A 57,671-nucleotide genomic window follows, 5' to 3' on the forward strand; every position below is an offset into this window, starting at 1 on the left:
AACAACGTGTATAACCAATTGCTTGGTTTGTGTGTACTCGGAAAATCCTAGCGGATTTTCCTATTGGTTCGGTTTCTTTTGCTAACTTAGTTCTCGCCAACGCAACAAGCCATACACGAACACGTTGTGGTGCATTTAAGAAAATGAGTGAATTAATAGAAAAATCGTCGGAAAAAGTAAAAGACCAAATGGAATTTTGGTTTTTTGGATTTTTCGGCAAAGAGAAATCTGATTTCAATGGAACTGAATTATTTACTCTTTTCGATTTAATTCCTGAATCGGAACAAAGTGTTTTTAGTAAAAAAATGGAATTGAAAAAAAATGAAATTCCTGTTTTGATTTTAAAAATATCTGAATCTGAATTTATTATAAACTCAACTCATAGATTTGTTCTTTTGGACAGTTCAAAATCTGAATTCATTGAATACTCTGAATTTGAATGGCACAACGGATTTAAAGCTTTTGTGACTAACAGAGAAGATGGAATAAGTGTTAAACAAAATGGACATTTCGCTGATTTTAGAATTCGAAAGACAAATGGAGAAATAATAACACGAAAAATACCGACAGGCGAACCTGGTTTTGCTTTTTGGAATGTGACTAAAAAATGTGAATTAATTGGTCGAAAATATAAAATAACTGAATAAAAACGACACCACAACAACGTGTATAACCAATTGCTTGGTTTGTGTGTACTCGGAAAATCCTAGCGGATTTTCCTATTGGTTCGGTTTCTTTTGCTAACTTAGTTCTCGCCAACGCAACAAGCCATACACGAACACGTTGCAACCAATTGCTCCAAATCCTAACTCCTTTTTAATTTCAGTCAATAAGTTTAATAATTTTAGATCTATTGCTTACTCAATCCCTTAAGGTTAAAGCTTACTCAAACTCTGAATTTAAAAAAAGGAAAAGGTTTCTTACTCTAACGGATTTTGAGCTTGTTTGCGGAACGTTTTACTCAAATGGCTGATTCTGCTTATTCAAACTCGCTTTATGTGCTTACTCAAGCTTCAACGCTCTAAGTTAAACGTGATTACTCTAGTCTGTCGCAAAAGTGATGCAACAACGTGTATAATCAATGCTTCACTCCTACTTCAAATAAAAAACTTATATTTAAGCAACTGATTTGCTACAACCGAAAATCCTGCGGATTCTAGGTCGCACAAATCATACACGAACACGTTGTGCTTCATTACACAAACCGCAAACTAATGATAAAATTCTTTAGAAAAATTAGACAAAAAATGCTGACTGAAAACAAATTCAGTAAGTACTTGATTTATGCAATCGGAGAAATTATCCTTGTGGTGATTGGAATTTTGATTGCATTAAGCATCAATAATTGGAATGAGCAGAGGAAACAACAAAAAATAGAACAAGAGTATTTATTGTCTTTGCAATCGGAATTTAATACTAATATGGATAAACTAAATTTTTCAATTGCGGAAAATGAAGCCATAATAAAAGGGATAAATGGCTTATTAAATTTATTTGATAATGAAGTGCTTGACTCTGTTAGTAACAAGTATCTGAAAGAAACGTTTCGTTCAGTTTTGGGCAATCAAATGTCGTTTAAGCCTTCAACTGGAGTGTTAAATGACATCATAAGTTCTGGAAATTTGAATTTAATTGCGAATCAAAAGTTGAGACAAAGACTTGCGTCTTTTGAAAGCTCATTAGATTTTTTAAAACTTCAGGAAAATAATGCATTAGCTGTAAAAGAAAATCTGAAATCTATTATATACAAAGAGAGTAGTATTAGAAAACTAGCGGGTGAACTATTAAGTCCTCAAACCAATTCCATTTCAAAAAATATAAATAATAAACTGTTGTTTAATTCTGTAGAACTTGAAAACTATCTTATAGATTTTGTGTTGCTGCATAAATCAGCTGCGGGTATAATTTTTTTTGGTGGATTAAAAAATGAAATTGAGGTCATATTAAATGAAATTGAACAAGAACTTAATAAATAACGAAAGCACAACACCGTGTATAATTCATTGCTAGCTATAGCCTACTTACGAAAGTCCTCGCGGACTTTCTATCTGTGATTTATTTGCTAACTTTAATGCTTAAACACGCAACGAAATCATACACAATCACGTTATAAACAAGTTTGAGAAAAATACTGCAATTAATAATTATAATCCTCGGGTTAACATCTTGTTCTAATCAAGAAGTTGATGGAATTTGGATGTCTTACAATAACTATATTATAGATACAGATTCGGCTTACTACTCTGGAAACGAAGGAATAATAATTGATTTTGACAAACAAACAATTAGTTATATTCAAAATGATAGTATTGTTCCAATAAATATTGATTTTAAAAAGTCAAAACTATTTGTGAAAAACGATACCACTAATGTCGAATTTAAAGTTTACGAAAAAGATTCAATTGAAATAGACTTCGACATAAACATTATGCATGTTTTTAGACCATTAAACTTAAATCACAAATTGTCTATTAATGAAAATCAAATTAGCAGTTTTTTAACCAAAAGTGACTTTTTCATCAGTAATTATTTTGATAAAAACAATGGCAAAATAAATATAGAATTCAGCGACAAACCTTATTTTATTGATGTAATGTTCAAAGAACAAAATAAGAAAAATGCATTGATTAATAAAAGTTGGGAAGACGAAGGATATTGGTATGTTAAAGAAATAAAACAGAACTTTTTCTTAGTATTTGCTTTGGATCAAACAGCAGATCAAAACATTTATCAAATTATATCACTAGATGACAGTAAAATGAAATTAAAACAACTTCAAGAAGCTGAATTTGGAAATGCAAAAATAACAGAATTAAAAACCAGTTTATAACAACGTGTATAACTCATTGCGGCTGAATTCCTAATCGGAATTCATTGCAATTTGCTATCTTTCGGTTACGGCGGAAAGAATCCTGTGGATTTTTCCGCAACGAAGCCATACACAAATACGTTGGCAAACATTTAATGAAACAGAGAATTAAAGACATTTTAGCTATTATTCTAATAGTAATTGTAGTTGCTGAATTGATGATTTATAAATCTGAATTGAATTTTGCTCACTCTGATATTTATAAGATTACGTTTCTTAATTTAGTTGTAATAGTCGGATTTACTTTTTGGCATTCCAAAAAATTAGGACTTCAGATTATATCGACTGTGCTGACAATTGGAATTGGACTAATAATTATTTTCTTTGAGTTTTTTGGAGATTTTTCAGGAACTGAAAAGAAACATAGTTCGTGGGAAATCAATGATTATGAAATCCTTTATATAACTCAAGAATACCTTGTTGGACCTGGAAGTAAACCGTATTTGAAATTAAGGAAAAAGTATTTAACTGGAATTTTTTATAAGGACATTGATGAAACCGAAGTTGAAGTTCTTTTTTTAAAATCTGAGCCAGAAGATTGCATTGTGGAATTTTTAAAGGCCAAAACTGAATTTGACCTTTGCGAAAAGAAACAATTGAAATAAAAAAACAATTTGCTAATAAAATGTATAGTTCATTGCCTCTAATTTTCTGTCAATAATCCATACCCGAGCACGTTAAACACATTTGATCAAACTATATGAACTTTAAAAAAATACTATCTGATTTTGGGAGTTGGATTTATGCTGGACTTACATTTCTAGGGTTTATAATTATCTATGCTGGAATCGGTGGAAGAGGAAGATATAAAGCAACAGGAGAAACAAACTTTTATTTTGTAGCAATAGGAATAATATTGATTTTGCCATTTTTGATTTATATGCTTAAAACCAAAATTCTTTTGAGTAAAACCGATAACGAGGAAAGCAATAGAATTAATGACTTAATTAGAACTGGCGATAAAGTAATAGTTAAATTAGATAATTTAGAAATAAAGAGCAATAGTTACAAACAAGAAATAGAAGTCGGAAGTGGATACAAAACTCGTAATGAATATATTGATATCAATCATAATGTGATATTGATTGATGTACCTTATAAAAATGACTCAATTAAATACAAGTTGAACATTGATATGGACATAACGAAATTAAAGATGCACTTTGCAATTAAAAAAGAAACTAGACTATATATTGACTCTACAAACCCAAATAACAACTATTTAGATTTAAGATTTTTAGAAAGTTGAATAAAAAACGATTTGCCAACAACGTGTATAACCAATTGCTTGGTTTGTGTGTACTCGGAAAATCCTAGCGGATTTTCCTACTGGTTCGGTTTCTTTTATTAACTTAGTTCTCGCCAACGCAACAAGCCATACACGAACACGTTAGCTCTAATTTGAAAACAATGAACAGATTCACTAAAATCCTAGAAAAAAACACTTCAGGAAAAAAAGTTTTAGGTCTATTCATACTGACTAATGTTGTTTACCTATTTATGTTGTTTGTAACGATTCCAAAAACAATGGGATTCTCTAGCGGAATGAAATTGTTGGATATGTTGCCAACGGGCTATAATCAGGACTATGTAAATGAATTATTTAAAACACTTGGAAAGAACGGACGTGAAATTTATTTAACTAACCAAATACCTGTGGATATGATTTATCCGCTACTTTTTGGACTCACCTATTCTTTGCTTTTAGCATATTTTCTTAAAAAATTAAACAAGCTCAAATCTCCATTTAGCCATCTATGTATTTTACCAATAATTGCGGGAATCGCGGATTATTTGGAAAATATTGGGATTATCACAATGTTGAACAGTTATCCAGATTTGACAAAAACTATGGTTAATACAACCAATATTTTTTCGATTATAAAAAGTACTTCAACTAGTGTCTTTTTTATCACCTTGATAGTAATTTTAATAATACTTGGAATTAAATTCACAAAAAAGAAATAAAACTAGAGCTAACAACGTGTATAACCAATTGCTTGGTTTGTGTGTACTCGGAAAATCCTAGCGGATTTTCCTATTGGTTCGGTTTCTTTTGCTAACTTAGTTCCTGCCAACGCAACAAGCCATACACAAAACCGTTGTGTGTAACCTCGAACAAACCAAGTAATTGGATTTTGACATAAACATACTATCATTTTTAAAACCTGATTTACTCGATGAAATTCTAGAGGAATCAACCATAAAAGCATTTCCTAAAGGAACTGAAATTTTAAGAGAGCATCAATTTGTCAAAGTATTGCCAATTGTAGTTGAAGGATTTGTAAAAGTTTATTCAAGATTTGACGAAAAAGAATTATTACTATACTACATCGAACCTGCGCAAAGCTGCGTAATGTCATTTTATGCTGCGCTCAAGAACACGCCAAGCAAAGTATTTGCGGTGACTGAGGAAGAATCTAAAATTCTGCTAATTCCTGTCCCACTTTTACCAAAATGGCTAAATGAATATCCTGAGTTTAATGAACTCTTTTACAACCAATTTAATTTAAGGTACTCTGAACTCTTAGACACTATTAGTCATTTATTATTAAATAAAATGGATAAACGATTATTAGATCATTTGAATAGAAAAATTGAATTAACCAATGGCACATCAATTAAGATAAGTCATAGCCAACTTGCCAATGAATTGGGAACAGTTAGAGAAGTAATCTCTAGAGTAATGAAAAAACTTGAAACAGAAGGTTTAGTTATTCAAAATTCAGGAGTAATAAAAATTATTGGTGAGTGGTGACCTAGGTCACTGCATATAAATATAACTTCATGTAGCTTTGATATTATAAAACACTTAAAATTTATATTATGAAAAAAAACATGGGTTCAGCAGATAGGATTATTAGAATAATAATCGCTGCTATAGTAGGAGTTCTTTATTTAACAGGTATAATTTCTGGGACATTAGGATTAGTGTTACTTGTTTTGGCGGTTATATTCGTTTTAACCAGCTTAATTAGTTTTTGTCCTTTATACGCTCCATTCGGGATTAGCTCTTGTTCGTTGAAAAAAAACAAATAAGGCAACACACAACAACGTGTATAGTTCATTGCTCGGAAATTCCTGTCGGAATTTCTGTCGCTTCTGAACAATGGGTTCCTGTTTATTTGCTAACTTAGTGCAAACGCAACGAAACCATACACGAACACGCTGTAGAACATTTAAAAAATGAAATCATATACAAAAAAAATTATCGGATTTTTAATATTATTACTTGTAGTCAGTTGTGCAATAGAATCTATGTTTTCTTTACCAAATGACGAATTAATTAAATCTGAATTGATAGGAGAATGGAGAACTGAGAATTCCAAACATGAATTTTTGAGAATTGAAAAAAACAATGAGAAAACCTATAAACTGATTATTGTTGATAAAGAGAAAACAGAAGAATTAATCGCATTCTCAAAAGCAGTAAAAGGATTCAACATTATGAATATAATTACGGAATATGACGGTAAGGTTGCAAATTTGTTTTATGGATTTAATATTGATAGTAACACACTTACCTTTTCTGAAGTAAATGACAAGCTAAGAGAAAATGAATTCGAATCTGAAACTGAACTTTTAAATTTTTTTAAAGAGAATATTAATAGAGATGATTTTTTTATTAATCAAACTGAGCTAGTAAGAAAATAATTTGACTAAAAAATGCATGAATGTGCTTTTTTTGTCTATCTAATTTTAAAATATCGAATATAATCTATATATTTGTTTTAACAGTTTAGTTATTAACACTTTAAAAAGATTTAAAATGAAAATAAATTTCAACTTTACTTTATTACTACTTATTTTTATTCTTGCAACAAATTGCACAGACAATGATTCAATGGAACTAGAATCTGAAAAATCAGTAGAGTTATTTAAAAAGAATGATACATTTAGGTTCAATCAAAATAGTGATAATAACTTAGATCTTTCAAACATTTCGTTTTCATCGATATCATTTGATTTTTCAGAAAAAGATGCCATTATTATTGAACATAATGATGATATCATCAGAAGATCATTATTTATTAATCAATTAACAGAATTATTTGAAGAAACAAAAAAAGATGATTTTTCAGAAAAAGGTTATCTTGGTTTAGATTTCAATGTTTCCTTTCTTGATAATAAATACACTATTTACCCTGAGAAATTTGTTTTTGAAAATGAAAATCAAAGCACATTGGAAAGAGGTGGATGTCCAAACGGAATGACTAAACATAAGACATGTTATACTGCTAGTTGTGTACAAGAAACATTAGAAATATATGGTGAAGTAATGGAAAGTGGCGATTCATTCTCTGTCCATTATGGTCCTTTTAATGTCAAAATTTGCGCAAACCCTAATTTAATTCAAAGAGCAGACAATTATATTGCACCTCCAGACTAATTGTTAGCTTACTCTTTTAATATAGAATAGTAGTTAAGTGTTGAATTAAAAGTTCAGTATTTAACTACTATTTAGTTTGAACTGGAAATCAACCCATAATAATCTACTACTTTCTATTTATCCACATGTTTTAAGAAATTCAGTAAAGTTTTAGTCCTATTCATTAAATTAACTACATTTTTTACAAAAACTCATTTCAAATCAAAAAAATGGAAATTGTTTAATTACAATAATTTGAATAAACAGTGTGTCCATAAACGTTTTACAACAACGTGTATAACCAATTGCTAGTTTGTGTGTACTCGGAAAATCCTAACGGATTTTCCTATTGGTTCGTTTTCTTTTGCTAACTTAGTTCCTGCCAACGCAACTAATCATGCACGAACACGTTAGTCACCATAAAATTTAAAAAATGAGAATAACAATCATTATAATTATTCTGACAATTCAAGTAGGTTGTAAAAACCGTAATGAGACGAATATTAAGTCTGAAAATTCTGCCATCACTGAATTAACGAAATGCAACTACAATAATGAAGCAATTACTAAATATCACATTCTAACTAATAAAGCTGAAATTGCAATTTGTGATGGTGATTTCGATAAAGCATCCAAAAGTTACTCATTGGCATTTAGAGAAATCAAAAAACCTTTTGGTGCTGATGTATATAATGCCGCCCTTTCAAATCAACTCTCTAATAATTTAGATGAAAGAAATTTATATCTTCAACTACTTATAAATAATTCTGACGATTTAAGTTTGCTAAAGTCAATTTTTGTTAACACATATATAGATGAAAACCTTTGGAATTCTTTTATAGAGAAAAGAACGACTGAATATGACTCAAGATTAAGAAATGAATTCAAATCAATTTGGGAAAGAGATCAAATGTTCAGACCAATGTACGATACTCATGGTGATACTATTCAAGCTAATCGAATAATAAATATGAACAGGATACTTTCACTAACTGATTCTCTTGGCTTCCCTTCTCAGATAGAGCTCGGTTTTAAAAAATCCTTAAGAGGGCAAAATCATGATGTGGTTTTAGTTCATACATCTCAAAAAAGAGGCAGCGATAAAAACATAATTGATCTTGAACCAATTCTTTGCAAGGCAGTAAATGAGGGACGATTTGATCCTGAACAGGCAATCTCTTACCTGCATTTCCAAAATGATAAAGATAAAGGAAATTTTGAGGTTTACTCAACTTGGCAATATAGACATCACTTGTTGCCAGATTCACTAAATAACAAAATATGGCTTCCAAATTTGAATAAGGAAAAATATGAGAGTGCCAATAGAATAAGAAAAAAATGGAATGCTGATCAATTAGATGACATTGCAACAAAATCTGATTTTAATTCAAAAAGCAACATACCGTTCATATTTACATCAGTTATGACATTCATTGAAAATATGCCCACAAATCTTACTCTGGAAGAGGCTTTGGAACAATATAAAATGACTACATCAGATAAAAGACCATTTGAAAAGTCAAAAATACGTTGACTAACAACGTGTATAGTTAATAGCTACAGCTGGCTAAGACGATGATCTTTGGGTACTTTTTACTATATTGTTACTGCGGAAAATTAAGCGTGTACTTTTACGCTACAAACCATACACGTACAGGTTGTAAAAAATAATCAACTAAATATATAGTCCAAGATAAAATGAAAATATTAATCCTAATTACAAGTTTGTTGACATGCATTTTTGCACAAGGTCAAGAATATACATTTATTCATGATAGCTTAAGATTACTTCCGATGCAAGAACTGATAAAAAAAGAACCACCTGCAGATTTTGAACCCGTTTATTATGAGGATGGAACACCAGTAGCCTTTAAAGAAGTTTTACCACTAATAATGGACCAAAAGTTAATACCACGCATGTTTGTGGATGAAAATGGAGAATACAAAGCGTTGGTTGTTAAAAGCACTCTTAGAAATGAAGACATAAAGATTGTATTTGCTGATATACCTAAATCATTAGAAAAACATGGATATTCTTTTGGAAATCCTGACAGTGATACGGTAATCATAAACATAGATGGAGGGCCTGAAAATGATCTTAGAACTTATGTGTTCGAATATATATTTAGCGTTCTAGGTGGAATTGATGAAAGCAACTATTTTTTAATTAACATGCGTGAATCACAAACACTACATCCAGAAGAGACAGAAAAGGAAGAAATTTCGTGGGAACAGGCAAATAATTATAATGAAAAGACGGTAAAAACGCTTTACGAGCTCATTAGTTATTTTAAATCACTAAATAAAAAAGTGTATGTTGTTGGCGGATCTTACGGCTCTTTAGTTGGTTTAAAATCTCTAGTTGATTACAACAATATTGCAGACGGATATTTATTAATGTTTGGTAGACTTGATATGACTAAAGAAGTCAGTACGGCTTATTCTAAAGGATTTGAGGCTAATTTTGAAGAAGACGCAACTACGCCAATAATCGGTGAAAAATCAGAAAATATATATACAGTTAACATGCGAAAAATTGCCGCGGCAATAAATAGAGAAGTAAAATATACTGAATTGCTAAAAGATTCAGATCTTTCTAACCTCACTTACATTTATAGCGAAATCGACCAAAGAGTTGGCAAACTAACAGAAAAGGAAAAAACATTCCTCAAATCAAAAAACGCTGAAGTAGTAAGTGTGAAAATTGAACACGGAAAATATTTCGAACTAGTTTTAAACGATGGATTGGAAATGATGTTAGACGATTAAAAATCAGTATAAATTACATTTTGCAACAACGTGTATAGTCAATGCTAAGTTGGTTAAGCAAAGGGTTTTTTCTTACTTTTATTGAAATATGATTTCGATCGGAATCATCCTGCGGACGATTCCGCACAAACCATACACAAACACAGTGTAGTGCATTAGAACCAAACTAAATAATGAGACAAATTTTAACCATACTTCTTCTATCAATTCTTATAATCTCTTGCAAAAATGAGGATGAAAAAACGGAAGATAACTCACCACATCAAACCGAAAAACTGAATAAACAAATAGATGAGTACTTCTCGGCACTTAATAAAATTGGAAAATTCAATGGAGTTGTATTTGCTTCAAAAAATGACACCCTAATCATTGACAAGGCATATAATTTAAATCAGGATAAAAGTAGTACAACGTATGTAACAACCGAAAGTCAATTTGATATTCATTCTGTTTCAAAATTAATGGCTTATTATTTAATTGAGAAGTTTGAATTGGAAGGAAAAGTCAAAAAAAGCGAACCCATCAAAAAGTTCATTCCGGATTTTCCTAATGGCGACAAAATAACAATACAAATGTTGCTCAACCACACATCAGGACTTCCAAGAAGTTTAAAGAATGTCAAAGAAGATGAAATCAACTTGTCATCAGTACAGATAATTGAGTATGCCAAAAAACAAAAACTACTTTTCGAACCTGGAATAGAAAAACAATATTCTAATGTGGCTTATGAACTTGTTTATTTTGTTATTCAAGAAGTTTCTAACAAAACTTTCGCCCAATGTTTGGCAGACGAAGTGTTCAAACCTTTGGGAATGAAAAATTCAGGAGCACATTTCAATCTTAAAGAGAATAACTTAAAAAAATTAGCAAAAAACCACGAAAAAGATGATGGACAAATAATGCAGGTTGATAATATTTTACCAGATGAATTGAAAACTGCGAGAATATTTTCAACTGCCAAAGACTTAAATGAATTTTTAAACCATATAAAAATTGAGCCTTTTGCATCGCTATTACAAAACGAATTTAGTGTAATTGAGAAAAGTGGAGGTTCAGACGGAATAAGAGTTGAGATTTATACAAACCTAGAATATAACTACAATTTCATTTTTTTAGCGAATTATGAAGAAGTTCCTTTTCAGAAAACAGTGCAAGATTTTGCCAAAATACTGGAAAACAAACCATACGATTTTCCGAAAGAGTTGAATAGAAAATCTATCAAATTATCCGCTGACATTTTAAAGAGATATGTAGGAACATATTCATTTGCAGATATGGGTAATTTGAAATTGACTTTTAAAATAGAGAATGAAAATTTATTAGTTTATCAAGATGGAGAGCAGATAGCCACCTTAAAAGCTGAATCAGAAAATACTTTCTTTGACGACCCTAAAGAACCCGAATCGTTTGAGTTTGTTGATAATGAAAATGGTAGTTTCAATATTCAAATGGGTTGGAAAGGAGTTAAATTGAAAGGAATTAAGAAATAACGCACTACAACAACGCGTATAACCAATTGCTCAGCTTGTGTGTACTCGGAAAATCCTAGCGGATTATCCTACTGGTTCGCTTTCTTTTACTAACTTAGTTCTTGCCAACACAACAAATCATATACAACAACGTTGGCAAACATTAAGTAAGAACTCATGAAAAAAAGAAGGACAATTGCATTATCCCTTTTGATTATCGGACTAGCTCTGAGTGTAGCCTTTGTAATGAACATTGATTTTCCCCAAGGGTTCGAGCTATATTTTAAAAGAGAATATTATAACCAATATGGTCCTTTAGCAATAAGTGTTGAATTATTAATTGCAAGCTATTATCTATTTAATGGACATAAAAAGACAAATTTCACATTAGCTCTTTTTGGTTTTACTGCTTTGTTAGATCCCTTTTTTAATCAAATAGAGCTTTTCAAAAGCATCGTTCCTTTATATGGAACTATAATTTTAGCGATTTGTGGTGTGTTATGTCTGTGGTTGGCATTTTCAAATACATTTAAATTAGAACGTTTATCTAATTTAGGAGCTTTATTCAGTGTTGTCCTTGGTGTGATTGTAGAATTATTCTTCAATTACCTGTGATTAATGTTAGCCAACAACGTTTATAACCAACTACTAGGTTGTTTGTACTCGGAAAATCCTGCGGATTTCCCTTCAAGTTAGTTTTCCTTTGTTAACTTAGTTCCTGCCAAAGCAACAAACCATGCCGAACACGTTGCCAACAACAACTCCAAACTTACTCAAACTCTGAATTTGTTTTTACACTGACGTGGATTTGTTTATCACTCAAACTCTAAATGGTCTGCTTACTCTACTCTGATTTTTTTAGTAGCGCAAAAAAGCCAGGTTTTCTTTTCGCGATTTTTTTTTGAGTCTAACAAACATTTTTCATAAAACTCTTTTGTGAAAAATTTTAATGGTTTGAAATTGATATTATGAAGATATCCTCCACCTTTTTCCCTATGACTAATTCTGCTTAATCTTACTCGCTAAATGTGATTACTCTTGCTTCATCGTTCTAATCAGATCCTGCTTATTCTAATCTATCCTTGCAATTGACCACAACATGTATAATTAATGCTACTTCTCTACTCCAATTTAAAATCTTGTATGTAAACAACTGATGTGCTACAACCGTAAAACCTACGGATTCTTGGTCGTTCAAATCATGCACGAAGACGTTAGGCTTCATTATCAGAAACCGCCAGCCAATGCTAAAATTCTTTAGAAAAATTAGTTCAATAAGAAAGCCTCGAATTATCGAGGCTTTCATTTTTCATAACAAATAATTTCCGTTTACTTAGGCATCGCTACTGTGTTTATTACATGAATTACACCATTACTACCCATCACATCTGTTGCAACAATTTCACTATAATTTCCATTTACGTCTTTCATCCAAATTTTATCGTCTTTTTGAATTACAGTCAACACTTGACCATTTAACGCTTTTAATTCTACAGTTCCATTCCCTTTCTTTAAAGCATCTATAACATCATTTGCAGTTATCTTACCAGATACTACATGATATGTTAAGATATTAGCTAATTCTTTTTGATTTTTTGTTTCTAATAGAGAACTTAATGCTTTCGAATCAATTTTTGCGAATGCATCGTTTGTTGGAGCAAAAACAGTGAATGGTCCATCTCCTTGCAAAGCACCAACTAAATCGGCTGCTTTTAAAGCAGTTACTAATGTTGAAAAATCTTCGTTTCCAACTGCCACATCTACTATCGTTTCTTGTGCAGTAGCATTTTTAGTTAAGGCTAAAGTCATTGTAATTGTTAAAATAAGGACTAACTTTTTCATAATTTATTGTTTTTTAAGTTTTAATACGTTGTAAAGATAACAAACATATTATTTTGTTTAACTTATTTAACTTTTCCTTAAACATTATAGTTGTAATTTCAATAAACTCGAAAATAAATAACGAAAGCACAACAACGTGTATAATTAATGCCTTACTCCTACTTCAATTTAAATTTATATATTTAAACAACTGATTTACTACAACCAAAAATCCTACGGATTCTGGGTAGCACAGATCATGCACAAACACGTTTTAAGTAATTAAATGGACATTTATGCCAAAATTAATTTTATTTATTTGTATTAATTTAATTACAATTTCAACAAGTTATTGTCAGGCAGAAAAGTCTAATATTTTTAAAGAAAAAGACTTTCTTACAATAAAAGATCATAAGATTTATTATGAAGTAACTGGCAATGGTGAACCAATCCTTTTAATTCATGGTGGATATTTGAGTCTTGACATTTGGAAAGAGCAAATTAAATTTTTAAATAAAAATGGTTTTAAAACTATTGTTTTTGATGATTTAGGACATGGAAAAACGATAAATGGTAAAGAACCATTGTTTGGATACCAAATAATTGATGAGTTAACCAAGAAATATAAAATTGAAAAAATTAATATTATTGGATTGTCTTGGGGTTCAATGTTAGCTTTGGATTTTGCTTTAATCCATCCTGATAACATTGATAAATTAATCCTGATATCACCTGGTAGAAATGGTTGGCAATATTTTCAAGATGCAAAAGCAGAAGACAATTATAAAAAAAGACAGTTAGCAAAAAATCTTGGTGATAAAAAAGCTTTTGTTGAATATTTTCAGAAGAATTGGACAGATGGTCCTAATCAAAACTCTAATAGAATCCCTAAAACAATTCGAGAAAAGATTGAAAATATACTATTAAAAACTGTAGAAAATCACTGGAACGAAGATTGGTCGACTTTATCTACAGAAACAAAATGGAGTTCTATTAAAGCTGAAACTCTGCTATTGACAGGTGATTTAGATGCAATAGATATTCTTCAAATAGCTAAATTATATAGTATTGAATTAAAAAATTCCAAATGGATAGAAATAAAAAATTCTGCTCATAATATAAACATTGAAAAACCTAAAAAAGTAAATCGTATTATCCTCAAATTCTTGTTAAATTAACTACTAACAACCACGTGTAAATCTAATTAGTCATTCTGTATGTACTCAGAAAATCCTAACGGATTTTCCTATTGGTTCAGTTTCTTTTGTTAACTTAGTTCTTGTCAACCTAACAAGCCAAACACGAACACGTCGTAACACATTATGAGAAACACCTTTTTAGTATTAGCAATTTTTGTTTATAATTTCGCAGAAGCTCAATTCATTAAAGAAAAATCAATAAATGCCCAAATAGGTTATGGAATCAGCTCTCCTTATGATAGTGAAGATGATATTGCTAATGGAGGTTTTTTTGTTCAAGGAGAGTTGGTATTACAAGTTAATTCATGGCTAGATATAAGGCCTTATTTAGGTCTAATTTCAACAAGTTCAGATGGTAAAGATCTTAATGGAAATGAAACAGATGAAAAAGCCGAATCAAAAGCTTTCTTCATTGGAGGAAAAGCAAGAATAAGAATACCAATAAAATGGGTTGCTCCTTATTTAGAATTAGGAATTGGCACTTCAATTGGAAAGTTTGAAACATTTACTGCTTTTGATGATATAGAAAAAAATGGAATTATACACCATATCCCGCTCTCAATTGGATTAGAATTGGGTAGGAATAACAATGTTGATTTAGCTTTTACTTATTATTATCAACCATCAGTTAAACAGTTTGTTGGAGCATTAGCTCTTGGAGTTTCTATACCATTCAAAAGCAAGTCAGAATAACATGTTAGAACAACGTGTATAATCAATTGCTAGTCTATGTATATAGAAAATCCTGCAGATTTTCCAACTGTTTTGTTTTCTTTTACTAACTTAGTTCTTGCCAATGCAACTAACCATGCACGAAGCCGTTGGCAGGCATTGCGAAGCAACTAATAATATTTACAGAAATGGCAAAAAATAAAACCACCATAACCGAAGTAGATGTCTTTGATTTTATTGAAGCATATGTAGACAATGATCAAAAGAAAGTTGATAGTCATAAATTAATAGAATTAATGCGTGAATGGTCAGGTTTTGAACCTAAAATGTGGGGACCAACAATTATAGGTTTTGGAAACTATCATTATAAATATGAAAGTGGTCATGAAGGTGATGCTCCATTGCTAGGTTTCTCACCACGAAAATCTCAATTTTCACTTTATGTGTATTCTAAAACAGAAAAAAGTGATGCTCTTTTGAAAGATTTAGGTAAATTCAAAATGGGAAAAGCTTGTATCTATTTTAAAAAACTAACTGACATAAATATTCCAATTGTAGAACAACTAAGCAAAGAAACCATTGCATATCTTGAAGAACACCATGAATGTTCTTGTAGAAATTAACAACGACTAGCTAACAACGTGTATCATTCATTGCAACTGAATTTCCTCTCGGAAATTCAATCTTATTAATTATCTTTATATCTAGCGGAAAAATACTTATGTCTTTTCCTGTAATAAACCATTCACAAACATATTGTTAATATCTTAAACCAACGTATTTAAATGAACAAAACAATATTTGAAATTTCCAAAATGGACTGTCCATCGGAGGAAAATTTAATCCGAATGAAATTAGACGGAATTTCAAGTATTGCGAATTTGGACTTTGACATTCCTAATCGAAAATTAACCGTTTTTCACAGTGGAGAAATTGACCAAATCGAAGCATCAGTTATCGAACTGAAATTAGGCGGAAAGAAAATCTCAACTGAACAAACTGACCAAACTGATTTTCAAGACAACGCAAATCAAAAAAAACTACTTTGGTATGTACTTGCAATCAATTTTACTTTTTTCATTATCGAAATGACAACAGGGATCATTTCAAAATCTATGGGACTTGTTGCCGATAGTTTGGATATGCTTGCAGACAGTTTTGTTTACGGAATTAGTTTGCTTGCTGTTGGCGGTACTTTAATTAGGAAAAAACGGATTGCAAAACTTGCTGGATATTTTCAAATAATACTTGCTATTATTGGTTTTATAGAAGTTTTGAGACGGTTTTTTGGCGACGTGAGACTTCCTGACTTTTCAACAATGATTATCGTTTCAATTTTTGCACTTATAGCAAACGGGATGTGTCTTTACATTTTGCAAAAGTCAAATAGCAAAGACGAGGCACATATGAAAGCAAGTATGATTTTCACCTCAAATGACGTGATTATCAATTTAGGAATAATAATCGCTGGAATTTTGGTAAATTGGTTAAGTTCAAGCAAACCTGATTTAATAATAGGAACAATCGTTTTTGTCCTGGTAATTCAAGGTGCAATTAGAATTTTAAAACTTGGAAAATAATGTTGCTATTTACTTACTTCGTTGTTTATTTTTTACTTGTGTTTGTATTACGTTCTGTTTTGTTGTGGAAAAAAACAGGAATAAATCCATTAACTTTTGACAAAAAGGATGACGCTCACGGATTTAACGGAAAAGTTTTCAAAATAATCTCGTTAATTGAATTAATAGTAGTTGGAGTCTATGCGTTTAAAAATGAATGGTACGACTATTTACTTCCATTTTGGTATTTGGAAAATCCTTCGTCTCAAAAAATTGGTTGGAGCTTACTTATTATGTCTTTAGTTTGGGTTTGGATATCTCAAAGTCAAATGGCAGAATCTTGGAGAATTGGAATAGACGAGAAAAACAAGACTGAATTGGTTACAAAAGGATTATTTTCCATTTCAAGAAACCCAATATTTTTTGGAATCATGATAGCAAATATTGGTTTGTTTTTAGTTATTCCAAATGCTTTTACTTTGTTAATCACCTCATTATCAGCTATAAGCATAAATACACAAATTAGATTAGAAGAAGAGTTTTTAAAGGAAGAATTTGGACAACTCTATATTGCATATTGTAAAAAAGTAAGACGTTGGATATAAAAGCACTAACCACAACAACGTGTATAGTTAATCGCTCGTGCTGTGTGTACCAGGAACCTAATGATTTTCCTCTAGTTCGTATTACTTTTATTAACTTTAACCTTGCCAACGTAACTTACCATAACACGAAAACGCTAGACAACATTTAACAAAACACCGTGAAAACAGAGATGTCATTTGATGATTTGGAATATATAACAATAGAAAATCAAACAACTAGTTTTCCAAAACATTTTCACAAAACGTTTTGTATTTCACTTATTCATAAAGGAATTGAACAAATAGATTTTGAAAACCAAAGCCTTTTTACAGAAGCTGGTAGCATATCAATTACGAATCCGTACGAGGTACATTCCAACCCACTTATTGATAATGACTCTTACTTAAAATTTGATACGATCTACGTACCAAACGATGTAATGAAATATCTATTGAATGGAAAAAACATTGAGTTTATTAACCGACAAATAACTAGTGAAAAAGCAAACCAGTTATTTTTAGAGGTGAAAAATGCTTTGGACACTAAAAATGATTCGGTAATTGAATGTAAGTTATCGCAATTTATTAATGCCTTAAAGTTCTACTCACAAGAGAATGAAAAAGAATATTCAGGATTAAATTTTAATAGTTATAATCAAATTTGCAACTATATTGAAAATCATATTTATGATAAAGTTAGTCTAGATGAATTATCTCAAATTGTGAATATCAATAAATTTGGATTTGCCAAAAAATTCAAGACATTAACTGGTATGACACCTATAAATTATGTCTTAATGCGAAAAATATTTTCTAGTAAAAAATCGATCAAATTAAACTCTGAACTTACTGATATAGCATATCAATACAACTTTACAGATATAGCTCATTTTTCAAAAACCTTCAAGCGCTTTATTGGTATTTCACCAAAAAAATACAAAGAGAGTCTTAAGACTAAAACATAAAATGACCAACATTATACAAGTGGCTATAGTCATATATAATTACATTTGTCACAAATCGCATTATAATGAAAAAAGCTGGTTATTTATCTCTTTTGCTTGTACTACTTATTAACGTATTGTATTCTCAGTCTGTAGATGATTCCTTTTCGCAAGAAAAGATGCTAAGTGATTTAGAGGTTTTTAAAAACATTCGCTTAGCAGCCAATTCAGGACTTTATAAATACCGAACAAAACAAGAAATAGATAGCATTTATAATTGGGCGGAGCGAGAAATTAAAAACTCATCGACTTATCGAGAATTTTATAATATTATTTGTCAATTAACCGATTTTGAAGGAAGCTTACATAACAATACTACCTTACCAAAAAAGATGGCAAAAGCAATTCAAGATGAAGAAAATGGCTACTTCCCATATCCATTAAAATATATTGAAAATAAATGGATAATGAATTTTGCTAAAGGTGAAATTCCATTAGGTGCAGAAATCATAGCTATTAACAATGAAAACATTCAGGATATTATTAATAATCTCAATAAATACTATACAACAGACGGTGTAAACACAACAGGAAAGCTCATAGGTTTAATTCGTCATTTTAGTAAATATTACCGTTTAAATTATGGACTGAATAATCAATTTATAATTGATTATAAAACAAGAAGTTCAAATGAAATTAAAAAAATAACCCTTAATAGTGTTTCATATAGAGCCTACTATAAAAATGTAAGCAAAAGATATTCAAGACCTTTTGATACCGTCAACTATAAAGATTGGAAAGAAAGTGAAACGTATAATTTTAAAACAATCAACGAACAAACTGGGATCTTAACTATAAATGATTTTGGTTTAGGAAATGAACAATCCCCAAAACATCAACGTTATGTGTCTTTTTTAGATAGTGTATTTACAGATATAAAAAGGAATAACATCAATAATTTGATTATAGATGTGAGATATAATGGTGGAGGAACTGACCCAAACGATTTAGTTACCTATTCCTACCTGTCACAAAGAAACTTTCAAGAAAACAAACAAGCTTGGATTAGTTTTAAAAAAATACCTGATATTAAATACGCTTATACTAAAATACCAAGGTTCCTGAGACCGTTCGGTGTTGGAAAGTATAACAGAGAATTCCAAAGAGAATTTCCAAAAGAAATAAATGGTCAGTTTCATCAAGATTCTTCAAGCAATGACCACAAAGTAAGAACACCAAATAAAAATGTGTTTACTGGTAATATTTACCTGCTTATTAGCCCAAGAGTAGCATCAGCAGGTAGTTTATTTGCTGCAATGGTTGCAGGTAATGAAAACACAACAGTAATTGGGGAAGAAACAATGGGAGGTTATTATGGGCATAATGGACATACGCCTTTGGGCTATATACTACCTAAATCTAAGATTGCAACATTCTTTTCAGTCGTAAATTTAGAACAAGATGTTCCTAAAAAGGTTAATCAAATTTATAATAGAGGAATAATTCCAGACCATAATGTAACCCAAACTTATCAAGACTATCTTAATCAAAAAGACACACAAATCGACTTTGTAATTGACCTTATAAAAAATAATTAATTCGGTATAAAAATGTTGCCTAACAAGGTGAATCGTCAATTGCTAGTTCTTTGTGTACCCGAATAATCCTAATGATTTTCCTCAGGTTCGTATTTCTTCTATTAACCTTAACCTTGCCAACCTAACTAACCATACACGAACACGTAGGCACCCATTTTTCCAACTACAATAAAATAATCATAATTTATAGGATTAAACTTCAATATTTAAAAATAGGATGTTGGTTTTTAAGGTAAATCTACTGAAACTTTACCATTTAAAATATCACCATTTCTTAGAACAGTATTACAGAATATTATAGTAAATTTTACACCATTATTCTCAACAAACACCTCAGTTTCTGGAGTTGAACTGCTACCAATCAACACTTGATTTGTGGATTTCGTTAGCTCTCTTTGTAGATATGAAATGTCGAACATATAATCTATACCAAAATATTGAGCAGTAATTGGGTTTCCATTATCTAACTCATTAAAATTCACTTCATATATATTTGGCCAATTTCCAAATCTGATCCCAACATTTCCTTCATCACAGCAATTTGGTTCTAACAATTCAGGGTTATATGCTGTAATCCAATTACCATTAATACTATAATAATTATCCTGTGAATATGAACAAGGAAAATCAGAAGTAGTAAATTCTTCCCAATCATCTTCTTCACTATCACCATTTCTTGTAAAAGCTGTATAATAATAGGTCGTATTTGGATCTAATCCATCCATAAAATGGTTGAATTTATAGAATCCATTATAATAATCAACTTCACCTTCAAGTTCAATTATTTGATCATTACTAGAATCATTTGGATCTCCAGTTCTGAGAACAAAACCTACTTTATAAGTATCTGGCACAGAAAAAGTAACTAGAGAATGATCAATAAATCCATTCAAAGTTATGGAGTTTGTTGTTCTATAGGTTGCATAAGACCTTACATAAGGAGCATCATAAACTTGAGTGTCCTGAGGATCATCAGTTGACGAATTAGAACTGTCATCACTGCATGAACAAAAAACTAAAGCGATAAATAAAATAGAAAATAGATTCTTCATTTTTAAAAGATAAAATTTGTTTTCATCAAATCTAAATAAATAAAATAACGTTTGCCAACAACATGTAAAATTAATTTCTCGTTCTGTTTGTGCTCGTTACTCCTAGCGGATTTCCCTCTAGATCGTTTTCTTTTGTTAACTTAGTTCATGCCAACGTAACAAGCTATTCACGAACCCATTGGCACACATTAGAGAGAGCGTACCTAGTTTTTCAAATAATGAACTTAAATGAATTTCCTAATTAATAAATAAAGTTTATATTAAAGTGCTAACTTTTAATGCTATATCATGAAAAAGATATTTTTTTTGTTTCTGTTTTGTGCTTTTTCTTTAAATTCAAAAGCAGAATGTATAGACTTTGTATATATTCCAGACGCTAACTTTAAAACCTATTTACTTAGTAGCTTTTTAAGCATAGATACTAATAATGATAATGAAATTAGTTGCGCTGAAGCAATGGCATTTAGTGGCGAAATAGATATTAATAATTACGTTAGTATTTTGGATTTAACAGGATTGGAAGCATTTGTAAATCTTGAAGGTTTAGATTGTGGTAATATAAATTTAACTAGTTTAGATGTTTCAAGTAATACAGAATTACGAGAGTTAATTTGTAATAATAATGCATTAACTAACTTAGATGTTTCCAATAACATTGCATTAGAAAGCTTAATATGTAATAACAATTCACTAACAAGTTTAAATGTGGCAACCAATGCAGTATTGCTAGAGTTAATTTGTAATAATAATACATTAACAAGTTTAAATGTTTCTAACAACTTTGCATTGCAAGATTTATATTGTGGTAGTAATTTGCTAACTAGTTTAGATGTTTTAAGTAATCCAATGTTACGTGAACTAAGTTGTTTCAATAATATGTTAACTAGTTTGAATCTAACAAATAATACTGTACTTCAGGAGTTATTTTGTTTTAACAATGCATTGGCTAATTTAGATGTTTCAAACAGTCCTCAACTAAATAAATTAAGATGTAGTAATAATAATTTGAATACCCTAAATGTCCTAAGTAATGCACTATTAACAGTATTAAGATTTGAAAGCAATTCAATATCAAGTATTGATGTTTCTAACTGTGTTCAGTTGGAAGACTTGTATTGTAGCGATAATAATTTAACAAGTTTGGACCTATCCTCTAATCTAGGATTATTTACGCTATCCTGTTCAAACAATTCTTTAACGAGTTTAGACATTACTGATAATATTTTGTTATCAGATTTATCCTGCAGTTATAATACTCTTGATGATTTGGATGTGTCAAATAACACAAATTTACAACTCCTATATTGTTCAAATAATAATCTAACAGGAATAGATTTATCGAACAATTCCTTTTTGAGTTTTTTGGATTGTAGTTATAATGCTATAGATATTATTGGTTTTGCAAACAATCCGAATCTATATAGTTTAAATTGTGATAGTAATAATTTAACGGCTTTAGATGTAGGGAATCCTCTATTAGAGACCTTATCTTGTAATGACAATGCATTGACGAATTTAGACATGTCTAATAATTTCAACTTGTATTATTTAAGTTGTTCTGGAAATGATTTGACAAGTTTAGATGTTTCAAACAATAATCAGTTAGAAAATATCCTTTGTAGTAATAATTTACTAACGAGTTTATCTCTGCCCAGTCTCTCTCCATTTATTAATAATTTAGATTGTTCATATAATGCTTTAACAAGTATAGATGTGTCAAATCTATACTTATCTAGCATCAATTGTTCTAATAATGCATTAACAAATTTAAATGTTGCCAATGGTTTTAATTTTGATATTTTGGACTTTAATGCGACAAGCAATGTGGATTTAAATTGCATACAAATTGATGATGGGTTTACTCCACCAGTCACATGGTTAAAAGATGATAGCACTGTTTATAATCAAGATTGTGACAACTTAAGCACAGATGAGTTTTTTAGGGAAACAGTTACTATTTACCCAAATCCAGCACAACAGGAGCTTTACATACGATCAACTGTGCCCATACAAAAAGTAAAAATATTTAACCTTTTAGGTCAACACGTATTAGAAAGCAATGCAACTACGCTAAATATTTCAAATTTAACTGAAGGATTTTATCTGGTAAAAGTGTTTAATGATGAAAAAGAATCGACTTTTAAAATTTTAAAAAAGTAGTTTATTTTGTTAATTTTTTAAAGCTGTTTTGCCATGTAAATCTATTATATAAAAAGGTTGCAAGAAATTTGGATAGATTGTCTCTCGAGATAATAAAAGTGCTACAACAATGTGTATAACTAATTACTTGTCTACGTGTATTCGTAAAATCCTGTAGATTTTTCTATTGGTACAGTTTCTTTTTACTAACTTAGTTCCTGCCAACATAACTGAGCAATTCACAATCTTGGAGTGCAACATTAGAAATACTGAAACTATAAAAACTTAAATTCAAAACACATGAAAACTCTCAAATTAATTTTCGCACTATTGATTCTAACTTGCACCATTAATTGCAGCACTTCAAAACAAGTAACTGTTCACGAAAATGATTTTAAATTAGAGACGGTTGAATACAATGTTAAGGATAGTAGCATTAAAGAATTATTGTACACTCATATGGACAAAACGAAGTTTAAAAAGGGACAATCAATAAAAGAGTCAACTTTTATTAAAGAGAGAAAACGGATTGTGAAATTGATACGTAAAAATAAAAATCCAGATTTTTCTGCTGATAAAGTAAGTTTTGAAATTGACACAACTTTATCAAAAAATAAATTCTCAGTGACTACTATAGTCAAACAATAATCAAACTATTCTGTCTTTAAAATTTAAACCTTACACAACAACGTGTATAGTTCATTACTCGGAAATTCCCATTCGGAATTTCTTTCGCTCCTATTTGCTATCTAAGTGAAAACGCAACAAACCCTTGAAACAAAAAATAATGAAACTTATTAGAATTTTAACTGCTATTATTGGATTATCAATCTTTTCAGTATCTGCACAAGAAAATTGCTTAAATCAAGAAGATCTTATAAAATTAGATGCATCATGGGAAAAGGCCCAGTTAGAATTGGACTTTAACTTTGTCAAGTCGTTACTGGCAGAAGATTTCATTTGGGTTCATAACCATGCTAATACAATTGATGATAAAGCAGACGTTTTAGATAGAATTGAAAGACATTTAAAAAGTAATAATAAAACCACCAAATCTCGAACATCGAATAATGTAAAAGTGATAATTTCTGGCTCAACAGCTATAGTTAGCGGATTTACAATTATAGATAGAGGTCCAAGACCAACTACTTATCATTTTATGAGAACTTATGTTGAATTCAATGGAAAATGTTTTCTAATCGCAAATCATACCATGGCAATCCCAGAAAAAGAAAAAGACTGAATTAAAAATGAAACCCGAATTAGCTGAAATTTCGACCTTTTTTGAAACTGAATATCCATTAAATAAAGATGGCATAAGAGAATTACTTTCTTTGTTTAAAACGGAACGTATTAAAAAAGGAACACAAGTTTTAAAAGCGGAGAGCAAAGAAAAACAACTTCGTTTTTTAAACAATGGTGTCATTAGAGAATATTATGCAACTTCAAACAAAGAAACCAATATTAATTTTTATACAAAACCTCAATTCATAACCGATTTATTTTCTTTTAACTCAAATTCAAAAACTAAAAAAAACCAAGAAACTTTAACCAATAGTGAACTTCTAACCATTGATAAAAAAGCTTTTCAAGAATTACTGAAAACATATGAATGCGGAAAATCATTAATAGATTTATCATTCCAAAAATTGTTAAAACACAAAGAACGCTTTGAATATAATCGTATTACTAAAAACGCAGAGGAACTCTACAGCGAACTCTTTATTTACAAACCTAATTGGCTCGAAAAAATTCCACAATATCATATCGCATCTTATTTAAACATATCTCCAGAAACCTTAAGCAGAATACGTAAACGAATTTCTTGATTCAAATCAATGAATAACATAATTTGATATTTTAATTTTGTTTTTTACAAATAAATATGAAAATACATCATTTACGTAATGCCACAATGGTTATTGAAACTAAAGGTAAATTCATTTTAGTTGACCCAATGTTGGGAAAAAAAGGAACTGCTGGACCATCATTTACATTATTTAGGTTTAAACCAAAAAGAAATCCAATACTCGATTTGCCAAAAAACGCAATGGATATTGTAAACAAAACAACACATTGTTTAATTACCCATCTTCATCCTGACCATTTAGACAAAACCGCAGAAGAATTTTTAAAAGCAAATAACACACCAATTATATGCAGTTTTAAAGATGAAAAAACGTTAAGAAAACGAGGATTAACCGTCCTTAAAACAGTAAATTATTGGAAACAAACTCAATTTCTTGATGGAATAATTGAAGGTATTCCTGCAAAACACGGTTATGGCTTTGTGGCAAAACCCATGGGAAATGTAATGGGTTTCTATATCCATCTTCCAAATGAAAAATCGATTTATTTAAGTGCTGATACAATTTATACCAATGATGTTGACAAAATACTAAAACAATATAAACCAGAAGTTAGTGTAGTAGCATGCGGAACGGCTCAACTAGACATTTTTAAACCTTTATTAATGACCATGGAAGACATCATCAACTTTGTCAAAAATTCACCTGGAACCGTTATTGCTAATCATTTAGAGGCTGTCAATCATTGCCCAACAACTAGAAAAGAATTAAGAACCGAACTAAGCAAAAACGGACTTGATGAAAAAACACATATTCCGGAAGATGGAGAGGTTATCATAGTAGAATAATGCCTATTGCTGGTTCGTGTTTACTCTGAAAACCCTGTAGATTTTCCTCTAGTTCGTTTTCTTTTACTAATTTAGACCTAGCCAACTCAACTAAAATACACACAAACACGTTGGTCTTCAATTAACTGATAGCTATCAACCAATGTTAATCATAAAACTATGATTTGGAAAAAAAAGAAAGTAGGCAAGATTTTTATTAGCTATAGACGATCTGATACTCAGGGATATGCTGGAAGATTATCTGATTCGCTTGAATCCTATTTCGGAGGGAACAGGATTTTTAGAGATATAAAAGATATTAAAGGTGGCGCAGATTATGCAAAAGATATTGAAGAACAAATGAGTTCAGCCGATGCAGTAATAGTACTAATTGGTCCAAAGTGGTTGTCTGCAAGTAATGATGAAGGGAAAAGGCGAATTGATGATTCGGATGATTGGGTTGTACAGGAAATTATAACTGCTATAGAACTCGGAATTCGAGTATTTCCTGTTTTAATTGATGGAACTGTACTTCCACGAAAGGATGAATTACCGTCAAAATTAGCTCCAATTTTAAATTTTAATGCCATTACAATTTCCGATCGCAATTGGGAACAGGATATTCTTGGGTTAGGAAAAATTATTTCATTTGACGTACCAACAACAAACGAAAAAATACTATTTAGGATTCAAGTACTTATTTATACGTTGCTTAGCTTATCGCTTGTAATTTCTACAGCATTTGTGGCCCTAAATGCAATAAATCAGGTTAATAATAAACAGGTCCTAAAGGAATTAATTTCCCTGCCTATAGCTGCTATTCCATTTTATGTATTGGTAGGTTCATTAATTATATTGTCACTAATTCTACGGTTAATAGATAAAGAGAAACAAAAATATATTGTGTATAGTTTAATTACTGGATCTGTTCTATCCGCATTTTTCTTCTTCGGAATTGTTTATATCAAAAACAGCCTAGATCCTATGATTGAATCTATGTTTGTTTTTTTTGGTTCTATTTTGACATCAACTATAATGTTTACTTTTTTAGGTTTATCAGGATTCAAACCGAAATAGATCTTAATTACAACAAAATTAGAGTACCGACTAATAAAAAACAAAGGCCAACAACGTGCAGAACTAATTGAATTGCTATGTTTAAACGCTTCCACATAAATTCTGCCTAATTACCTTTACGCTGTTTCTTTTTGCTATCTTAGTACTCAAGCAATAGCCATACACGTAAACCTTGTAACACATTTGTGAAAAGTATTTAAACTAAAATATCATGAGAGGAAATATAGTTTTACTTCTAGTATGCATACTTATAAGTTGCTCCAGCAATGATGATTCGGAATCTAATAATCAAATGAAATTGAATAAATCAATTAGTATGGTTTCTGAATCTAATAAATGGTATATAAATGGAAGTTTAGAAGAATTAGACGAAGACAATGGAATATTAAAAGAGATTAGAAGAAAATTAATATACTATTTTGAAGGAGACACTCTTATTAATGGTTTGCAATTCAAAAAAATGTATAATAAACAATTGGATTCTATATATTACCAGCCTATTTCTGGAGGTATTCAACAATTTGACTCGACTTTTACTGGCATAAATTATGTTGCTGCAATGAGAGAGAATTCTGATTTGGTTATTTATATTTCCGCAGGTCAAAATACAGAAGAGGTCTATGCAGATTTTGATATTAATCTTGGAGATGTGTTAAATTATAAATGGAATATAAACAACATAACAGTAACGGAAATAGATTCTATCGAAATAGGTTCTAATTACTTAACCAAATACAAATTAAGCAACGGTCAATATTTTTATGAAGGTATTGGTTCTTCATATGGATTATTTAATACTTGGCAAACTAATGCTAGAATTGGAGGCTTTTTAAGTTGTTTCAAATTAGATAATGATAAAATTGGAATTGATGAAGGCTTCTATTTTCCTACTAATTTCTGTCCTGAATTTTAAACCTGTCACAACAAAGAAAACAATCAGTTGCTAGTTCTTAGTGTACTCGGAAAACCATACCGTTTTCTCTCTGGTTCGTTGCATTGTACTAACTTTAACCTAGCCAAAGTAACCAATCACGCAAGCACACGTTGTTGCCAATTTGAATTTGCTTATATATTTTTATAACAGCTCATCCTTAATATTAAACAATTCAGAATTAATAAATTTTTGGTCAATAAATAAAATTGGAGGTTTGCAAGAAATATAAATATCTAAATCATTCTACTAAAAGGCAAATTTCGTTATGAAAAAAAATATATTTAGAATAGTATTACTTTCAGGAACTCTAATTTCAATGTTTTTTGTACCATGGATTTTAGTAAAAGCTTGGATAATGCCTTTGCCAAACACAGTTCAAGAACAGGTTGACGATGCCATTGGTTATGGGTTCGATGGAATGATAGTTTATGTAGATGAGGCAGACAAGCTACCAGCATTTTATGGTGGTGGTTGGAAAGATAGAAAAAACAAAATCCCAGCTGACCCAAAATCACTATTCAAAATTGCCAGTATTAGCAAGTTATATACAGCTGTAGCGCTTACTAAATTGGCAAAAGAAAAGCGTTTGTCCTTAGATGAAAGACTTGCCGATTACTTTCCTGAACTTGAAGGAAGAATAGAAAATGCAAAAGAAATTACCCTAAAGATGATGGTTCAACATCGGTCTGGAATTCCAAATTTCACAGATAATCCTGCCTATTGGGAAAATGAACTAGAGAACAGCAAAGATGCTCTTGATTTTGCCCTCGATTTACCAGCTAGTTTTAAACCTAATAATGGATATGAATATTCAAATACAAATTATTTATTGCTACGAAGGATTATGGATGATGTCTTAGGATATAATCACAATGAATATATCGAAGAGAAAATATTGATACCCTTAAATTTGAAAAACACCTTTTTTTCGATAACCGAAGTCGATTTAGACGATGTAATGAGTGGATATTATGTTGGACATGAAGAAGATTTTAAAGCTAATGACTATGGAATGTTAGCAACAGCAGAAGATGTGGGTATATTCTTGCGAGCATTAAACGATGGTTCGGTATTTGACGAAGGAGAACAGGAAATCTATCCATACGAGTACAACCATGGCGGTTTGGTCGTTGGCTATCAAAGTCTTGCAGAATATCACAAGGATATTGACGCAGTCGTAGTCCAATTTATTAATACAACAGATTTTAATGGGTACGAATGGAATTTATCAGAGATTTTTATTAATCGTATTGTAAAAATAATTAAGAGAAAAAAATAAACATGATATGAAAGTTTTAGTAGTAGGTGCAAGTGGATCAACAGGAAATCAATTAGTTAATCAGCTTCTAATTCAAGGAAATGACGTTAAGGTAATTGTTCGTTCTTCACAAAATTTATCAGAATCTTGGAAAGATAATGACAAAGTACAAATTATAACAGCAAGTATATTAGAGTTAAGTGAAGAAGAAATGTGTAAACATGTTTCAGGTTGTGATTCTGTTGCATCATGTCTTGGACACAATTTGACTTGGAAGGGAGTTTATGGCCAGCCAAGAAAACTTGTTACCGATGCTACTCAACGTCTTTGTTCTGCAATAAAAACTAATAGTCCAAATCATCCAGTAAAATATGTTTTAATGAACACTTCTGGAAATCAAAATCGAGATTTAAACGAACCAATTTCTTTTGCTCAAAAATGCGTTATTGCACTACTTAGATTGTTATTACCACCACATGTGGACAATGAAAAAGCTGCAGATTTTTTAAGAACCCAAATCAGGCAAAATAATAAATTTATTGAGTGGGTAGCAGTAAGACCTGACAACTTAATAGATGAAGAAGAGGTTACAAACTATGAAACTTATCCATCTCCCATTAGAAGCGCAATTTTTAATGCTGGTAAAACAAGTCGTATAAACGTTGGTCATTTCATGGCTAGCTTAATAAATGATAATGATTTGTGGAAGACATGGAAAGGACAAATGCCAGTTATTTATAATACATCTTCATTAGTTTAATTATAAGGGTTAACAAAAAAACTAATACAACATCGTCTCAAACTAATTTCTGATTCTGTTTGTATTCGGTAAACCCTTCCGACTTTCCTCTGGTTAGTTCCTATTTAATAGCTTAGTGCTAGCCAATGCAACTAGTCAAACACAAACACGCTTGCATACATTTTAATAGAGGCATATAGTGAGAAAAAAGTAGTACCTTGGGGAGATATAATGAAAGAAACCAGAAAATTAAATACCATTCTTTTTGCTGACATAGCTGGCTATACCGATATCATGCACAGTAACGAAGAAAAAGCAATGGGATATCTTCAAAAATTCAAACTAATCCTAGAGAATAAAGTACCAAATTATGAAGGTCGAATTGTTCAATATTTTGGAGACGCTTGTTTACTTTCATTCGATAGTGCAACTTCGGGAGTTCAATGTTCTATAGCATTGCAAGAGGATTTTCAAAAACAAAGCATTCCTATTAGGATAGGTATGCACTTGGGAGAAGTTGTCTTTACAAATGATAATGTTTTTGGAGATGGCGTTAATATTGCTTCTAGAATCGAAAGTATGGGCATCCCAGGATCTGTGTTGTTATCAAACGCCATACGAAACCAGATAAAAAACAAAGATGAGTTCAAATTAACATCTTTAGGTACATTTGAATTTAAAAATGTAGCAGAAGCAATAGAAATATTTGCATTACAAAATAAAGGACTTACTGTTCCAGAAAAATCAAAAATTCAAGGCAAATTTAAAGACACTGTAAGAAAACCAAATAAAATATTGCGATATGTTGGAATATTGCTTTTAGCGCTTTTATCCATGTTTACTTTAGCCCATTTTACTGGGTATAAAGTATTTAATAGCACTACAGACAATATTGATGATGGTATGGCTTCAATTGCCGTTTTACCCTTTGCAGATATGTCTCCACAAAACGATCAAGAGTATTTTTCTGATGGATTAGCTGAAGAGCTTCTAAATGTGCTTGCTAAAGTTGAAGAAATGAAAGTCGCTGGTCGTACATCTTCTTTTAAATATAAGGGCGTAAACGATGACCTAAAAAAAATAGGAGCCGAACTCGGTGTCAATCATATTTTAGAAGGTTCTGTTCGTAAATCTGGAAACACCATTCGGGTTACTGCACAGTTAATAAATGTAGAAGATGGCTTTCATATCTGGACAGAAACCTATGACCGAACCTATTCGGCTGAAAATTTATTTAAAATACAGGATGAAATTTCTAACGAAGTTCTAAAAGAGTTAAAAGTAAAATTGCTAGGTATCAATATCGCTGTTAAAGATAAAGAATTGCCTACTACAAATACCGAAGCTTACGAAGCCTACCTAAGAGGCATTCAATTATGTAGAAATTTTCAGCCTAAAGATATTGAAAAAGCAATTGAGTATTTTAACGAAGCAATTGCTCTTGATCCAGAGTTTTCTTTAGCCTATAGTCGTTTAGCAATAACATATCATTGGTTAGGTAGATATGGAAGTATTCGCATGCGTGAAGCAGCTGGTGCCATAATCAGTAATGCTGAGAAAGCTATTCTCCTGGATAGCACAAGCAGTTTGGCGAATGCAGCCTTAGCGGTATCTTATTTTTATCAAAAAAGGGATAAAGAAGCTGAATCAGCAAGTTATAAGGCATACACTATAGACCCTAATAATCCAGAAATTATATTATTATATGGGTATTCTTTAAAAGATAATGCCAAACTAAAAACAGAACTAGTACATAAAGCATATAAAATAGATCCTTTATCACCTTTAACGATATCAGTTTTAAGTTTTGATTATTCTGTTCACGAAAACTATGCTAAATCACAGGAATTAGCAGAGAAAAATGTCACCATTAACCCAGATTTTGTTGAAGCCCATAGTACTTTAATAAGCATTTTACGTGACAGTCCAAATGGCAAATTAGATGACGCTTTTATAAGTGGTTATGCTGCCCATAGACAATTTCCTGAGAATTTAGAAATTATGCTTGAATTGGCGCATGTGGCAATAGACTTGCATTTATATGATTTTGTTGATGCGTTATTAGAAAAAATGACATCACTTTATCCAGAGAACGGAGCCTATGTTGACGTGAAATTTGACAACTATTTCCATCAAAATGATTTGGACAATTTTGTAAAAACTAGACGTGAATTTCTTGAAAAACTAGACTTAATTCAAGATAATAACAGATGGGTTCGTTTTAAATTAAAAAATTTTTATTATGCAGGTGAATTGGAAGACGCTGTTAATTTTATTAAATCATACCACCCAATTTATCTGTCAGATACGCTGTCCTCTATACAAGAAAATAGATATAGGTTATTAAGAGCAGCTGCAACTTTAAAACATTCTGGTAACCTAGAACAAGCAAATCGGTTGGCAGAAATTTTCTGTAATAAAATTTATTCTGAATTTGAATTTAATGGTGATTTGAAAAAGGAAAAACTAGATGTTCTTTATGACTATGGGTATTGTGCTTGTCTATCTGGTGATGGAAAATTAGCTTCAGAAATTATGGAAGAATACTATTTTAATAGAAAATCTAAAGCCAGCTCTTATGACAAAATCTTAAATAGTATGACAACTGATCTTATTTCAGAAACACCAGAATTTAAAGCTATGGAGGTTAGAATAACAGCTGACATTAATGCAATGCGTGATAATGCTATCACATTCTTAAAAGCTGAAGGTGATTGGCCAGATGATAAAATAGATTAATAATAGTTAAATTGTGGTTACCATTTGATTGGAAAAAAATCAAAAACTAACAACGTGTATAGTCAATTCCTGATGCTGTGAGTACTCCGAAAACCATACCGATTTTCCTCTGTTTCGGTTTCTTTTATTAACTTAGTTCATGCCAACACAACTATCCATGCTCTTCACCTTTTTCGGTAATTAGTAGCTTTAGAATTGTCAAGTTAGGTTTATACACTTTTTTTTACATTTTTTTCACAATTAAGAATTCACATTAAAAAAACTGTTTCATAGTTTTGAAATAATCAAATCGTTACATTTTTTCAGAAAAACAATTACTAACAATAGATATAAAGTCAAATGGTAAAAAACAGCATTTTAGTTTTACTAGGTCTTTTAGTTTTTAATTCTTGTAACCAAAATCAGAAAAAAACAGAAATCGATTGGGTTTTTGTAAAAGGCGGAACATTTGAGCAAGGCAAAAATCAAATCCTAATTAGTCCGAAAAGAGATACTGTAAGAGGTTTTACGAGTCCTCATCGATTTGTAGAAATTAGTGACTTCTACATTAGCAAATATGAAATTACAGTGGAGCAATTTAAAGAATTTTGCATGAGTACTGGAAGAAAAATGCCCGAACCTCCTATTGTAAATGCACACGGAAATAAAGTGTTCTATAAATGGGAAAATGATAAACCTATGCTAGCCACTTGGAATGAGGCTAACGAATTTGCGCTTTGGGCTGGTGGAAGATTGCCGACAGAGAGTGAATGGGAATATGCAGCAAAAGGAGGACAGAAAAGTAAAGGATTTCAGTATAGTGGAAGCGATAATCCACTAGAAATTGGATGGGTTGGAGAAAATTCTGATAGCACGTTTCATAGCGTTGGACTTTTAAAACCTAATGAACTCGGAATTCATGACATGACTGGAAATGTAAGTGAATGGGTTTTTGATTGGTACAACCCAGAAAAAGATAGTTTAGTTAGTAAAATAAATCCACAAGGACCACCTGATGGTGAAGGCAAAATTTCAAAAGGCGTAAGTTGGTTTTACAATTCCCAAGATGAAGATGGAAAACCTTTAGAGTTTGGAATACATATGCCCGAAGTAAGATATCAATCACCTCGACATACTAGAAATGATGGATTTGGATTTAGAATTGCAAAAGATAAATAAATCTGCACACAACAACAACGTACATTAACAATTGTTAAAGTATTACCACAGAAATTCTACCGAATTTTCTTTACGAAGTTTCCTTTTTGCTATCTTAGTTCCTAGTCAAGGAAACTAACATTGCAATACCAACCCTAACCAAATGATTAAATTCTTTAGAAAAATACGCTACGACCTTATGGGAAAAAATAAAACTGGAAAGTACTTGAAATATGCTATTGGTGAGATTGTATTGGTCGTCCTTGGCATCTTAATCGCTTTACAGCTGAATAATTATAATGATACTCTAAAACAGCATAAACAGGAACAAAAAATTCTTCAAAATCTAAAATTGGATTTTGATTATAACCTTTCAGAATTGGAACGGAACATTCAAAATCTTAAAAATAACAAAAAGGCTGGGTTAAAAATTATTTCTCAAACTGGAAACAAAATATCGAACAATTTTAGTATCGATAGCTTAATAGACCAAATAACGTTTACTCCTGTTTATTTCCCACAAAACGGTTTTCTATTGGAATTAGTCAACTCTGGAAAACTTGGTATAATTAGTAACGAAACTCTACGCAACAGACTTTCCTCTTGGTTTCCTACTCTAGAAACCTTACACGATAGGGAACAAATAGCTCTTGAATATAATAGACATCTTGTGCTGTATATTATAAAAAACGGAAGTTGGTTAAATGCAGACAAAATGTCTACAGATCAACAAATTAGAGCAATAGATTTCCCAGCATCTGGATTTGATATAGATAACAATGAAATGCTCAAATCATCTGAATTCGAAAATTTTGTAGAAAATCAAATTGTCAATCAAACAATACTCCTTGGTCGACAAGAAAAGTGTATCAATTTAAATAAGGAAATAATAGAGCTTTTAGACATTGAAATCAAGAAATAACGAAAGCACAACAAGGTGTTTAACTACGTTCTTGGTCTGTGTGAATTCCGAAAATCCAAACGCATGTTCCTCAGGTTCGTTTTCTTTTGCTAACTTAGACCTATCCAATGTAACTAGCCATACACGTCTACCTTAAGATGCATTTGAACGAAGCATAATGAATAAATTTTTTAGAATTTTATTAACTAGACTAAAAAAACGCACACTAACAACATGTATAATTAATTTAAAACAAAGATGAAAGTTACTGCAGAAAAAAATGAAAAAGTCGCTAATATGATATTTGCAACCATTTATCCTCTTTACTTGAATAGGTTGGAGAAGAATGGTAAAACAAAAGAAGAACTCAACCAAGTAATAGAATGGTTTACTGGTTTTGACCAAGATGATTTACAAAGACTTATTGAAGAGAAAGTAACGTTTAGAACCTTTTTTCAAAACGCTAAAATACATTCAAACGCTCATTTGATCAAAGGCGTTGTTTGTGGTTATCGGATTGAAGAAATAGAGGATGAATTTGAATTGTATAAACAATGTAGACGTATGGAAAAACTCATTGATGAATTAGCTAGAGGTCGCAAAATGGAGAAAATTTTAAGAGAAGAAAAGAAATAAGACTAGTGCCAACAATCGGTTTGAAAAAACATCCAATAATTGCATGATTACTTCTATTATTTTTTATTCTTTTCCTGCAAATAAAAACCTAAAAAAACCAATAGAAACATATTGCCCAGAATATAACACCATTACTATGAAAAGAACATTTAGAGGCCAAATTTTAACTCTCATTTTATGCCTAATTACTACTCTTGGGTTTTCTCAATCAAAAGAAATTAAAATTGAATTTTTGGGAAATTGCGGATTGTATTTAACCGATGGAAAAACGAGTATTTACACAGATTTTCCATATAAGTCGGGAGCACACGGCTATATGGACTTTGAAGAAACAGAATTAGATAGCATTAAGGAGAACTCAATATTCATTTTTACTCACAAACATTCTGATCATTACTCAGATAAGAATATTAAAAAAGTCATTAAAGAAAAAGGCGGAAAAAAATACGGCTCTTGGAATATTGACGAATTGAGAAATCTCGGAGAATCAATTCCAAATTTTAGCATTCAAGCCTTTAAAACTGATCATAAATGGTCATCCAAACACTATTCCTATTTAATTACTTGGCACCATAAAAAAATCTTTTTATCAGGTGATACAGAAAGTGCGGAAACCATCGGAACCATAAAAAATATGGATTGGGCTTTTGTACCTTATTGGATTTTATTAGATGCAAAGGAGAATGATATTAAAATTGATACTAATATGTTTGGTGTTTATCACTTAGCAACTGTTCAAATTCCAAGTGCTAAAAAAAATTACGACGAAATTGAAAATATGAAACCAATGGTAGAACAAGGTGAAAAAATTACAATTAAACTATTGGAAGACTAACATACAATCGACAACAGAGATTTTAATCAATTACTTGGTCTGTACTAATCAAACACAAACACGTTTACAATACGTTAAATAATTGAATGTTTAAATTCGTAACAATGCTTGACTCAAAACTAAGAAACATTGTCTAAATTAGAATTAGACTAACCTTAAAATTATAGTATCACATTCACGTTAGACCCAGAACTAATTTTTCAACACCTACTGCTTTAAAACTTTAATCATGTACGATATTTTTATTAGTTACTCTAGCAGAGATAAAGATTTTGCAAAAGACTTTGCTGAAGATTTAAAAAGCGAAGGCTTTTCTGTTTGGTGGGACACATCAATTCCTGCGGGAAAGACATACGCTGAAGTAATTGAAGAGGCATTAAAAGCATCTAAAAGTGTATTAGTATTATGGTCTTCAAATTCGATTACAAGTGACTGGGTAAAATTAGAGGCCAATGAAGGCCGAGAAAAAAAGGTGTTAATTCCTGTAAAAATTGAAGATGTTGACATTCCTTTTGCTTTCAAGAACATTCAAGCTGCTAATTTAATTAACTGGAATAGAGACCATCAACATCCTGATTTTAAAAAACTAATTCAAGATATTAATTCGATTATTGGTGTTAAAAACAAGCCTCAAGGTAATGTTAATATTATTCCAAACAATCTAAATAAGCCCAATTCAAAAAATAGATTATATACATCGAAACTAAAAAAATACTATATTCCTGTAGTTATTTTCGTTGCTTTAGGTGCTTTCGGTCTCAACTGGATGAGTAATAATAAAAGAGATAAAGCAGTCATTTTTTGGAATGATATTTCTTATCAAAATGATATTAGTTTATTTGAAACTTATAAAGAAAAATTTCCTAATGGAAAATATATAAAAGAAGCCGATTCTATTATCGAAGATCTCCTCTGGGCATCTTATAGCAAATTAAACGATAGTCTTAATGTTGTTAAATATATTACCAAGTATCCAAATGGCAGATTTGTTGCGGAAGCCCATAAAAAAATTGATTCCATTTATGAAATCAATAAAAAGGAATCCAAAAAGATCATTACATATGGAGATATTATTTATATCAGGAGCTTAGAAAATGATGCGCAAGCTGGTTATTTAAATGTTTATGAAGACGCTCAATGCGAAAGTAATTTATATAATGTTGTCGTAAGTCAGAATCGAAATCATTCTGGCAATTCAGGACAATGGAAAATTTTATCTGCTCAAGAGAAGGCCATTGGTTCAGCTGTTATTTCTTTCGATTGGATTTATCTTGTAAATATGTACAATGATGGTAATGGTGGATACCTTGATAAATGCGGACAGTTAGAATGTTATCACAACATCCCTAAATCACATGGTGTTTCAACATCTAATCCTAATTCAGTTCGAAGTACAGGTTTAACTAGCAAATGGAAAATTAAAGGGAGATTAGAAACTATAATTGTAAATAATGAAAAAGTCTTAAATAATAACGCAGCTATTAAAATAAATTCGCAAGTCATATTAGATTCTGGAGATACAGGTCATTTTCTTCAAATTTGTGGCGATATAGATCCTAAAAAGGATATTAATGATGCTAGTGCGTTTCCAAATTATGGAAATGTTGCCAGCGAAATATATTGGGAAATTGAAAAATAAGAACAGTAATTCAATAACAAAATGCAAGAAATCGAAATAAAAAAAGCAACTCAGAATGAATTGAAAATTATAGTCGATTTAATTGCGAAATTATTAATTGACTTTAATAACCGAAGTGGTAGTGATTTTATCGTAGATAGAGATAAATTAGAAACTGTAACTCAAACATTAATTACTCGACCTAATTTTGGAGCATTCATAGCTTATGATGTTAAGGATTCTCCTGTCGGATTAATAACTATTTCAGAAGCATTTGCGATATACAATGGAGGAGATTTTGGAGTCATTACAGAATTATATGTGGATAGAAATTCTAGATCTACTGGCATCGGAAAATTACTATTACAATCAGTTTTTAAGTTTTCAGAAGAAATGAATTGGTCCAAAATTGAAGTTGGAGCTCCTAATTCCGATGAATGGCCAAGAACTCTAAAGTTTTATCAAAACAATGGGTTTCATCAAAAAGGTCCAAAATTAAGAATTGACTTGAATTAAGTCATAAAAAAAGACAACTCTGATGAAAATAGGCAGAAGTTTACTTCATTTTTGCAAGTTTACCTTCCCATTTACTATCTATTAAAAATTTTCGATAATCTTGAATAGTCAACATATCTATAATGGCTTGTGTTTTGTCTTTTGCATTTTCGTAATAAGATTTGCAAATTTCATAACCAATCCAATATCCTAAATCTGGATAACTATCTTCTGAAGCTGTATTATAATTGGCTATCCAATTACTATATCGATCATAATACATGTCTTTTTTAAAGTCATTCCAAATTTTATGTTCCTTTCCTTGTGCCCAATCAAAGATTTTTTTATTTGCCGTATCTCCACTAATCAATTCACCAATAAAATCGGCCATACCTTCCTTAATAACATACCCAAGAGTAATAGTGTCATTTTTCAATCCATCTTGCTGAAAATGAATTAATTCGTGTGCAACGACATGCGGAAGGTATTTAGATTTATTTAGCAACAATTTATCCCCAAAATCGAGTTCATCTGTATTTACATTTTCTCCATCACTCATTTGATTTGTCCCAATAAGTAAACCCGAAGGAGAAACCGTTCCACCACTTGTAAATGCTCCAATTACAAAGTAAACATCAGGGAATTTTGCTTCAGAATATAATTCTTTGAAGTTCTTAAAACTTTGTCTAATGTCTTTTTTGTAATCATCAACTTTTAAAGTGTTGTTCCTAATTGATTTATACAGTTTTGGATGAGACTGGATGTGTTTTATAAAATAATCTATGGAACTTACTTTTGCACCCATATAATCCTCCATGCCTTCACTAGCTTTGTCAAAATATTTGCTTTTGTACACATCACGAATGTTTGTGGAATCTTTATTCACAAAATCATATGCTTCCCAAAAATGATGGATATCTTTCGTAATAATATTTGCTAATTCAGGATTACTATTTAAGGATTTTGATTCAGGTATCTTAGCTATTAATTTTTCCCATTTAGGATGATCATGCAGATTCTTTAAATCGTTATCGTTTAATAGATGAGATTTGTAGTTAAAGCCGTATTCTATTGCTTTTTCTAAATATATATATGAACTATCTATTTTGTTTTGTACAGCCAAACAGCATGCTGCATTATATGTAGCATTTAGTTTTTGGCTTTTGAAATCAGCTAATTCAATAATTTTTAAATATTTCTCTGTTGCCGATTTATAGTTTTGGGACCTATAATTATCATCTGCTTCTTGTTTAATTACAGAAATACTTTGTTTTTCTTGAGTATGAATTGTATTACATAAAAGAATAAGAATTGCCGAGCATACTATTTTTTTCATGAGATTAGTTTATATGAAGACTTCACAGAATTGAATTTGTTACATAAAATAACACCAACAACGTGTTTAGTGAATTACTAGTCAGATTATTACTCCGATAATTCTACAGATTTCCATAAAGGTTCGTTTTCTTTTACTATTTTAGACCTAGCCAACGTATCTAAGCCATTCTCAAATACTTTGGCAGTCATTTAAATAGCAAATAATGAGAAAAACATGGAGAAATGGGGTATTATTTCTTGTCGCAATTCCTAGCTTATTTTTCTGTTGTCAGCAAAATCAAGACAATATTAAATTGACAGAAAAGCTTGTTGAAGCACCAAAAGAAAATATCCTGAATATTAAGTAATTAGAAATTAAAGCTTTGAATAACAACGTCCATAAATATAATCTAACAAGTTGTGTTCAATTTTAAAAGTCAAATTATCAATTGAAAGACATGAACAATATCAATATTGTAAATAGGGAATTGACCTCTGAAGAAATTGAACTTGTGAACTCTGGGTTTGATAACCTTTCACTTGAAGAAGGCATAGCACTAGAAAGCACGGAGAGAATAAGCTTTGTAGCATTAATAGGTAGCACTCTAATAGGTTGCTCATCAGGTTTGGCTCATAAGAATGGAGAAAAATATTCAGGTTGGTTCTATCTTACTGATTTATTTGTTGAGAAGAAATTTCGTGACCAAGGCTTAGGCTCTGTCCTTCTAACAGAATTAGAAGATAAGATTAGTACCATAGGTGTGCAAAACATCTGGCTCTGGACCTCAGGACCTCCTACCTTAAGATTCTACGACAGACATGGATACACACAATTTACAGAAATGGAAAACTGGTATTCCGACGGAAGTAGTCGAGTCGGTCTAAGAAAAAAAATAAGGGAGAACAACTTAGGAGAATAACGTTCGTTGTAAAGTGCAATAAAACAACGTGTACGATACTAATCGACTTAAAGTTCGTTTATAGACAGTTAAGATTATTATCATATAAAAAAGCTATTTATAAGTTTTTAATGTCAGCAATGGTTTGTTTTAACCTATGTATCAATTCATAAATTTCGTCTTCGTTATATGATGCAAAACCAATTCTAATATGATTGTGTCCTAAATTTGCATTATCGTAACGTTGCCAGTCACCTATTTCTAATTTATATGTTCTTGCAACTTCAGAAACCGTTGCCCAAGAATAATTAGAGTTTAACTTCGTCCATACAGCCATGCCGCCTTTCGGAATTTCGAACTGAAAAACACCATCGAATTCATTTTTTAATAGTGCACAAAACAAATCACGTCGTTGCTTGTAAATTTTCATCACTTTTCGAATATGCCTGTCTAAATCTCCAGATTTAATAAAATCAGCAAATGTTAATTCTAATAAGGCATCCCCTTGCCTATCTACAAAGCCTCTTAATTTAGCAGCTTCGTCTAAAAACTCCCTTGAAGCAATTAAATAACCTATTCTGTAAACGGGAGCAACAGATTTACAAACTGAACCAATATAAATAACATTCCCGTTTAAATCATGACTTGCCAATGGCAATATTGGTGCATGATTATAGTTAAAATCGTAATCATAATCATCTTCAATTATTGCAAAATTATACTGTTTAGCAAGGTTTAAAAGGTGGATTCTTCTTTTTGCAGAAAGTGTAACCGTAGTAGGATGATGATGATGTGTTGTCACATAAACTGCCTTAATTTGTTTTAGTTTACAAAGTTTTTCAATATCATCGGTTACAATGCCATCTTCATCTACTAATACGCGTTCAATTCTTGATTTTTGGTATAGAAAAGTTGAATCGGCTGAATCATAATTAGTGTTTCCAACTACTATAATATCCTCCTCTTGAAGTAATAGTTGAGAGGACAACCAAATTCCCATTTGACTTCCTCGTGTAATCAAGACATTATCTTTTGTGATATGTAAACCTCTAGTCGTATTTAAATAATCAACTAATACTTCACGTAGTGTTTCATTTCCATAGGTTGAGCCGTAAGACAAATGCTTTGTAATCATTTTCTTTGCTGAAATTCGTCTGTAGGTTCTTGCTATTTCATCTGTAGGCGTTAATCTTCCATCTGAAGTACCATCATTCAAATACATAAAATCATCGTCTTTTTTAGCAGGTTTTTCAGATAATACAGAATTCTTATAAAATGAAAAACCAGCACGTTCTCTTAAGCCATCTGTTGCAGAATTAGATAGTTTTTGTTGTTGTAACACAGGCAAACTACTAGGTACAAAAGTTCCTTTTTTGGGAATACTTTCTATCCATCCTTGTAGCAACAACTCTTCATAACAAGCTACAATTGTTTTCCTATGAACATTTAACTCTTCTGCCAAAGTTCTGCTACCAGGCAGTTTGGTATTTGGAGCTAAAGTTTGATTCTTAATCAATTGAATTATCTGATTGGCCAATTGTAAATATAACGACTGATTACATTGTCTATCAAATTGAATACTCGTTTTAAATGGAAACATCTGGACTACTTTGTATTTCTATTCTGGATTATTATAATAGTCCATAAATATAGTATTTTTGATATAGAAATGTAGAATAATTGAAATATTTAGAATTACAACTCTGAAATTTTAAGGGCTTCTAATTAAGTTTCATTAATAAGTTAAATACACCTATTTAAGGATGATGGAGTTCAAGCCACACAATATTGAGTTTGCAAAAGAATTTGCGACAATGAAAAATGTTCCTGAAATACTCAACAATGGATATGATAAAACACCAAATCCTTATACCGAAAAAGATGCTCTTAAATTTATAAATCAAGAAATTGGAAAACACCCAGAAGAACGATTTCTTATTTATTGGAATGATGAAATTGCAGGCGAAATAGGAATAACCTTAAAGAAAGATGTATTTCGACTAAATGCTGAAATTGGATATTTTATTTCTAAAACATATTGGGGAAAAGGGTTGGCCACTCAAGCTGTAAAAAAAATGACAGCATATACATTTAAACATTTTGATGTCATTAGACTAGTAGCTGGAGTTTTTGATTTTAATAAATCTTCAATGAAAGTTTTAGAGAAAAACGGGTATTATTTAGAAAGTATTCGGAAAAATGCTGTTATTAAAAATGGAAAAATTATTGACGATTATATATGGGTAAAATTAAAAGAGTAGTAACCAAAATACATAAAATAGCTAAAATATGTTAGAAATAAGACCTAATTGTGAACACTGTAACAAAGACTTGCCAAACACGTCTACCGAGGCAATGATCTGTTCTTTTGAATGCACATATTGTAAAGAATGCGCCCTAAATATCTTTGAAAACGTATGTCCAAGTTGTTCAGGGAACTTTGTTGACCGTCCGATTAGACCCCAAAAAGAAATTGAAAAATATTCTGCATCTACTAAACAACTATTTAAACCAAAAGATTTAGAAAAAGCTAAAGTAAATACGGATAGATTTAAAAATATTCCTCCAGAAAAACGATAAATATGAGTCCATTTTTAATTGATAGTATAGGTTACGGAGCATTGGTCATCAACTTATATTCAATGTCTACCAAAGGCGAATATAAACTAAGACTAATTTCACTAATTGCTAATGTATGTTACATTTTTTACGGCACCTTAATTAGTGCTACTCCTGTAATTGTAGGATGTTCGATTGCTGTGCTACTCCATGGTTATCATATCAGAAGATTGAGAATAAAAAAGAATAGCAATGGTTAAAATAAAAAAAGGAAAAGAATCAGATTCAGAAGTTTTGGCTCTTTTAGGGCGAATAACATATGTGGAATCTCATGGTCATTTTATTTCCGACAAGAATGATTTATCTCATTACATTAACGACGCTTTTTCAGTGTCGAAGACAAAACAGGATCTCAATAATCCGAAGAACTTATTTTATATCCTTTATGTAGACGATTTGCCTATTGGTTATGCGAAACTAATTTTAAACGAAAAAAACGAAAATGTAGCATCACTCAACAATTGTCTGTTAGATAAAATCTATATCTTAAATGAATTTATTCCCTTAAAAATTGGTCAACAATTTCTAAATTATCTTGAAGATAAGTCCAAAGAATTACAACTTGATACCATGTGGCTTTCTGTGTATGTTAAAAATAAAAGAGCCATTAGATTTTATGAAAGAAATGAATTTATAAATGTAGGTGACATAAATTTTCTAGTCAATGGAAAAAACTATGAAAATATAGTGTTTTCGAAACTGTTATAATCATGAAAGCGTACTCAAAATCAAAATTAAACAGAATAAAGCGTGGTCAAATTAGAGCCTCATACGATGTTGAAAAAATCAATTCTATCTTAGATGCAGGATTTATTGGCTTTGTTAGTTATATATATCAAGGAAAAGCGATCTCATTGCCTATGGCTTATGGAAGAAAAGACAACAAAATATATTTGCATGGCTCACAAGCCAATAGAATGTTACTTACTTTATTAGAAGCCAAAGAATTAAGCATGACAGTGATGCATTTAGATGCCTTGGTTTTAGCACGTTCTGGTTTGCATCATTCTGTAAACTATCGTTCTGCAACTATATTTGGATCTATTAAAAACTTAGAAGACTCAAAAGAAAAAGAATCAGCTCTTTACTGTTTTATGGAACATATGATGAAAGGTCGATGGAACAACATTAGAGCAATGCATCAATTGGAATTAGACAGAACGTTAGTTGTAGAAATGACCATCGAAACTGCTTCTGCTAAAATAAGAGATGTTGGTGTAGCAGACGAACCTGAAGATTACGATGTAGATGTTTGGGCTGGAATAATTCCTTTGAAGCAAATTGCAGAATACCCTATACCAGATAAAGGCCTACCACAGAAAATGGAAATTCCGGATCACATTTTAGATTATTATCAACAACATCAGATGTAAAATGAACGAAATGTTAGAATTTAGAGACCTAATGCAAACAGACTGGGACACTGTTTCCAAAATTTATCAAGAAGGTTTAGATACAGGAAACGCAACGTTTGAAACCAATTGTCCTGATTGGAAAGATTGGGATTTTGGTCATATAAAACAATGCAGAATAATTGCCGAAATTAATAATAAAATAGTGGGTTGGGCAGCATTGTCACCAGTGTCATCACGTTGTGTTTACGGAGGTGTTGCAGAAGTAAGTGTATATGTTGCTTCAAAATTTTCAGGTCAAAAAATTGGTACTACACTCTTAAAAACCCTAATTTCAGAAAGTGAAAAACAAGGAATTTGGACCTTACAAGCTGGTATTTTTCCAGAAAATATAGGTAGCATTAAAATTCACAAACAACTAGGATTTAGAGAAGTTGGTTATCGAGAAAGAATTGGAAAAATGTATGGTGTATGGCGCGACACAGTTCTTTTAGAAAAAAGAAGCGAAATTGTAGGAACTAATTAATGATAAAAATCAATAGGTTTTGAAGAACAAAATAGAACATGATTATAAAGTTGGAGATTTAATTTATGATGCTAACATTTATGATGGCATGAATTCCAATATTAATGATTTAGAATTTTACAAACGATGGTTACCCAAAAACAAAAATGCTCGTATCCTTGAACTGTGCTGTGGCACAGGAAGGCTTACGATTCCTATTGCCAAGGAAGGTGTTAATATTTGCGGAGTAGATTTCACACCTTCAATGCTTGACCAGGCCAAACTAAAAGCGTCAGAAGAAGGTTTAGAAATTGAATTTATTCAAGCCGATATTAGAACTTTAAATTTACCCGAAAAATATGATCTAATATGTATTCCATTTAATTCCATTCATCATTTATATACTAATGACGATGTCTTTAAAGTCTTACATGTTATTAAAAAACATCTTAACGATGGTGGTTCATTTCTGTTCGATTGTTTTAATCCAAATATTCAACTTATAGTCGAAAGTGAAAAAGAAATAAAACAAATTGATGAATATACCACCAACGATGGTAGAGAAATAGTGATCAAACAAATGATGCGTTATGAAAACAAAACTCAGGTTAATCGCATAGAATGGCATTACTATATAAACGGAAAGTTTGATTCGGTTCAAAATTTAGATATGAGACTATTTTTTCCTCAAGAATTAGATGCATACCTAGAAAGTAATGGCTTTCATATTATAAACAAGTTTGGTGGATTTGACGAAGAACCATTTAATGACAATTCGGAAAAACAAATATTTGTATGTCAATAGGCAGTACATGTTAGATACAGAAATTGAAATTCTATATTGAAAATTATAAGGAATTCTCTGAGTTTCATTTTCTTTTGCTAATTTAGTTGTAAAACCAAAACAACATGACATAAACGTGTATGTTGTGAACAACTTTAAATAGCATGAAATTATCTTCTAGAGCTAATAAAACTTACAGTCAAATAGACAAGCAAACAACCAAATTAGGCGACTTGAGGCGAATGGCTAAAGACCTCAAAAAAGATCATGAATTAGCAATGGAATTATGGTCTACTGGAGAATTTTTACCAAGACAATTGGCTATTCTAATTATGGATAAAAAATTGCTTAATCAGGAAACTATAGACATACTTGATACAGATATCCAAAATCATGATTTTGAGGAACGCAATCAACTGATAGATTGGTTAATGGCCAATCAACTATCCAAAGATAAAAAATCAATAACTCTTATTGAATCATGGGAAAATAGCCCTTCTGCTTTACAAAGGAGAATATTCTGGTATTACCAAGCAAGATTAAGGTGGATGGGCAATACAAACCATTCAAATACTGAAGAACTCTTAAAATCAATCGAAAACAAGATTCTTCACGAACAGCCAGAAGTACAATGGGCTATGAACTATACGGCTGGTCAAATAGGCAAATGGCAAGAAGAATATCGTTCAAGATGTATCTCTATAGGAGAAAATACGTGTCTTTATAAGGATGAAATTGTTCATAAAGGATGTACGCCTAGCTATTTACCTGAATTTATTAGAATTGAAGTTGATAAATTGAAATCATAAATTTATAGATTTTCGTATTGATTCTTATTCTTTTGCTAACTTAGTTCCTACCAACCTTGCTAAAATTAAACAAACTTGTTTGTCAATTAACAGAAACTCGGAATATGAAACTATCAGGACAATCCATTCGGACTTTTATTGGTTCTAAACACTATACTATTTCTAGAAATTTTTATAAAGATTTGGGATTTGAAGAAATAATTATTTCAGAAAACATGTCTTACTTCCAAATTGGTAAATTTGGATTTTATTTACAGGATGCCTATGTAAAGGATTGGATAGATAATTCTATGATTTTCTTCGAAGTAGACCATTTAGAAAGTACTTTAGAATACATTCAAAGTTTAAAACTGACTGAAACTTATGAGAATGTTAGATTATCAAAAATAGTACAAAACATTTGGGGAGATGAGTTTTTTCTTCACGATCCTAGTGGGATTTTATGGCATTTCGGTACATTCAAAGAGCACTAAAATCTAAAAACAACCAACTATAAATCGCAAAATTATAATTCTATGAAACAGTTACAAATTTTAGCTAGCATTATCCTATTTAGTGCTGTCACCTCACCTCTATTTGCGCAGCAGGACAGTTTTATCGAGGATTATTTAGAGCGATTTGAAAATTCTCGCAAATATTTAATTCTTGTCGCAGAAACAATGCCAGAGGATAAATATAACTTTAAAGCTTCTCCAGAGTCCTTAAGTTTTGCCGAAAATTTAATGCACATTGGGTTTGCAATAGATTGGCATAGTCAGTCATTATTAGGTGGTCGAGAATCAAGAGAATGGAAAACGGATACAATATATAAGGTTGCCAGTAAATCTAAGAAAGACATGATTGCAACCATTGATAACACTTTTGACGAAGCCATTGAACTAATCAAAACATTCGATGCAACTCATTTTGATGACGAGTTAGACTATTTTGGCTTGACTCGAACTAAACGACAAATCTTCTTATTACTAGCTGATCACGTGACTCACCACAGAGGTCAAATGCTTGTTTATATGAGACTAAACGGACTTGTTCCGCCTAGATATGTGTTATTCCAATAAATCAATCTAAAATATATAAAAGACGTCTTGAGCTAACAACTTAAAACGTATTGCCGCAGATTTTCTATCGGAAAATCCTCACGCTTTCGCTATCTTTGGTTCAAACAGAATTAGAATCTATTTATCCTTGAAAAAAATAATTATAGCCAAAACCAAAATGAAAAAAACACTTCTTTCCACAATATTTTTAGGGTTTTTATTGATCTCATGTAATTATGATGCAGATGATAAATTGATTGTTGATGAGGACAATCAAGAAACAGAAGACTATCAATTTCTTTCACCTGAAGGGATTGTTTACTATACAGGTTTAAGTGATTGCACGGGTTCTGGTGACTACAATTTTGATGGAAATAGAGTTTTAGAGGATTTATTAATTCCTGATAACTTACCTCAAACCTATGATTTATCGCAATATTTACCTCCAATTGGAGATCAAGGTCAGCAAGGTTCCTGTGTGCATTGGGCTACAACGTATTATTTGAAATCATTTCAGGAACGAATAGAATCTGGCTTATCTTATAATGATTCAAGAATTATGAGTCCAGCTTACACCTATAATCAAGTCACTCAAGGTATTTGTGAAGGTACAGCCTTAACTAGTGCGTTATCTATATTAACAGTAAAAGGAACAACTTCAATTGCATCATTTCCTTATTTTGATAATACATGTAATTTACAACCAACACAAACACAAGATTTAGAAGCTGAAGCTAATAAAATTAGTGACTATAAATATCTTAGCGGTCAAAATATGGTTTCAGAAATGAAGGCCTTAATTATTGAACAAACACCAATATTAATAGCAGCATTTTTATCTTCAGAGTTTGGAAAAACTGATGAATTAGGTTTAACTGCGTATAGAGATCATGCTGTAGATTTTAGCCAAGAAGGCGGATGTCATGCCATGCTAGTTACTGGTTATTCCGACACTTATAATGCATTCAAAGTTGTAAATTCTTGGGGAGAAGATTGGGGAGAAAATGGGTTCATTTGGATTGACTATGCTGCATTCGATAATGTACTAGATGATACTGCAGAATTTAGAGTAATAAACAGTGCGATTGTTGCATATGATTTATAGAAATAAAAAGACCTTATAATGTTCAAAATTTCAAAATTAAATCCAATAAAATCCAAAATATTTGAGTTCCTAACTAATAGTTTTAAAAATTCAAAAAGAATACCAGAAAACCTGCATGAAAAACCGGAATTGAAAGTTTTAATTTCAAGACCAAATCATAGACTTGGAAATCAACTTTTAATATCGCCTTTGATTCAAGAAATTTGTAACCAATATCCAAACAGTAAAATAGATTTAGTGGTTAATGGCGGTCTTTCAAATATCTTATTTTCGGAGTATAAAAATGTTAACAGAATAATTAATCTTCCAAAAAAACCATTTAATAACCTATTAAAATATATTACGCAATCTATAAAAGTTATATCAAATAATTATGACATTGCGATTGCAGCTTGTGAAGACTCTAATTCAAGTAAAATCTTTGTTAAGCTGTCAAGGGCGACATTGAAAATTTACGATTCAGGCTCCGAAAACTTGAATAAACCAATTCATATTGCAAAATATCCCGTCTATAATTTTAATACCGTTTTGCGACCTTCGGTAAGTTTAAAAACCTATGAATATCCAAAACTATCAATCAATTTAACAACCCAAGAAATAGAAAAAGGAAAGCAAATCATTGATATTTTTTTTAAAAATGACAAAAAAACCATTTGTATTTTCACATTTGCAACAAGAGACAAATGCTATTCTAAAGAATGGTGGGCAGATTTCTACAAGAAACTAAAAATGGAATTTAGTGCTTTTAATATTTTAGAAATCCTTCCTATGGAAAATGTATCACAAATCGATTTTGAGTGCACCTCCTATTATAGCAAAGACCTTCGAGAAATAGCCTCAGTAATTGAAAACTCCATTGTTTTTATTGGCGCAGATAGTGGCATGATGCATTTGGCAGCGGCAACAAATACGACTACTTTAGGATTATTTAATGTTACTAATCCTAAAATATACGAGCCTTATAGTTTAAAAAATGAAGCGATTGATACCAATACTATAGAAATAAATAGTATTATTAATAAAATTCGAAATTCAGTGTTTTAGAAATAAACACAACACTACGAGTGCATTTGATGAATACTTTAATTAAACATTTTATAGAACAACTAATTGATGTCCAAAAAGGAAACTTATGGATAGGAAGCACATATTCAAGCAAATTAAATCAAATTGAAAATAATTTAGTTTTTAGCAGTCCAATAAAGGAACTACACAGTATTGCCGAGATTATTTCTCATTTAACCTTATGGAGAAAGGAAGCCATATTAAAAATTAAAACTGGCAAAGGCAGTAAAACTGATGACTGTGAAGAAAACTGGCTTTCAAATGACAAATTGAAAGTAAAGGGTTGGACGTGCTTAAAATCAGAATATGATAAAAGTCTGACCGAATTAATAGAGTTACTCAAAGAGAAAAATGATGATTTTCTTAATGAAACCTATTATGATACCGATTTTAAAGGAACTTATACATACCACTTTTTAATAAACGGGATGCTTCATCATGATTTGTATCATTTAGGTCAATTAGGAATTGTTATTAAATTTTTGAAAAAAAAAGCATAATTAAATTGAAAAAAGATTACATTTTTAAATCTGAACGCCTTGGTTTCCGTAATTGGAACGACTCTGACTTGGATGAATTTGCAAACCTAAATGCCGATTTAGACGTTATGGAATATTTCCCAAAACCATTAACGAGAACTGAAACATCTGACTTTATTAAACGATTGCGAACACATTATGAAACATTTGGTTATAGTTACTTTGCTACTGACATCATAGAAACTGGTGAATTAATTGGGTTTATCGGGTTGGCATATCAAGAATATAAAACCGAATTTACACCTGCTACAGACATTGGTTGGCGATTGAAAAAAAGTGCTTGGGGAAATGGTTATGCTACCGAAGGCGCTAAAAAATGCTTAGAATTTGCATTTAAAAATTTGAATATAGAGAGTGTCATTTCTGTATTTACCGAGAAAAATATCAAATCTGAAAGTATCATGAAAAAAATTGGAATGGTAAAAATTGGGACATTCAACCATCCAAAATTAAAAGCATTTCCGCAATACGAAAAATGTATTTGCTACAAAATTGATAAAGATTCTTGGCTAAAACTGACTTAATTTATGGCTTACATAATACATTTACTTTTCATAATTTAGTTCCGAAATAAAAACTATATGTCAACATACGATTGTGTCATCCTTACTGAGCAACGCTATCTTAATGATTCAAAAACAGATGCCTACAAACACAATGTCTATTTTGAAGACAGATTGGTTTATCACGCTCTAGAAGAACTCGGACTCAAAACCTTGCGACTCGCTTGGGACGACATGTTTTTTGATTGGTCTACTACAAAATCGATATTATTCAGAACCACATGGGATTATTTTGATCGCTTTGATGAATTTTCAGAATGGCTAGAAAAGGTGTCAAAACAAACCAAATTATTAAATTCTGAATCCCTAATTCGCTGGAATATAGACAAACATTACCTCTTAGATTTAGAGAAAAATGGTGTTCATATTGCCGAAAGTCATTTCATAGAACAACATGCAAAAGTAACTTTAGAACAACTTCACGATATTTTAAATTGGAAAGAAACCGTTCTAAAACCATGCATTTCAGGTGCTGCGAGACATACTTATAAATTGAATCTTGAAAATTTACAAGAGCATGAAACCATATTTCAAGAATTAATTACCAATGAAGCCATGATGCTGCAACCTTTTCAAAATAATATTGTGAGTAAAGGCGAAATTTCAATGATGGTGTTTAACGGGCAATTTACACATGCAATTCTTAAAAAGGCAAAAGCAGGAGATTTTAGAGTTCAAGATGATTTCGGTGGAAGCGTTCACGACTACGCTCCTACTGATGAGGAAATTGAATTTGCAGAATCTTGTGTAAACGCTTGTAAAGAACTTCCAATTTATGCTAGAGTCGATATTTTTGAAGATAATAATACTAATATTGCACTTTCAGAACTAGAACTTATTGAACCCGAACTTTGGTTTAGACACCATCCTGAAGCTGCAAAAATTCTAGCAAAAGCCATAAAAGATACCTTAGATAATGAACATTAAACGCATTTTAAAAATTTGTGGTGGATTAATAATTTTCTTCACCTTACCGACACTACTTTTATTCGGATTTATGTATTTCAAATACAACGAAGAATTGCCAGTAGGAACACAAGGTAAAGCTGCCGACAGTCTAGCCACAAAAATGCTTGATGTTTTAAATCATGATGCCTATAACGCCACAGATTATATCGAATTTACATTCAAAAAACGTCATCATTTTAAATGGAACAAAGCCGAAAATACATGCGAAGTCTATTGGAAAAACATTAAAGTAAACTTAGATGTCATTAATCATAATAATTCTAAAGTCTATATTGACGAATTGGCTTATAATCAAGCTGATGTGCATGAATACATTCATAAAGCAGAAAGCTATTTCAATAACGATACCTTTTGGTTGGTTGCACCTTACAAAGTATTTGACAAAGGTGTCGTTCGAAAACTTGTAAAGACTAAAGATAATAAAGAGGCGCTTTTAGTAACCTATTCCTCAGGAGGCACAACGCCTGGAGATTCGTATTTATGGCATTTTGATGACAACGGAAAACCAAAAAGTTTTCAAATGTGGGTTGATATTTTACCTATTGATGGCTTAGAAGCAACTTGGACAGACTGGTCAACTACAGAAACTGAAGCACAATTACCAACCTTTCATAAACTCTTATTTTTAGGGTTAGAAATTGAAGACATTAAGACAAAATAGTCGGTAATTTAGTTGTTACGATGCTTCTCTTCTATCCATTTACTCATAAACTTTGTACTTTGCAAGGTATGATGTTGAAGCATTTGACCTATAAAATTTTCTTGTCTATGTGTTTTAAGTATTGATTTTACATCGTGTACAATCTGTACGAAATCAGTTTGAAAGTTTGAACGTTGAAAACGTTCATTAATCACTTTGAAGCCCTTTTCTTGAGAATCTTTCCAAATAGAATCATTGGTGTATAAAGCAACTGCTGAATTTACAAAATCAGCAATATCATCAGTAATAAATCCATTAGGATCTTGGTTGCCAAACATGCCTTCAGCAGCAATAGAACTCATGACACAAGGTGTTCCGTTTTGCATGGCATCAATCAATTTTCCTTTTAAACCAGCACCAAATTGTAAAGGTGCCAAACACACTTTCGCATATTGCATCACTTCTGAAACATCTTCTGCATAACCTTTAATTAAAAAACGTTCATTTTTATTATGCAACTGATTGACTTTCTGGGAAGCATAAGCGCCATAAATATGTAATTCAGCATTTGGAAACCGTTGTCCAAGCCTTGGCCAAATTGCATTTTTTAAGTATAAAATCGATTGGTAATTTGGTGGATGCAAAAAATTACCAATTGTCACAAAATGTTGTCGTTCAGAAAACTTAGGAAGGGCACTACTGTTGTCATTTAAAATTGGCTCTAATATAAAGGGTAAATAGTACAATAGCGACTCATCAACTTTAAAAACCTGAGTCAAAATATCAAGCTCAGCTTCAGATATAATCAGGCTTAAATCACATCTGTAAATACTTGCTATTTCACGTATAGCAATGTCATTAAACAGATATGAAGTATCAAATGTTTGCTCATCTTTGAAAGCTTGCTGGCGACCTTTTCGTAAGCAATGTAAATCTTCAGTATCAAGTAACCTCAAGGCATCTGGACAATGTTTTGCAACTCGCCAACCATATTGTTCTTCAGTCATAAACCGATCAAACAATACAACATCAGGTTGTAATTTTAGAATAAAATCATCAAAACTAGACTGATTAAGCTCAATCATTACGGGTTCAATTCCTAAAGATTTCAAATCAAAAGCATTGTCAGTTTTTGCGCATGCACTTGCAAACGTAATCGTATAACCTTCAGATTTAAAAGATGAAATCAGCTGCATCATTCTACTTCCAGCTGCAGAACTATGAGGTTCTGGCCAAACAAAGCCTAAAATGAGAAGAGATTTTTGCACAGAGTTATTAGCTAATGCTAGTCCTTAGAAAGTTGGTTAACATAGGTTGCTCTTACCCCTTTTGCCCAATCGATAATTGATGTTATTTGAGCATCAGTTAAATTTGCTTCAGAATGCGTCCAAGTATATGAATTTAATGGCATTTCTTTTTCTTCCACCATTTCAATCAATTCGTCTAGTTTATGGTCTTTCTTTTTTATGCTATATGAATCCCATTTAGACACATCAAAATGTCCTTTTCCATGTTTAATATGATCTGCCAACCAATAATTTACAGGTGTAATATTATTATACCATGGATATCGTGTAACATCACTGTGGCAATCGAAACACGAAGATTTCAAAATTTCAGTCACTTCAGGCGAAGGTTTAGTTTCAGCAATAAATGATTCAATTGATGCGTAATCGCCTTGGTTCTTTTCTGGGCCGAAGAATTGTGCCACAATAAACACAATAAGTAATGCTAAAAGTATCTTTTTTATGAGTTTCATTTTCGTTATTTTTGTATTGCTTAAAATTAAAAAAAAGGATTGACAACAGCACAACTTTACAATGAATTAAATTACGTCAACCATTCGCGTGAAAAACGTCTGCATTATGCCAATTTAGTAATTTCTCAACCTGAACTAATTCCCGAATTATTAGATATTCTATTTACAGTTGACGATAAGATTTCCTGTCGAGCTGCTTGGGTTTTTGAATTCATGTGTGGTTATAAGTTAGACGCAATTATCCCATTTTTAGATCGATTTACAGGAAGCATCCATAAAGTGCACTTAGATTCAGCTGTTAGACCAGTTGCCAAAGTTTGTGAATATTTAGTGACAGCGTTTTACTCAAAAACAGAGAATGCAATTCAAACAGCTTTAAAAACTGCACATATAGAAAAAATTGTTGAATCCTGTTTTGATTGGATGATTAATGACGAAAAAATTGCGCCTAAAGCTTATGCCATGAATACCTTGTTTTTATTAGGTAAAGACATTGATTGGATTCATCCGGAATTGGTTTTAATCCTTGAAAGAGATTATCAAATACAAAGTTCTGGTTTTAAAGCAAGAGCGCGACATATATTAAAAAAAGTTAAAAAGTAGTGTCATTCAGAATGAAGTGAAACAAAATGAAGAATCTGCTAAAAACAATGAGATTCCTCGCTTATTCGGAATGACAAATTAAGCATAAATAAATGGTTATGAATAAAGACAACAAAAAAGTTATCTATTGGCTCTTCACAGGTTGCGTGCTCATTTTTATCATGGTCATTGTAGGAGGCATTACGCGTTTAACCCATTCTGGATTATCAATTTCGAACTACAAACTAATTTCTGGAACCATTCCTCCAATGAATGACGTTGAATGGCAAGATGCTTTTGACTTGTATAAACAATACCCAGAATATCAAAAACTCAACACCCATTTTGATCTTCAAGATTTTAAAGACATTTACTTCTGGGAATGGATCCATCGTGTTATCGGTAGGTTTATTGGTGTCGTGTTTTTAATTCCGTTTTTATATTTCTTGGCTAAAAAACAACTTTCAAAATCTACTATTAAAAAATCTATTGTTTTACTCGTTTTAGGTGGTTTTCAAGGATTTTTAGGTTGGTATATGGTAAAAAGTGGTTTAGTTGACAATCCTGATGTAAGTCATTACAGATTAGCAATGCATTTAACAACAGCTTTTATAACGTTTGCATACACGTTTTGGGTGGCTTTAGATTTAATGTTTCCTAACAAAAAAGACATCGATAAAGGTGTTCGAAATATCATAAGATTTGGATTAGGAATACTAATTCTTCAAATTATTTATGGTGCTTTCGTGGCTGGATTAGATGCTGGTTTTATACATAATCATTGGCCAATGATGAGTGAAGGCAAGTTGATACATGAAACGGTTTACATCGAGCAAAATCCAATATATAAGAATTTTATAGAAGGAAAAAGTGGCGTGCAATTTGTACACCGAACTTTAGCCTATGTAGTAGTTGCTGTTATATTATTAATATGGTACAAAGCAAAACGATTAATACTCACTAGTAACCAATTATATGGTATAAATGCGTTATTAATTATGGTTGGAATTCAGTTTTTATTAGGTGTTTTAACCATTATTTACGCAGTGCCAGTTTGGTTAGGTGTCGTTCATCAAGTTGGAGCTTTTTTATTACTAACAGCAATGACATTTACTTTGCATCGTTTCAGTAAATAATTTACTTTTGCAAAATGATATACAGATTTAGAGCCATACTCGATAACGATACTAAAGAAGATGTGTTCCGTGATATAGAAATTCGCGAAACAGATTCACTTGAAGATTTACATAATGCCATCACACAATCGTTTGGGTTTGATGGTTTGCAAATGGCCTCTTTTTATATTAGTAATGAGGAATGGGATCAAGGTGAAGAAATTTCAATGTTTGATGTAAGTGAAGGCAATGCATCAGTTCGGTTGATGAATGAAACTGCTTTAAACGACGTGGTAAATAAATCACAAACAAAATTAATTTACGTTTATGACTTTATGAGCATGTGGACGTTTTTGGTAGAACTTGCTGAAATTGTCGATGAAGCCGAAGGTACCGATTATCCAAACCTCATGTTCGCTTTTGGACAAATTCCTGATACGGCTCCTGAAAAAACGTTTGAGGCTGAAAACTTTGATGATCTTGATGATGAATTTGAAGACGATTTAGACATTGACGATTACGATAACTTAGATTTCGACGAAAACTGGAATTAAATAAATCAATAATTGAATTTAATAATTAAGACGACATTGTAACAAAACAAACACAGTGTCGTCTTATTTTTATAATCAACCTTTACTGAATCTTTTTCAGTACAAAAATCAATCAAATTTGGAATCTATTCTAACCATTAATAATCTGACCAAAAAATTTGGCTACCTCACTGCTGTCAAAGATTTATCATTTACTATCAATAAAGGTAATGTCTATGGCATCTTAGGGCCAAATGGAAGCGGAAAATCTACAACACTTGGTATAGTTTTGAATGTCGTCAATAAAACAGAAGGAAATTTTCATTGGTTTGATGGCAATACAACAACACATGACGCATTAAAAAAAGTAGGTGCTATTATTGAGCGTCCTAACTTTTATCCTTATATGACTGCAGAACAGAATTTAAAACTAGTATGCAAAATAAAGGAAGTAGATCAAAGCAAAATAGCTGAAAAATTAGAAGTTGTTGGATTGTTAGATCGTAAAGATCATAAGTTTAGAACCTATTCATTAGGTATGAAACAACGTTTGGCTATTGCTTCTGCATTGTTAAACGATCCTGAAATTCTAATTCTTGATGAACCTACAAACGGACTTGATCCTCAAGGTATTCATCAAATTCGAGCGATTATTAAACAAATTGCTAGCAAAGGCACTACCATACTTTTAGCTTCTCACCTATTAGATGAAGTTGAGAAAGTTTGTACACACGTTGTTGTGTTGCGAAAAGGCGAGAAATTATATTCGGGTCGTGTTGATGAAATGATTTCAAGTCATGGCTTTTTTGAATTGAAAGCTGAAAAGCATGACGAATTGATTAAGGTTCTTGAAAATGATTCATCTTTTGGAACCATAAAATATGAAGGCCAATTAATTACTGCTTTCTTAAATGAACCAATGGATGCTCCAGCATTTAACAAACTCATGTTTGAAAAAGGCATCGTGTTATCTCATCTCGTAAAACGTAAAGAAAGTTTAGAAGAACAATTTTTACAACTTACAGATAATAACTAAAAACTTGCCCTGAGCGCAATCGAAGGGTCAATCAATCAAATAAAAAACCAACCCATCATGTTAAGACTTTTGCAACTAGAATTACAAAAATTATTACTCAATAGAGCGAGTAAAGTTTTGATATTTATATCCTTTGTATTGCCTTTTTTCGTTATTATTTTATCCTCGTTACGTATTGACTTTTTTGGGTTTTTCACATTAGAACTAGGTCATTACGGGCTTTTTAACTTTCCAATCGTTTGGCATATCACAACATTTTTTGCATCGCAGTTTAAATTCTTTTTTGCGATAGTCGTAGTGAGTATGATTGGTAACGAGTACAGCAACAAAACCATCAAACAGAATCTTATTGATGGACTTAGTAAAAAGGAATTCATATTATCTAAATTTTATAC

General features: G+C 31.2%; 65 protein-coding genes (1 of these 65 running past the window's edge). 59 read left to right on the top strand and 6 right to left on the bottom strand.

What is annotated here, in order from left to right; all coding sequences use genetic code 11:
- Positions 1–29: 29 nt before the first annotated feature.
- The 14 genes from VOI25_RS14245 (at position 30) to VOI25_RS14310 (ending at position 12,091) form a co-directional block, all read left to right on the top strand.
- On the top strand, positions 30–647 hold the full coding sequence (locus VOI25_RS14245; protein ID WP_323789757.1) for a hypothetical protein: 618 nt from the start codon (positions 30–32) through the stop codon (positions 645–647).
- A 567-nt stretch (positions 648–1,214) separates the two neighbouring features.
- A complete protein-coding gene (locus VOI25_RS14250) occupies positions 1,215–1,976 on the top strand; it encodes a DUF6090 family protein (protein WP_323789758.1) in 762 nt (253 codons plus the stop codon).
- Between the two features lie 143 nt (positions 1,977–2,119).
- Positions 2,120–2,830 carry a hypothetical protein gene (locus tag VOI25_RS14255; protein ID WP_323789759.1) on the top strand — a complete coding sequence of 237 codons (711 nt, stop codon included), beginning with the start codon at positions 2,120–2,122 and terminating at the stop codon, positions 2,828–2,830.
- Between the two features lie 134 nt (positions 2,831–2,964).
- A complete protein-coding gene (locus VOI25_RS14260; RefSeq protein ID WP_323789760.1) occupies positions 2,965–3,474 on the top strand; it encodes a hypothetical protein in 510 nt (169 codons plus the stop codon).
- A 95-nt stretch (positions 3,475–3,569) separates the two neighbouring features.
- Complete coding sequence (locus VOI25_RS14265; protein ID WP_323789761.1) at positions 3,570–4,118, top strand: hypothetical protein; 549 nt, start codon at positions 3,570–3,572, stop codon at positions 4,116–4,118.
- A gap of 161 nt (positions 4,119–4,279) precedes the next feature.
- Complete coding sequence (locus tag VOI25_RS14270; RefSeq protein ID WP_323789762.1) at positions 4,280–4,837, top strand: hypothetical protein; 558 nt, start codon at positions 4,280–4,282, stop codon at positions 4,835–4,837.
- A gap of 163 nt (positions 4,838–5,000) precedes the next feature.
- The gene (locus VOI25_RS14275) at positions 5,001–5,627 is read left to right on the top strand and encodes a Crp/Fnr family transcriptional regulator (protein ID WP_323789763.1); all 627 of its coding nucleotides are present in this window, start codon (positions 5,001–5,003) and stop codon (positions 5,625–5,627) included.
- 68 nt (positions 5,628–5,695) lie between these two features.
- Positions 5,696–5,908, top strand: a complete 213-nt coding sequence (locus VOI25_RS14280; protein ID WP_323789764.1) for a DUF2892 domain-containing protein — start codon at positions 5,696–5,698, stop codon at positions 5,906–5,908.
- A 147-nt stretch (positions 5,909–6,055) separates the two neighbouring features.
- Positions 6,056–6,523 carry a hypothetical protein gene (locus tag VOI25_RS14285; RefSeq protein ID WP_323789765.1) on the top strand — a complete coding sequence of 156 codons (468 nt, stop codon included), beginning with the start codon at positions 6,056–6,058 and terminating at the stop codon, positions 6,521–6,523.
- Positions 6,524–6,638: 115 nt separating this feature from the next.
- A complete protein-coding gene (locus VOI25_RS14290) occupies positions 6,639–7,259 on the top strand; it encodes a hypothetical protein (RefSeq protein ID WP_323789766.1) in 621 nt (206 codons plus the stop codon).
- 412 nt (positions 7,260–7,671) lie between these two features.
- Positions 7,672–8,772, top strand: coding sequence for a hypothetical protein (locus VOI25_RS14295; RefSeq protein ID WP_323789767.1), 1,101 nt, complete (start codon positions 7,672–7,674; stop codon positions 8,770–8,772).
- Positions 8,773–9,032: 260 nt separating this feature from the next.
- On the top strand, positions 9,033–10,007 hold the full coding sequence (locus VOI25_RS14300; RefSeq protein WP_323789768.1) for a hypothetical protein: 975 nt from the start codon (positions 9,033–9,035) through the stop codon (positions 10,005–10,007).
- 173 nt (positions 10,008–10,180) lie between these two features.
- Complete coding sequence (locus tag VOI25_RS14305) at positions 10,181–11,497, top strand: serine hydrolase domain-containing protein (protein ID WP_323789769.1); 1,317 nt, start codon at positions 10,181–10,183, stop codon at positions 11,495–11,497.
- Positions 11,498–11,653: 156 nt separating this feature from the next.
- Positions 11,654–12,091: a hypothetical protein gene (locus VOI25_RS14310; protein ID WP_323789770.1), complete on the top strand. Its 438-nt coding sequence runs from the start codon at positions 11,654–11,656 to the stop codon at positions 12,089–12,091.
- A 714-nt stretch (positions 12,092–12,805) separates the two neighbouring features.
- Here the strand turns inward: VOI25_RS14310 and VOI25_RS14315 are convergent.
- Positions 12,806–13,318, bottom strand: a complete 513-nt coding sequence (locus tag VOI25_RS14315; RefSeq protein ID WP_323789771.1) for a fasciclin domain-containing protein — start codon at positions 13,316–13,318, stop codon at positions 12,806–12,808.
- 275 nt (positions 13,319–13,593) lie between these two features.
- On the opposite strand from VOI25_RS14315, the gene VOI25_RS14320 reads away from it, so the two are divergent.
- The 7 genes from VOI25_RS14320 (at position 13,594) to VOI25_RS14350 (ending at position 19,853) form a co-directional block, all read left to right on the top strand.
- Entirely contained in the window at positions 13,594–14,475 is an 882-nt protein-coding gene (locus VOI25_RS14320; protein WP_323789772.1) for an alpha/beta hydrolase, read from the top strand.
- Between the two features lie 144 nt (positions 14,476–14,619).
- Positions 14,620–15,189 carry an outer membrane beta-barrel protein gene (locus tag VOI25_RS14325; protein ID WP_323789773.1) on the top strand — a complete coding sequence of 190 codons (570 nt, stop codon included), beginning with the start codon at positions 14,620–14,622 and terminating at the stop codon, positions 15,187–15,189.
- A gap of 167 nt (positions 15,190–15,356) precedes the next feature.
- Positions 15,357–15,791, top strand: coding sequence for a DUF1801 domain-containing protein (locus VOI25_RS14330; protein ID WP_323789774.1), 435 nt, complete (start codon positions 15,357–15,359; stop codon positions 15,789–15,791).
- 162 nt (positions 15,792–15,953) lie between these two features.
- Positions 15,954–16,748: a cation transporter gene (locus tag VOI25_RS14335; RefSeq protein ID WP_323789775.1), complete on the top strand. Its 795-nt coding sequence runs from the start codon at positions 15,954–15,956 to the stop codon at positions 16,746–16,748.
- Positions 16,748–17,332 (top strand): methyltransferase family protein, encoded by a 585-nt coding sequence (locus VOI25_RS14340; RefSeq protein WP_323789776.1) that lies wholly within the window; start codon positions 16,748–16,750, stop codon positions 17,330–17,332. The genes VOI25_RS14335 and VOI25_RS14340 overlap by 1 nt, the downstream gene beginning before the upstream one ends.
- A gap of 158 nt (positions 17,333–17,490) precedes the next feature.
- Positions 17,491–18,276 (top strand): AraC family transcriptional regulator, encoded by a 786-nt coding sequence (locus VOI25_RS14345; RefSeq protein ID WP_323789777.1) that lies wholly within the window; start codon positions 17,491–17,493, stop codon positions 18,274–18,276.
- A gap of 65 nt (positions 18,277–18,341) precedes the next feature.
- Positions 18,342–19,853, top strand: a complete 1,512-nt coding sequence (locus tag VOI25_RS14350) for a S41 family peptidase (RefSeq protein WP_323789778.1) — start codon at positions 18,342–18,344, stop codon at positions 19,851–19,853.
- Between the two features lie 227 nt (positions 19,854–20,080).
- Here the strand turns inward: VOI25_RS14350 and VOI25_RS14355 are convergent, their stop codons facing one another.
- The gene (locus tag VOI25_RS14355; RefSeq protein WP_323789779.1) at positions 20,081–20,905 is read right to left on the bottom strand and encodes a hypothetical protein; all 825 of its coding nucleotides are present in this window, start codon (positions 20,903–20,905) and stop codon (positions 20,081–20,083) included.
- A 288-nt stretch (positions 20,906–21,193) separates the two neighbouring features.
- On the opposite strand from VOI25_RS14355, the gene VOI25_RS14360 reads away from it, so the two are divergent.
- The 16 genes from VOI25_RS14360 (at position 21,194) to VOI25_RS14435 (ending at position 38,069) form a co-directional block, all read left to right on the top strand.
- On the top strand, positions 21,194–23,065 hold the full coding sequence (locus VOI25_RS14360; protein WP_323789780.1) for a T9SS type A sorting domain-containing protein: 1,872 nt from the start codon (positions 21,194–21,196) through the stop codon (positions 23,063–23,065).
- 279 nt (positions 23,066–23,344) lie between these two features.
- Positions 23,345–23,692, top strand: a complete 348-nt coding sequence (locus tag VOI25_RS14365) for a hypothetical protein (protein WP_323789781.1) — start codon at positions 23,345–23,347, stop codon at positions 23,690–23,692.
- 139 nt (positions 23,693–23,831) lie between these two features.
- Positions 23,832–24,287, top strand: coding sequence for a nuclear transport factor 2 family protein (locus tag VOI25_RS14370; protein WP_323789782.1), 456 nt, complete (start codon positions 23,832–23,834; stop codon positions 24,285–24,287).
- A gap of 7 nt (positions 24,288–24,294) precedes the next feature.
- The gene (locus tag VOI25_RS14375; RefSeq protein ID WP_323789783.1) at positions 24,295–24,873 is read left to right on the top strand and encodes a Crp/Fnr family transcriptional regulator; all 579 of its coding nucleotides are present in this window, start codon (positions 24,295–24,297) and stop codon (positions 24,871–24,873) included.
- 56 nt (positions 24,874–24,929) lie between these two features.
- On the top strand, positions 24,930–25,700 hold the full coding sequence (locus tag VOI25_RS14380; protein WP_323789784.1) for an MBL fold metallo-hydrolase: 771 nt from the start codon (positions 24,930–24,932) through the stop codon (positions 25,698–25,700).
- A gap of 159 nt (positions 25,701–25,859) precedes the next feature.
- Positions 25,860–26,756 (top strand): TIR domain-containing protein, encoded by an 897-nt coding sequence (locus VOI25_RS14385; RefSeq protein WP_323789785.1) that lies wholly within the window; start codon positions 25,860–25,862, stop codon positions 26,754–26,756.
- A 211-nt stretch (positions 26,757–26,967) separates the two neighbouring features.
- Positions 26,968–27,669, top strand: coding sequence for a hypothetical protein (locus tag VOI25_RS14390; protein WP_323789786.1), 702 nt, complete (start codon positions 26,968–26,970; stop codon positions 27,667–27,669).
- A 286-nt stretch (positions 27,670–27,955) separates the two neighbouring features.
- Positions 27,956–28,969 (top strand): serine hydrolase domain-containing protein, encoded by a 1,014-nt coding sequence (locus tag VOI25_RS14395; protein ID WP_323789787.1) that lies wholly within the window; start codon positions 27,956–27,958, stop codon positions 28,967–28,969.
- 7 nt (positions 28,970–28,976) lie between these two features.
- Positions 28,977–29,708, top strand: coding sequence for an NAD(P)-dependent oxidoreductase (locus tag VOI25_RS14400; protein ID WP_323789788.1), 732 nt, complete (start codon positions 28,977–28,979; stop codon positions 29,706–29,708).
- A gap of 210 nt (positions 29,709–29,918) precedes the next feature.
- Positions 29,919–32,426 carry an adenylate/guanylate cyclase domain-containing protein gene (locus VOI25_RS14405; RefSeq protein ID WP_323789789.1) on the top strand — a complete coding sequence of 836 codons (2,508 nt, stop codon included), beginning with the start codon at positions 29,919–29,921 and terminating at the stop codon, positions 32,424–32,426.
- Positions 32,427–32,765: 339 nt separating this feature from the next.
- A complete protein-coding gene (locus VOI25_RS14410; protein WP_323789791.1) occupies positions 32,766–33,584 on the top strand; it encodes a formylglycine-generating enzyme family protein in 819 nt (272 codons plus the stop codon).
- A 142-nt stretch (positions 33,585–33,726) separates the two neighbouring features.
- On the top strand, positions 33,727–34,485 hold the full coding sequence (locus VOI25_RS14415) for a DUF6090 family protein (protein ID WP_323789792.1): 759 nt from the start codon (positions 33,727–33,729) through the stop codon (positions 34,483–34,485).
- A 237-nt stretch (positions 34,486–34,722) separates the two neighbouring features.
- Positions 34,723–35,100 (top strand): DUF2200 domain-containing protein, encoded by a 378-nt coding sequence (locus VOI25_RS14420; protein ID WP_323789793.1) that lies wholly within the window; start codon positions 34,723–34,725, stop codon positions 35,098–35,100.
- A 136-nt stretch (positions 35,101–35,236) separates the two neighbouring features.
- Positions 35,237–35,935: a hypothetical protein gene (locus VOI25_RS14425; RefSeq protein ID WP_323789794.1), complete on the top strand. Its 699-nt coding sequence runs from the start codon at positions 35,237–35,239 to the stop codon at positions 35,933–35,935.
- A gap of 229 nt (positions 35,936–36,164) precedes the next feature.
- Positions 36,165–37,574 (top strand): toll/interleukin-1 receptor domain-containing protein, encoded by a 1,410-nt coding sequence (locus tag VOI25_RS14430; protein WP_323789795.1) that lies wholly within the window; start codon positions 36,165–36,167, stop codon positions 37,572–37,574.
- A gap of 21 nt (positions 37,575–37,595) precedes the next feature.
- Positions 37,596–38,069 carry a GNAT family N-acetyltransferase gene (locus tag VOI25_RS14435; protein WP_323789796.1) on the top strand — a complete coding sequence of 158 codons (474 nt, stop codon included), beginning with the start codon at positions 37,596–37,598 and terminating at the stop codon, positions 38,067–38,069.
- 40 nt (positions 38,070–38,109) lie between these two features.
- Here VOI25_RS14435 and VOI25_RS14440 read toward each other — a convergent pair whose 3' ends face one another.
- Positions 38,110–39,384, bottom strand: coding sequence for a TPR end-of-group domain-containing protein (locus VOI25_RS14440; RefSeq protein ID WP_323789797.1), 1,275 nt, complete (start codon positions 39,382–39,384; stop codon positions 38,110–38,112).
- A 439-nt stretch (positions 39,385–39,823) separates the two neighbouring features.
- Here VOI25_RS14440 and VOI25_RS14445 point away from each other — a divergent pair, with 439 nt between their 5' ends.
- Positions 39,824–40,285 carry a GNAT family N-acetyltransferase gene (locus VOI25_RS14445; protein ID WP_323789798.1) on the top strand — a complete coding sequence of 154 codons (462 nt, stop codon included), beginning with the start codon at positions 39,824–39,826 and terminating at the stop codon, positions 40,283–40,285.
- A 97-nt stretch (positions 40,286–40,382) separates the two neighbouring features.
- On the opposite strand, the gene VOI25_RS14450 is transcribed toward VOI25_RS14445, so the two are convergent.
- Complete coding sequence (locus VOI25_RS14450) at positions 40,383–41,864, bottom strand: PLP-dependent aminotransferase family protein (RefSeq protein WP_323789799.1); 1,482 nt, start codon at positions 41,862–41,864, stop codon at positions 40,383–40,385.
- A gap of 163 nt (positions 41,865–42,027) precedes the next feature.
- Here VOI25_RS14450 and VOI25_RS14455 point away from each other — a divergent pair, with 163 nt between their 5' ends.
- The 16 genes from VOI25_RS14455 (at position 42,028) to VOI25_RS14530 (ending at position 52,272) form a co-directional block, all read left to right on the top strand.
- On the top strand, positions 42,028–42,525 hold the full coding sequence (locus VOI25_RS14455; protein ID WP_323789800.1) for a GNAT family protein: 498 nt from the start codon (positions 42,028–42,030) through the stop codon (positions 42,523–42,525).
- 28 nt (positions 42,526–42,553) lie between these two features.
- Positions 42,554–42,844, top strand: a complete 291-nt coding sequence (locus VOI25_RS14460) for a DUF1272 domain-containing protein (RefSeq protein ID WP_323789801.1) — start codon at positions 42,554–42,556, stop codon at positions 42,842–42,844.
- 2 nt (positions 42,845–42,846) lie between these two features.
- Positions 42,847–43,083, top strand: coding sequence for a hypothetical protein (locus VOI25_RS14465; protein WP_323789802.1), 237 nt, complete (start codon positions 42,847–42,849; stop codon positions 43,081–43,083).
- Positions 43,076–43,591 (top strand): GNAT family N-acetyltransferase, encoded by a 516-nt coding sequence (locus tag VOI25_RS14470; RefSeq protein ID WP_323789803.1) that lies wholly within the window; start codon positions 43,076–43,078, stop codon positions 43,589–43,591. The genes VOI25_RS14465 and VOI25_RS14470 overlap by 8 nt, the downstream gene beginning before the upstream one ends.
- A gap of 2 nt (positions 43,592–43,593) precedes the next feature.
- Positions 43,594–44,256, top strand: a complete 663-nt coding sequence (locus VOI25_RS14475; RefSeq protein WP_323789804.1) for a pyridoxamine 5'-phosphate oxidase family protein — start codon at positions 43,594–43,596, stop codon at positions 44,254–44,256.
- A gap of 10 nt (positions 44,257–44,266) precedes the next feature.
- Complete coding sequence (locus VOI25_RS14480; protein ID WP_323789805.1) at positions 44,267–44,761, top strand: GNAT family N-acetyltransferase; 495 nt, start codon at positions 44,267–44,269, stop codon at positions 44,759–44,761.
- Positions 44,762–44,780: 19 nt separating this feature from the next.
- Complete coding sequence (locus VOI25_RS14485; RefSeq protein WP_323789806.1) at positions 44,781–45,545, top strand: class I SAM-dependent methyltransferase; 765 nt, start codon at positions 44,781–44,783, stop codon at positions 45,543–45,545.
- 143 nt (positions 45,546–45,688) lie between these two features.
- A complete protein-coding gene (locus tag VOI25_RS14490) occupies positions 45,689–46,333 on the top strand; it encodes a DNA alkylation repair protein (protein ID WP_323789807.1) in 645 nt (214 codons plus the stop codon).
- Between the two features lie 104 nt (positions 46,334–46,437).
- Entirely contained in the window at positions 46,438–46,806 is a 369-nt protein-coding gene (locus tag VOI25_RS14495; RefSeq protein WP_323789808.1) for a glyoxalase, read from the top strand.
- Positions 46,807–46,848: 42 nt separating this feature from the next.
- Positions 46,849–47,391 carry a DinB family protein gene (locus VOI25_RS14500; RefSeq protein ID WP_323789809.1) on the top strand — a complete coding sequence of 181 codons (543 nt, stop codon included), beginning with the start codon at positions 46,849–46,851 and terminating at the stop codon, positions 47,389–47,391.
- Between the two features lie 157 nt (positions 47,392–47,548).
- Positions 47,549–48,475: a C1 family peptidase gene (locus VOI25_RS14505; protein ID WP_323789810.1), complete on the top strand. Its 927-nt coding sequence runs from the start codon at positions 47,549–47,551 to the stop codon at positions 48,473–48,475.
- 18 nt (positions 48,476–48,493) lie between these two features.
- Positions 48,494–49,519, top strand: coding sequence for a glycosyltransferase family 9 protein (locus tag VOI25_RS14510; protein WP_323789811.1), 1,026 nt, complete (start codon positions 48,494–48,496; stop codon positions 49,517–49,519).
- A 29-nt stretch (positions 49,520–49,548) separates the two neighbouring features.
- Positions 49,549–50,040 (top strand): DinB family protein, encoded by a 492-nt coding sequence (locus tag VOI25_RS14515; protein ID WP_323789812.1) that lies wholly within the window; start codon positions 49,549–49,551, stop codon positions 50,038–50,040.
- A 5-nt stretch (positions 50,041–50,045) separates the two neighbouring features.
- A complete protein-coding gene (locus VOI25_RS14520; RefSeq protein WP_323789813.1) occupies positions 50,046–50,603 on the top strand; it encodes a GNAT family N-acetyltransferase in 558 nt (185 codons plus the stop codon).
- Positions 50,604–50,660: 57 nt separating this feature from the next.
- Positions 50,661–51,569: a hypothetical protein gene (locus tag VOI25_RS14525; protein ID WP_323789814.1), complete on the top strand. Its 909-nt coding sequence runs from the start codon at positions 50,661–50,663 to the stop codon at positions 51,567–51,569.
- A complete protein-coding gene (locus tag VOI25_RS14530; protein ID WP_323789815.1) occupies positions 51,559–52,272 on the top strand; it encodes a hypothetical protein in 714 nt (237 codons plus the stop codon). Before VOI25_RS14525 ends, VOI25_RS14530 begins: the two co-directional genes overlap by 11 nt.
- An 8-nt stretch (positions 52,273–52,280) precedes the next feature.
- Here the strand turns inward: VOI25_RS14530 and VOI25_RS14535 are convergent, their stop codons facing one another.
- On the bottom strand, positions 52,281–53,519 hold the full coding sequence (locus VOI25_RS14535) for a glycosyltransferase (protein ID WP_323789816.1): 1,239 nt from the start codon (positions 53,517–53,519) through the stop codon (positions 52,281–52,283).
- A gap of 17 nt (positions 53,520–53,536) precedes the next feature.
- Positions 53,537–54,010, bottom strand: coding sequence for a heme-binding domain-containing protein (locus VOI25_RS14540; protein ID WP_323789817.1), 474 nt, complete (start codon positions 54,008–54,010; stop codon positions 53,537–53,539).
- Positions 54,011–54,049: 39 nt separating this feature from the next.
- Between VOI25_RS14540 and VOI25_RS14545 the strand changes: the two genes are divergently transcribed.
- The 5 genes from VOI25_RS14545 to VOI25_RS14565 all read left to right on the top strand — a co-directional run.
- The gene (locus VOI25_RS14545) at positions 54,050–54,613 is read left to right on the top strand and encodes an adenylosuccinate lyase (RefSeq protein ID WP_323789818.1); all 564 of its coding nucleotides are present in this window, start codon (positions 54,050–54,052) and stop codon (positions 54,611–54,613) included.
- Between the two features lie 98 nt (positions 54,614–54,711).
- Complete coding sequence (locus VOI25_RS14550; protein ID WP_323789819.1) at positions 54,712–55,728, top strand: COX15/CtaA family protein; 1,017 nt, start codon at positions 54,712–54,714, stop codon at positions 55,726–55,728.
- Positions 55,729–55,742: 14 nt separating this feature from the next.
- Positions 55,743–56,261, top strand: a complete 519-nt coding sequence (locus VOI25_RS14555) for an IS1096 element passenger TnpR family protein (protein WP_323789820.1) — start codon at positions 55,743–55,745, stop codon at positions 56,259–56,261.
- 118 nt (positions 56,262–56,379) lie between these two features.
- Positions 56,380–57,276, top strand: coding sequence for an ABC transporter ATP-binding protein (locus VOI25_RS14560; protein ID WP_323789821.1), 897 nt, complete (start codon positions 56,380–56,382; stop codon positions 57,274–57,276).
- 57 nt (positions 57,277–57,333) lie between these two features.
- Positions 57,334–57,671, top strand: partial view of an ABC transporter permease gene (locus tag VOI25_RS14565; RefSeq protein WP_323789822.1) — the 5' end (the start) only. The gene runs 487 nt beyond the window's last position; the window shows 338 of its 825 coding nt (coding positions 1–338); it begins with the start codon at positions 57,334–57,336; its stop codon lies beyond the right edge, outside the window.

Origin of the sequence: Psychroserpens sp. (genome assembly GCF_034670085.1) — a bacterium.
In the GTDB taxonomy this organism is placed as follows: Bacteria; Bacteroidota; Bacteroidia; order Flavobacteriales; family Flavobacteriaceae; genus Psychroserpens.

Excerpts from the sequence above, each read along its gene's own strand:
- VOI25_RS14250 (WP_323789758.1), top strand. The coding sequence starts at position 1,215 with ATGATAAAATTCTTTAGAAAAATTAGACAAAAAATGCTGACTGAAAAC.
- VOI25_RS14260 (WP_323789760.1), top strand. The coding sequence starts at position 2,965 with ATGAAACAGAGAATTAAAGACATTTTAGCTATTATTCTAATAGTAATT.
- VOI25_RS14265 (WP_323789761.1), top strand. The coding sequence starts at position 3,570 with ATGAACTTTAAAAAAATACTATCTGATTTTGGGAGTTGGATTTATGCT.
- VOI25_RS14270 (WP_323789762.1), top strand. The coding sequence starts at position 4,280 with ATGAACAGATTCACTAAAATCCTAGAAAAAAACACTTCAGGAAAAAAA.
- VOI25_RS14280 (WP_323789764.1), top strand. The coding sequence starts at position 5,696 with ATGAAAAAAAACATGGGTTCAGCAGATAGGATTATTAGAATAATAATC.
- VOI25_RS14285 (WP_323789765.1), top strand. The coding sequence starts at position 6,056 with ATGAAATCATATACAAAAAAAATTATCGGATTTTTAATATTATTACTT.
- VOI25_RS14290 (WP_323789766.1), top strand. The coding sequence starts at position 6,639 with ATGAAAATAAATTTCAACTTTACTTTATTACTACTTATTTTTATTCTT.
- VOI25_RS14295 (WP_323789767.1), top strand. The coding sequence starts at position 7,672 with ATGAGAATAACAATCATTATAATTATTCTGACAATTCAAGTAGGTTGT.
- VOI25_RS14300 (WP_323789768.1), top strand. The coding sequence starts at position 9,033 with ATGCAAGAACTGATAAAAAAAGAACCACCTGCAGATTTTGAACCCGTT.
- VOI25_RS14305 (WP_323789769.1), top strand. The coding sequence starts at position 10,181 with ATGAGACAAATTTTAACCATACTTCTTCTATCAATTCTTATAATCTCT.
- VOI25_RS14310 (WP_323789770.1), top strand. The coding sequence starts at position 11,654 with ATGAAAAAAAGAAGGACAATTGCATTATCCCTTTTGATTATCGGACTA.
- VOI25_RS14315 (WP_323789771.1), bottom strand. The coding sequence starts at position 13,318 with ATGAAAAAGTTAGTCCTTATTTTAACAATTACAATGACTTTAGCCTTA.
- VOI25_RS14320 (WP_323789772.1), top strand. The coding sequence starts at position 13,594 with ATGCCAAAATTAATTTTATTTATTTGTATTAATTTAATTACAATTTCA.
- VOI25_RS14325 (WP_323789773.1), top strand. The coding sequence starts at position 14,620 with ATGAGAAACACCTTTTTAGTATTAGCAATTTTTGTTTATAATTTCGCA.
- VOI25_RS14330 (WP_323789774.1), top strand. The coding sequence starts at position 15,357 with ATGGCAAAAAATAAAACCACCATAACCGAAGTAGATGTCTTTGATTTT.
- VOI25_RS14335 (WP_323789775.1), top strand. The coding sequence starts at position 15,954 with ATGAACAAAACAATATTTGAAATTTCCAAAATGGACTGTCCATCGGAG.
- VOI25_RS14340 (WP_323789776.1), top strand. The coding sequence starts at position 16,748 with ATGTTGCTATTTACTTACTTCGTTGTTTATTTTTTACTTGTGTTTGTA.
- VOI25_RS14350 (WP_323789778.1), top strand. The coding sequence starts at position 18,342 with ATGAAAAAAGCTGGTTATTTATCTCTTTTGCTTGTACTACTTATTAAC.
- VOI25_RS14355 (WP_323789779.1), bottom strand. The coding sequence starts at position 20,905 with ATGAAGAATCTATTTTCTATTTTATTTATCGCTTTAGTTTTTTGTTCA.
- VOI25_RS14360 (WP_323789780.1), top strand. The coding sequence starts at position 21,194 with ATGAAAAAGATATTTTTTTTGTTTCTGTTTTGTGCTTTTTCTTTAAAT.
- VOI25_RS14365 (WP_323789781.1), top strand. The coding sequence starts at position 23,345 with ATGAAAACTCTCAAATTAATTTTCGCACTATTGATTCTAACTTGCACC.
- VOI25_RS14370 (WP_323789782.1), top strand. The coding sequence starts at position 23,832 with ATGAAACTTATTAGAATTTTAACTGCTATTATTGGATTATCAATCTTT.
- VOI25_RS14375 (WP_323789783.1), top strand. The coding sequence starts at position 24,295 with ATGAAACCCGAATTAGCTGAAATTTCGACCTTTTTTGAAACTGAATAT.
- VOI25_RS14380 (WP_323789784.1), top strand. The coding sequence starts at position 24,930 with ATGAAAATACATCATTTACGTAATGCCACAATGGTTATTGAAACTAAA.
- VOI25_RS14385 (WP_323789785.1), top strand. The coding sequence starts at position 25,860 with ATGATTTGGAAAAAAAAGAAAGTAGGCAAGATTTTTATTAGCTATAGA.
- VOI25_RS14390 (WP_323789786.1), top strand. The coding sequence starts at position 26,968 with ATGAGAGGAAATATAGTTTTACTTCTAGTATGCATACTTATAAGTTGC.
- VOI25_RS14395 (WP_323789787.1), top strand. The coding sequence starts at position 27,956 with ATGAAAAAAAATATATTTAGAATAGTATTACTTTCAGGAACTCTAATT.
- VOI25_RS14400 (WP_323789788.1), top strand. The coding sequence starts at position 28,977 with ATGAAAGTTTTAGTAGTAGGTGCAAGTGGATCAACAGGAAATCAATTA.
- VOI25_RS14405 (WP_323789789.1), top strand. The coding sequence starts at position 29,919 with ATGAAAGAAACCAGAAAATTAAATACCATTCTTTTTGCTGACATAGCT.
- VOI25_RS14410 (WP_323789791.1), top strand. The coding sequence starts at position 32,766 with ATGGTAAAAAACAGCATTTTAGTTTTACTAGGTCTTTTAGTTTTTAAT.
- VOI25_RS14415 (WP_323789792.1), top strand. The coding sequence starts at position 33,727 with ATGATTAAATTCTTTAGAAAAATACGCTACGACCTTATGGGAAAAAAT.
- VOI25_RS14420 (WP_323789793.1), top strand. The coding sequence starts at position 34,723 with ATGAAAGTTACTGCAGAAAAAAATGAAAAAGTCGCTAATATGATATTT.
- VOI25_RS14425 (WP_323789794.1), top strand. The coding sequence starts at position 35,237 with ATGAAAAGAACATTTAGAGGCCAAATTTTAACTCTCATTTTATGCCTA.
- VOI25_RS14430 (WP_323789795.1), top strand. The coding sequence starts at position 36,165 with ATGTACGATATTTTTATTAGTTACTCTAGCAGAGATAAAGATTTTGCA.
- VOI25_RS14435 (WP_323789796.1), top strand. The coding sequence starts at position 37,596 with ATGCAAGAAATCGAAATAAAAAAAGCAACTCAGAATGAATTGAAAATT.
- VOI25_RS14440 (WP_323789797.1), bottom strand. The coding sequence starts at position 39,384 with ATGAAAAAAATAGTATGCTCGGCAATTCTTATTCTTTTATGTAATACA.
- VOI25_RS14445 (WP_323789798.1), top strand. The coding sequence starts at position 39,824 with ATGAACAATATCAATATTGTAAATAGGGAATTGACCTCTGAAGAAATT.
- VOI25_RS14450 (WP_323789799.1), bottom strand. The coding sequence starts at position 41,864 with ATGTTTCCATTTAAAACGAGTATTCAATTTGATAGACAATGTAATCAG.
- VOI25_RS14455 (WP_323789800.1), top strand. The coding sequence starts at position 42,028 with ATGATGGAGTTCAAGCCACACAATATTGAGTTTGCAAAAGAATTTGCG.
- VOI25_RS14460 (WP_323789801.1), top strand. The coding sequence starts at position 42,554 with ATGTTAGAAATAAGACCTAATTGTGAACACTGTAACAAAGACTTGCCA.
- VOI25_RS14465 (WP_323789802.1), top strand. The coding sequence starts at position 42,847 with ATGAGTCCATTTTTAATTGATAGTATAGGTTACGGAGCATTGGTCATC.
- VOI25_RS14470 (WP_323789803.1), top strand. The coding sequence starts at position 43,076 with ATGGTTAAAATAAAAAAAGGAAAAGAATCAGATTCAGAAGTTTTGGCT.
- VOI25_RS14475 (WP_323789804.1), top strand. The coding sequence starts at position 43,594 with ATGAAAGCGTACTCAAAATCAAAATTAAACAGAATAAAGCGTGGTCAA.
- VOI25_RS14480 (WP_323789805.1), top strand. The coding sequence starts at position 44,267 with ATGTTAGAATTTAGAGACCTAATGCAAACAGACTGGGACACTGTTTCC.
- VOI25_RS14490 (WP_323789807.1), top strand. The coding sequence starts at position 45,689 with ATGAAATTATCTTCTAGAGCTAATAAAACTTACAGTCAAATAGACAAG.
- VOI25_RS14495 (WP_323789808.1), top strand. The coding sequence starts at position 46,438 with ATGAAACTATCAGGACAATCCATTCGGACTTTTATTGGTTCTAAACAC.
- VOI25_RS14500 (WP_323789809.1), top strand. The coding sequence starts at position 46,849 with ATGAAACAGTTACAAATTTTAGCTAGCATTATCCTATTTAGTGCTGTC.
- VOI25_RS14505 (WP_323789810.1), top strand. The coding sequence starts at position 47,549 with ATGAAAAAAACACTTCTTTCCACAATATTTTTAGGGTTTTTATTGATC.
- VOI25_RS14510 (WP_323789811.1), top strand. The coding sequence starts at position 48,494 with ATGTTCAAAATTTCAAAATTAAATCCAATAAAATCCAAAATATTTGAG.
- VOI25_RS14515 (WP_323789812.1), top strand. The coding sequence starts at position 49,549 with ATGAATACTTTAATTAAACATTTTATAGAACAACTAATTGATGTCCAA.
- VOI25_RS14525 (WP_323789814.1), top strand. The coding sequence starts at position 50,661 with ATGTCAACATACGATTGTGTCATCCTTACTGAGCAACGCTATCTTAAT.
- VOI25_RS14530 (WP_323789815.1), top strand. The coding sequence starts at position 51,559 with ATGAACATTAAACGCATTTTAAAAATTTGTGGTGGATTAATAATTTTC.
- VOI25_RS14540 (WP_323789817.1), bottom strand. The coding sequence starts at position 54,010 with ATGAAACTCATAAAAAAGATACTTTTAGCATTACTTATTGTGTTTATT.
- VOI25_RS14550 (WP_323789819.1), top strand. The coding sequence starts at position 54,712 with ATGAATAAAGACAACAAAAAAGTTATCTATTGGCTCTTCACAGGTTGC.
- VOI25_RS14555 (WP_323789820.1), top strand. The coding sequence starts at position 55,743 with ATGATATACAGATTTAGAGCCATACTCGATAACGATACTAAAGAAGAT.